The following is a 57,671-nucleotide window of genomic DNA, read 5'->3' as shown; positions in this document are numbered from 1 at the left end:
CCTATCGCCTCGACCTCCTCTGGAACTTCATGCCGAGGACCGCGTTCGTACCCTACGTAGCGGTCGGCGGCGGCGGGACCACCATCAGGTACGACGGCCCCAACTCGCATGACGGCACCTTCAACGCCGGCGGCGGCCTCAAGTTCTTCATGGGCGACAACTTAGCCCTGAGGCTGGACGCCCGCCACATCCTCGACTTCCAGAACAAGGACCTCGACGACAACATCGCCAACAACTGGGAATATAGCCTCGGTCTCTCCTTCGTGATGGGTGGGAAAAAGGCGGCCATGGCCCCTGCCAAGGCGACCGCCGCACCGGGCGGCCCTGCCGAGCAGAAGGCTGCCACCGAGCCTGAGCCGCAACCCGCACCGGCCGCCGCGACCGAACCCACTCCCGGGCACTACAAGTACTGCATCACGCTCCAGGGCGAGTTCGACATCGACAAGGCGATCATCCGCGATGACCTTCGTAACCAGATCACCCAGGTCGGCAACTTCATGAAGAAATACCCGACCACCACCGCCGTCATCGAGGGACATACCGACAACGTCGGCTCCTACAACCACAACATGGACCTCTCGCAGCGCCGCGCCGAGGCGGTGGTGAACTACCTGGTGGAACAGTACGGCATCGACCGTTCACGCCTCTCCGCCAAGGGGTACGGCTTCACCCGTCCCATCGCCGACAACGCGACCGAGGAAGGGAAACAGAAAAACCGCCGCATCGAGGCGATCATCGACTGCGCCTTCGACGTGCAGCAGCTCCCGCCGCCGCAGCGCCTTTGCATGTCGCTCGTGCTTGATTTCGATACCGGCAAGGCGGATGTGAAACCGCAGTACCGCGACGAGATCGCCAAAGTGGCCGACTACATGAAGCGCTACACCACGACCACCGCGGTCATCGAGGGGCATACCGACAGCACCGGCACCCCCGAGCAGAACATGAAGCTCTCTCAGCAGCGTGCCCAGAACGTGGTCGACTACCTGGTGAAGAACTTCGGCATCGAACGCTCCCGGCTCTCCGCCAAGGGGTACGGCGCAACCCGTCCCATCGCCTACAACAAGACAGCCGAAGGGCGTGCGCAAAACCGCAGGATCAACGCCATCATCGACTGCGTGATTCAGAAATAGCCATGGAAACGGCCAGGGAACCCCGCTCATCTCAAGCACCCTGGCCTTCGGCAGCCTGTGAATCGCCGCAGAAATAGCCCATCACGCATGGGCTATTTTTGTTGGGCGGCAGGTGCCTGGCAGGGGAGGTGAAAATGCACAAGCGGAAACTGGGACAGTACGGTTTGGAGGTCTCTGCCATCGGCCTTGGCTGCATGGGGATGACCTGCGGCTACGGGCACCGGGACGATGCCGAATCGATAAGGGTGCTGCGCCGCGCCGTGGAACTGGGGGTTACCTTCTGGGACACCTCCGAGAACTACGGCCCGTTCAGCAACGAACAGCTCCTGGGGCTCCTCCTGAAAGAGGTGCCGCGCCAGAGGCTCGTTATCGCGACCAAGTTCGCCTGGCGCTTCGGGCCGCACGGCGAACTGATCGGTCTGGACAGCAGCCCCGCCCAGGTGCGCCGCTCGGTCGAGGGGTCGCTCAAGCGGCTCGGGACCGACTACATCGATCTCTACTATCAGCACCGCCTTGACCCCGCCGTCCCGGTGGAGGAAACGGTGGGGGCGCTTTCCCGGCTGGTCGAGGAAGGGAAGGTGCGCCACATAGGGCTCTCGGCGGCGGGGCCGCGCGTGGTACGGCGTGCCCACGCCGTGCACCCGCTCTCCGCGGTCCAGGCGGAGTACTCGCTTTGGGAGCGCGGGGCGGAGGAAAAGCTCATACCGGTACTGCGAGAGCTCGGCATCGGCATGGTTGCCTACAGCCCGATGGGGCGCGGCTTTCTTGCCGGGAAAATCCGGACGCCGGAGGACCTGGAGCCGTGCGACCGGCGCCGCAAGAACCCGCGCTTCTTCGCCCGCAATTTAACGCACAACTTCACGCTCGTCTCCATGGTGGACGAGATCGCCCGCACCCATGACGCGACGCCGGCCCAGGTCGCCCTGGCCTGGATCCTAAGGCGCGGCGGCGATATCGTCCCGATTCCCGGGACCAAGCATACGCGCTACCTCGAGGAGAACACGCAGGCGGTGGGGCTCAGGTTCGCCGAGGACGTCTGGTGTGCCCTCGACCGCTCCGTCTCCTGCTTCGATGTCGCCGGGGAGCGCTGCGATGAGGATGCCCTTCGCTTCACCGATGACTCCGACTAGGCCGACGTTTCCGGCCTTTATCAGTCACAGACACATCCATTACAGTATCTGTTGCATGATTCATTGTCATAGAGCACGAGCGACATGGTTTAACTTTGCTCAATGACTTGCTATATTCATGGCAGGAGCCGACCGGGCTTTCCTGCCGACCGTTTCCGGGCCGCCCACAGCGGTCCGCCAGGTGCGGGAGTGGAACCGGCCGATGCTCCGAGACCGTCAAGGCTAAAGGAGCAGCGCCATGAGCAAGGATCCCCTTATCGCACCCGCCACCGAGACCGATGAACTCTGCATCAATACGCTACGCTTTCTCGCGGTAGACGCCGTGCAAAAGGCAAACAGCGGCCATCCGGGGATGCCCATGGGGGCCGCCGCCATGGCGTACCTGCTCTGGAGCAGGTTCTTGAAGCACAACCCGCGCGATCCTGGGTGGTTCGACCGAGACCGCTTCGTCCTTTCCGCCGGGCACGGCTCGATGCTCCTCTACGCGCTCCTGCATCTCACCGGCTACGACCTCCCGATGGAGGAGTTGCAGCGCTTCCGCCAGTGGGGAAGCCGCACCCCAGGGCATCCCGAGCGCGGCGTGACACCGGGGGTGGAGGTGACTACCGGCCCCCTGGGGCAGGGTTTCGGCAACGCGGTCGGCATGGCCATGGCCGAGACGCATCTGGCGGCGCGTTTCAACCGTCCCGGATTTCGCTTGGTCGACCATCACACCTACGTCATCGCAGGTGACGGCGACCTCATGGAGGGGGTGGTCTCGGAGGCTGCGTCGCTTGCCGGGCACCTGCGCCTCGGGAAACTGATCTGCCTTTACGACGACAACAGCATCACGCTCGCCGCCTCCACCTCGCTCAGCTTTTCCGAGGACCGTGCCGGGAGGTTCCGCTCCTTCGGATGGCAGGTCCTGGAGGTGGAGGACGGCAACGACCTGACGGCACTCGGGGAGGCGCTCGAGGCGGCGCGGGCGGAAGAAGAGCGCCCGTCGCTCATCATGGTGCGTACCCGGATCGGTTTCGGCTCTCCGGCAAAAGAGGGGAGCTTCGAGGCCCATGGCGCGCCGCTTGGGGCCGAAGAGGTGCTTGCCGCCAAGAAGCGGCTTTCCTGGCCCGACGAGCCCCTCTTCCTCGTCCCTGCACCGGCGCTTGCGCGCTTCAGGGAGGCGCTAGAGCAGGGGGGGGCGCGGCAGGGCGCGTGGGAGGAGCTGCGAGAGGGTTACGCGGCGCAGTACCCGGAAGAGGCGGCGGAACTTGCCCTCGCCATCTCCGGGGAGCTCCCCGCCGGGTGGGAGGAGGTGCTCCCACAATTTCCCGCCGACGCGAAGGGGATGGCGACCCGCGCCGCGTCCGGCAAGGTGCTGAACGCACTCGCTTCCCGCCTGCCGCAGCTTTTCGGCGGGTCCGCCGACCTGAACCCCTCCACGGTGACCGCGCTTGCCGGCAAGGGGGACTTCCAGAGCGAGGCGTGGCAGCCTGAAGACCGGCAGGGTGCCGTCGGGGGCGTGTGGGGCAGGGGGGGCGCCAACGTCCACTTCGGCGTGCGCGAACACGGCATGGCCGCGGTCATGAACGGCCTTGCCGCCCACGGAGGGATCCTCCCCTTCGGCGCCACCTTCCTCACCTTCTCGGACTACCTGCGCCCCTCGCTGCGCCTGGCCGCCCTGTCCGATCTAAAGGTGATCCACGTCTTCACCCACGACTCGATCGCGGTGGGCGAGGACGGCCCGACCCATCAGCCGGTGGAGCATGTCGCGTCGCTCAGGGGCATTCCGCGTCTTTTGGTGCTGCGCCCCTGCGATGCCAACGAGACCGCATTTGCCTGGCGGGCCGCGCTCGAGACGAGGAACCGGCCGGTGGCGCTCGTCCTGTCGCGCCAGGCGGTCCCCACCCTGGACCGGGCGACCTGCGCCGCAGCTGAAGGCGTGCTGCGCGGCGGCTACGTCCTGGCCGAAGGGGACGGCGGCACGCCACGGCTCATCCTCATCGCCACCGGCTCCGAGGTCTCCCTCGCGCTGCGGGCGCGCGACCGGCTCCAGGAAGAGGGGATCGCGACGCGCGTGGTGTCGATGCCGTGCTGGGAGCTCTTCGACGAGCAGCCCCGGGAGTACCGTGAATCGGTGCTCCCCCCGGAGGTCCCGGCAAGGCTCGCCATCGAGGCGGGAAGCCCGCTTGGATGGCACAGGTACGTGGGGAGTGCCGGCGCGGTGCTGGGGGTGGAGGGTTTCGGAGCCTCCGCGCCTGGCGAGGTGGTGCTCTCCGAATACGGCTTCACCGTGGACAACGTCTGCAGGCTTGCCCTGCAGCTGATCGGAAGGGGGGCGTGATTCGGGGGTGCTGAAGGCGCCTCATGCTCCCTGCCGGTAAGGAGCGATCATGAGAGATACGCCGATCACGAGGCTGCGCGGCTGCGGCCAGAGCGTGTGGCTTGACGGCATCGGCCGCAGCATGCTCCTCTCCGGTGAGCTCGCTGCGCTGGTGCAGGAGGACGGCGTGAGCGGGCTTGCCTCCAGCGCTGCGTCGCTGGAACGGCTCGTAGCCGCCGGTAGTGATTACGACGCCTCGATCGCGTTCCTTTCCCGGCGCGGGCTTGGCGCCACCCATATCTGCGCGGCTCTCCTCACCGAGGATGCCCGTCTTGCCGCCGAACTGCTGCGCCCAGTCTACGAGCTGTCAAAAGGGGAAGAGGGATTTGCGACCCTCGAGGTCTCCCCCCGTCTTGCCAGAGATGCCGGCGCAACCGTTGCCGAGGCACGGCGTCTTTGGGATACCGCCGACTGCCCCAACCTCTACATAAGTATCCCCGGCACCCTGGAAGGGGTGGCCGCCCTGCGCCAACTGGTGCGCGAGGGGATAAGCGTCTGCGTCACCCTGGTCTTCAGCGTGCCCCGATACCGCGCCGTTGCAGACGCCTACCTGGACGCCCTGGCGCAGCGGGCCGCCCGGGGGCTGCCGCTTGAGTGCGTCACCTCGGTGGTTGAGCTGCCGCTCATGCAGATCGACCGCCTGCTTGAACCGCTCCTCTCAAGCCTCGCCCGGGGGGAGAACGCGGAGAGGTCCCTTGCGGAGGTGCTGAAGGGGAAGGCCGCCATCGCCATCGCCAAGGCGCTGCGCTGCGTGAACCGGGAGATCCACGGCAATGACCGCTATCGCGTTCTCGCGGCGCGTGGTGGGCGGGCGCAGAGGCTCGTGTGGGCGAGTTCCGGCGCCGGCGACCTCGACCTCACCTATTCCGAGGCACTCGTCGGTGCGGACACGGTGCAGCTCATGGCGCCTGCCACGCTGGCCGCCTTTCGTGAGCACGGCGCATCCGTCTGCCGGCTCGACGACGGCGTGCAGGAGGCCATCGTCCTCCTGGAGAACCTCTGCACCCTGGGGGTGAACCTGCACCATCTGGCCCATGAACTGGAGGACGAAGGGGTGGAGCGTCTGACGCGTCACTACGACAGCCTCTTGCGCAACATCGAACTCAAGCGGCGAGCGGCCTTGTAGGGATGAGGAGGACGGCGTATCCCCCGAAATTCGAAGCATCTTCAAATATGCGGGATTGGCGGGTGTGAATTAATATTTGTCAATATTATGTCGCCGGTGCGAAAAAGGCTTGAAAAGTGAATAAGTTTCCCGCGATCCTGCCGGAATCAAGGTGGATGCGGCTTGGCAATGCACAGTTTGGTGGAAAAAACTGTGGATAAGTTTCTGAATCGTCCCGATATCCTGCCGTAGATCGCAGTTTTTTACCTTTTTGCCTAAAAAATGTGCAGTGTGCCGGGCGGCACCGGATGCGCCAAGGGAGCCGGCAGCAGCAGGGGTGTGACGGTGCAGAGAGGGGATGGTGGAAAGAGCTCAGGCTCCTTCCGCCTGCGAAGCGGAACCGGGGGGGAAGCCGAGTTCCCTGGCGAGCGCCACGTGGCGGTAGTTGAAGATCTGTCGGACCCGGTGCGTCACAAGCGGTGCGGCGAGCCGTCCCAGGAGCCCGAAGGGGAGCACGTAGTGTACTATGTCGGTCATCAGGGTCCCCTGCGGCGTCTCTTCGAAGATGTGCTGGTGGTGCCAGAGCCGGTACGGCCCGAAGCGCTGCTCGTCCACGAAGAAGTGGTGCTCGTGCATGTGGGTGATCTCGGTGACCCAGTTGACGGCGAGGCCTAAAAAGGGGGTGACCGTGTAGGTGACGATCATCCCCGCGTGCATCTTGTCCGGCAACTCACCGGTGATCCTGAAGCCCAGGTCCGGCGGCGTTATGAGCGGCAGGTTCGCCGGGTGGACGAAGAACTCCCATGCCCTTTCGATGGGCATCGGCAGCAGCTGTTCCTGCTTCAACCTGTACATTTTCATCACGTTCCTTCCTTCTACCAGAGTTCGATCTCGGTGAGTGCCTCTTGCTGCTGCTCGATCGCCTTTTGCCAGCAGTAGCGGTCGCGTTGGGCGAGCTTGTCGCTGCGCCTTGAGTCCACTTTCCTGCGGTGCACCGCGAAGTCCCCGTTGGAGAAGTGGATCACCCGGCCGAAGTCCCCGCCGATGTCCATGGCCTCAACGGGAATCCTCTCCTTCTCCATGTACTGCAGGATGAAGCGGCAGTTCACCTGCCCGACACAGAAGAAGTTATCCTTGGAGCTTTCCGGGTTGATGATGGTGGCCCCGCCGAAAATCTTGGCCCTCACGTGGCGCCGGTCCGTCCCTTGGGCCATCATGGCGTTGATCAATAGATCCATGGCGTGGATGCCGTAGCGACCCGCGTCGGTTATGTTGAGGGGGAGCTCCTTCGAATAGCGCGGGTTGCTCAGCATGAAGTGGTTCATGCCGATGATGCGCCGTACCGGGTCGTAGAGGCACGCCGCGATGCAGGAGCCCAGAAGCGTGGAGATGACGCAGGGGCCGCCGGTTACGTACAGCTCTCCCGGCGAAATAGTGACCCGCTCTCCGTTTTGGTACTTTTCGATCTTCATCGGGTACCTGTCTCCTGCGGGTTGTGCAGCACCGCGGCAAACTACGCCAGCACCTGCCTGATCTTCTCCCGGAGCTTTTCCATCTCAAGGGGCTTCTGAATGTAGTGCATCCCCGACTCCATCACGCCCCGCTGCACCACGGTGTCCGCGGTGTGACCGGACATGAACAGCACGCGGACCTCGGGCGCGAACTCCTTGATGCGCGCAACCATCTCCCGGCCGTTCATTTCCGGCATCACCACGTCGGTCAGGATCATGTCGATTTCAGAGCGCCTGTCGCGGCAGATCTCCATCGCCTCAAACGGGGTCTGCGACTGGATCACCTTGAGCCCCATCTCCTCCAGCAGTCTCGTGGTGAGCCACAAAAGCATCTCCTCGTCCTCCACGAGGAGAACCGTACCCTGCAACTGCTGCTCGTCAGTCGTGCCCCCCTCGGTGCTTTCCCCCTGTTCCGGCAGGCGCGGCAGATAGATCCGGAACACCGCCCCCTCGCCCGGTTCGCTGTAGACGTTGATGAAGCCGCCGTTTTGGCTCACGATGCCGTACACGGTGGACAGCCCGAGACCGGTCCCCTTGCCCGCCCCTTTCGTGGTAAAGAAGGGCTCGAAGATGTGCGCCGCGGTGGCCTTGTCCATGCCGCAGCCGGTATCACTCACGGTGAGGCGCACGTACTCGCCGGCGCGCGCGTCCGGGTGCAGGTAGGCGTACTGGCTGGTGACCTGGACGTTGGCCGTCTCGATGGTGAGGTTTCCCCCTTCAGGCATGGCGTCACGGGCGTTCACCGCGAGGTTGATCAGGATCTGGTCCACCTGCGAAGGGTCGATAAGCACGCACCAGAGTTCCTGCGCAGGATGGAAGGCGAGCTGCACATCCTCGCCGATCAGCCGCAGCAGGATCCGGTTTGCCTCCTCGATCTGACGGTTGAGGCTCACCGACTTGGGCGAGATCACCTCCTTGCGCGAGAAGGCAAGGAGCTGCCGGGTGATGTCGCTTGAGCGGCGCGCCGCGTTTATGATGAGCTCCAGGTACTGCCCCACGGGCTCGCCGTCCTCGAGCTTTCTTTTCGAAAGTTCCGCGGCGCCGGAGATGACGCTCAGCATGTTGTTGAAGTCGTGCGCCACTCCGCCCGCCAGACGACCGATCGACTCCATCTTCTGGGACTGGCGGAACTGTTCCTCCAGGTGCTTGCGCTCGGTCGTGTTGATGAAGGCGACCACGGCTCCCACCACCTTCCCCTCCTTAACCTGCGGATAGCACCAGTACTCCACCGGGAAGCTGCTGCCGTCCAAGCGCCAGAAGACCTCCTCCTCGACGTGACCGACCTTGCCCTGCATCATGGCCTTGTGCGCCTTGCACTCCGCTTCCGGCATCTTGCGGCCGTCGGGGTAGCTGTGGTGCATCACATCATGCATGTTCTTGCCGAGGAGCTCCTCGGCGCTCTGGTAGCCGAGCATCCTGACGCAGGCGCGGTTGCAGAAGGTGCACCGCCCCTCGAGGTCGATGCCGTAGATCGCCTCGCCGGTCGAGTCGAGCAGAAGCCGCAGCCGTTCCTCGCTTTCCCTGAGCGCCTCCTCCGCTTGCCAGCGCTCCGAGATCTCCTCCTCGAGCTGTGCGGCCTGTTCCTGCAGGCTTTCCTGGGCCGCCTGCCGCTCGGTGATCTCTTCCTCGAGTTGCACAGCCTTCTGCTTCACCTCTTCCTCGGCCCTTCTGCGCTCGTCGATCTCCTGCTTTAGCTGCCACAGGGCGTATCCCATGCCGGACACGAGGACCAGGGAAAGGGCTTTGAGGAGGCTCAAACGCCAGTCGACTCGGCTGGTGTAGCGCTGCACCCGTAGCATGACGCCGCTCGTTTCGTCGGTAATCGCCACCTCCTTGATGGCGTGATGGTCCGTGGTGTCGCGCTGCGGAGAGGTGGCGAGGATGCGACCGTTGGTGTCGGAGATGCTTAAGTGGTAGAGGCGGGGGCGGGTCTGCGAGATCAATTGCTGCAGCAGCCGGTCGCAGGAGTACACCCCTCCGAAGAGTCCAAGGAAAGTACCGTCCCGGTAGACCGGGACCCAGATCTCGAAGGATGGTCTTCCCTGGATCGCCTCGAAAGGACGGGTATAAACCGCCTTCCGCTGCTCGCAGGCCAAGTGGGAGGCCCGCTTGGGCTCCGGGAGGTTCAACTGCAGGCCGACGATCTGACGGTTGGGGGCAAGCGGTGCTACGTCGGTGATGGTGAAGTCGGCGTCGACCCAGGTGACGTTGATCAGCTCGGGGTGGGCCTGCACGTACTGGCTCACCCTCTCTTGGAACAGCTTGGCATTGAGCTTTCCAGAACTCCGCTCGAAGGCGAGCATCTCAAGGTAGCTCTTGTTCCCCTCAAGGGTTATCTGAAGCGAGCCGCTGAAGGTCCTGGTGCGGGAGGTAAGGTCGCTTTCCTTGGCCCTTTCGTTATTTCCCTCGGTAAACCAGACGATGAGTGTGAACACGAACAGGAAGATGGCGAACAGCACGATGCTGTAGCGTAGTGCGACCGACCGGTTGTCGGTGCGATCTTGCTGGGGCGGGGAGTAACTCGTCTTCGGCACAACTTCCTCCGGCGGGACAGGGGTGATGCACCGCTCATCGGCATTTTGGCGGAAATGTTGAGTTATGAAGCGCCGTCGAGGAGCCTCGGGCGACTTAATGATAACAGCAAAAAACGGTTGCACAAACGGGTGAACCCGCCGTTGCCGGCGGGTTCACTGGTGCTGCGTCCGTTGGTCTCCCCCTCCCGGGGATGGGAGGGGGAGGTGACGTCGGTTATGCGGGGAAGTTTCTCGAGATGTGCAGTCTCAGGATGTCCTCGAAGTCGGTTTCCTGGTCGCCGCGGTACACCATCGAGGAGCCGAGCTCAGCGGCGAGTATGGCGCAGAGGTACTTCTGCGGCAGCGTGGCGATCCTGCGGCGGTAGCGCGCGTTGTCGGCGATGAGCACCGGCAGGTGGGCGAGCACCGCACGGCGAAACGGTGGCTGGCTGAGGAGTTCCGGGCGCCCCTGGAAGAAGCGGAACAGGCGCGCGTAGTGGCCGTTGATCTCGGTGCTGATGGCGTCGGAGATCTCCGTGCACGGCAGGACCGGGTTGTCGCGGTGGCGCTTCAGGATGAGCCGCGCCTCGTCGGCCGCCCGCTTCTCGAGGATGGCGATCACCCCCGCCACGTACTCCTCCTTGTCAGCGAGGAACTCGGCATCGCTCATGAGCAGGTTAGCGATGATCTCGTAGGAGGAGGAGATGACGCCGCACTTGTTGGCCGAGGCGTCGCGCATGATGATGACCCCCTTCTTCTGCAACTGCATGCGCGCCTCGGGCGTGATGAAGGAGTTGGCCCCCTCCACGATGGCGCGTGCCGAGGGGGTGCCGTCGGCCAGGAAGAAGCGTTCCCAGTTGTTGGCGTCGATGGTCTCGGGACGCCCCCCTCCGGGGATGAAGAGGTCGGCCTCGGTAGTGAAGATGAGTTCCCCGAAGAGGCGGGAGAACTCGTCGATGGATATCCACTCCTCGAATAAACCGTCCGCTTTCATGGTCGCCTTGCGGTACAGGGTCTTAAGGCCCTCGGTGCGGCTGCCGCTTCTGAAGAGCATGAAGCCCCCCTCGTGCAGCGCTTTCGGGTTGAAGGCGTCCAGGTCTTCCTTCAGAAGGATGCGGGAGAGCTCCTCGTGGCGCGCCCCCTTGGGATCGAAGAGTGCGGCGGTGCCGTCCAGGATGAGACGGATCTGCATCCGGGGGTAGCGATCCAGCATGATGCGCATGGCGTTACCTGCCACGTCACCGTTGGGGCCGCCGGTGAACTTCACGCTGAAGGGATGGTTCACCATGTCGATGCCGAGGTCGGCCATGGTGATCTCGGCGAAGCGGACCACGCCGGTCGAGGTGACGCCGAACTCCTTGTGATTGATGCCGACCGTCTTGCTGGACATGATGCCGATGCCCAAGAGGTAGCCGCGGTTTTTCGAGATGCGCGCGATGCTTTCAATCATGGAGTCGTGCATGTTCTCGTCCGGGCCTAATTCGATCGGTTCGTCCTCGCGGTAGTAGTCCACCACCGCAGGGAGTTTCGCCACGCCGTTTTGGGTCACGAAGATGTCGAGGAAGGCGTTCGCCACGCCGTACTGCAGCTTGTAAAGCCTGAGCGTCTCCAGGTCGCGCTCACCGCTTCTCTGCAGGTCCCCCGCTTCGAGGATCAGCACGAGTTTGGATCCCCCCTCGTAGATGTCCTTGTTCTTCAGGTGCTGCGTGTGGGCGAGGACGAAGTTCTCACGGAAGATGGTGTTCGCGTTGGTGATGAAATCGTCGCCGTTTCTCGCGATCACGGTGCGCCAGCCGCCGCGGGCGATATCGGAGAAGCCTATGTGGTAGCCGAAACCGAAGCGGCTGAAGAAGAAGGTGACCCGGAAGGGGAGGGCGGGGGGAAGATCCGAGGTGAACTCCCGGCCGAGCTCGGTGAGATAAGCGGGGTCGAGCCTGAAGGCGAGCGCCTGTTTCTCCGCAACGTAGAAGTTCGTCTTCAGGGTGTGCTTTATGAAGATGAGGCAGCAGCGGAAGATAGCGCGGCGCACCTCGTCCAGGTAGCGGTGCCCGGTGTTGTAGCCCGCCACGACCTGTTCGGTCTCGGCGAGGGCGCTCGGATATATCAGCTCACGGTCGGCGGCTGCGGGATCGAAGCGCACCGAGAAAAGCTCGGTCATCTGCAGCGCGATCTCGGGGTGCGAGAAGAAGGCGCTCTTCACGTCGTCCAGGCCGAAGCGGTCCGGCTGGTTATGGGCGAGGTTTGTGTGGCAGAAGGCGATGAAGGCGTTCACGAGGGAACCCTGCCGTCCGCTGAAGGTCCCCTTGGTGACGAAGTCGCGGTAGGCGTGGGAATTCGTGGCGAGGATCTGGGTGTTGCAGAGCTCGTCCCTCAACAGGCTGAAGAGCTCGCTGCCGCGCGAGAGGATCTCGCCGTCGCGGCGGCGCACGTAGAAGGTTCCGAGGAAGATCGGGTGCACGCCGTTGGAAATGGTGAGGCAGTAGGCGCGGTTCACGCCGAGGTCGAGGCGGTTGAACACCTCCATCACCTGGAGCAGGAAGTCGTGCTGGGGCGGGTTGGCGACGGCGAAGTGGATGCGCGACTCCTTGCCCCCCTCCATCTCCTCGACGTCCAGGTAGAGCCCTCCGGCCTGGTTCCCTTTCTGATAGAGGTTCAGTACCTGGGCCAGGCGCTCGGGCCACGCCATGCGGACGTAATTCTCGTTGTTGAGCCAGATGATGCGCAGGAGGCGGTCCAGGTCAGCCATGGCGAAGTCAGGGTAGCTCTTGCGCAGCGCCTGGGCCACTTTGGACCGTATCGCGGAAGGAACCTCGGTTCCGCCCCCCTCAAGGATCTCCTTGTTGCTTTTTCTGTCGAACTCGAAGCGCTGGATTTCGAGGGTGCGGTCGCTTCCGGGGAGCGGGTTCTCCGAGTGGCCGATCATCGCGTACGAGATCTCGCGCTCGGGGATGCGGCGCAGCGTGTCGTACAGGGAGCCCGGCACGTTGGGGAGCGCCTGGATCAGGCATTTCTCCCGGTCGGCGAGCACGAGGCGGCGATTCTGGGCGAGGCTTCCCATCTCGCGCTCGAGAAGGGCCATCGCCTCCGGCTCGTCCTTCATGGCGATGAAGAAGTAAGGGGGAAACTGTTCCATGAGCCAGGAACGGTTCTCTGTAATCTGGGTGCTCAGCCTTTTAAGCTCTGCGGTTGTTGCTTTCATTGCTCTTAACTCCTTTGTCCACTCTCCCTCTCCCTCTGGGAGAGGGATGGGGTGAGGGCGTCTGTTGTCTGCGCTGATCTGCCCTGAAATTCGATTTGCTGCTTATGGCACCGCCCTCACCCGGCCTACGGCCACCCTCTCCCAGGGGGCGAGGGGGATGGGCATGGGGCCGGCTAGAACATAAGCTTTGCCAGTACGAACCCGATGCCTATCGATGAGAAGGTGGCGACGAGCCCCGGGATCATGAAGCTGTGGTTCAAGACGTAGCGGCCGATGCCTGTGGTGCCGGTGCGGTCGAAGTTGATCGCGGCGACCACGGTCGGGTAGTTCGGGATGAAGAAGTAGCCGTTCACCGCAGGGAACATGGCGATGAGAAACGGCGCCGGGATGCCGAGGCTGATACCGAGCGGCATGAGGGCCCGCACCGTCGCCGCCTGGCTGTAGAGCAGGATGGAGAGGACGAAGAGGGCGAAGGCGAAGAGCCACGGCGCGGTGGTGACCATATCCTTGATGGAGCCGCTCAGGAAGTCCATGTTCCCCTGGAAGAAGGTGTCACCCATCCAGGCGATACCGAAGATGGCGATGACCGCCTGCACCCCGGCGATGAAGACGCTCCCCTCGGCGACCTTGTGGATCTTCACCTTGCAGAGAAGGAGCATGAGTGCGGCGATGGAGAGCATGACGATCTCGATCACATGCGGCATCCCCATCTTCTCCTTGTTCTGGGCGGGGCGCTTGTCGTCGAACTTGACGATATGGTAGCCAAAGGGCGTCTTTATCACTTCGGTCAGTTCGCCCGGTTTCTTCAGTTTTGCGCACGCTTTCTCGAACTCGGGGATCATTTTCCCCTTCGCCTGCCAGCCGAGGTCGCCGCCGGTGGTCGCGGTGGCGTCGATGGAGCACTGCTTAGCGACATCTGAGAAGCTCCCGCCGGATTTAAGCTGGGCGAGCACCTCTTTCGCCTCGGACTCGCTTTTCACCACGATGTGGCTGATGCGGGTGTCGCTACCGACGCTCCACTCGGGGCGCATCTGCGGGAACGAGCCGAAAAGGACCACGAGGATGGTGCCGAGCAGGAAGAGGGCGACCGCGATCTTGGCGGTTGCCGGGGTGTTCCTGATCGCCTCGTTCACCTTGGCGGTATCGGTGTGGGCGGTGCGCGGCGGGGGAACGGTTCCCTCCTGCAGGCGCTTCTGGTATTCCGGATCCTGGTCCAGTTCCTTACCCAGCTTATTGGAGATGAAAGCGGCGATGATGACGCCGATGAAGGTGGAGGGGATACAGACCTTTAGGATGTCTATCAGTTCGACGTTGAAGCCGAACTTGGCGGCGGACCCGCCGAGAAGGCCCAGGAGCGCGACGGTCGCCGCGGCGATCGGGCTCGCGGTGATGGCCTGCTGAGATGCGATGACCGAGATGGACATCGGGCGTTCCGGGCGGACCCCAGTCTCGCGCGCCACCTCGGCGATTACCGGCAGCACCGAGTAGGCGACGTGGCCGGTACCGGCGAATAGGGTGAAGAAGTAGGTCACCATAGGTCCCAGGAAGGTGATGCGGTCCGGGTTGTTCCTGAGGATGCGTTCGGCGAGTGCTACCAGGTAGTCGAGCCCCCCGGCCGCCTGTAAGACGCCGGCGGCGGTGACCACCGCGGCGATCATCAGCATGACGTCGATGGGCGGTGCGGTAGGCTGCAGGTGAAACACGAAGGTGAGGACGGCGAGTCCGAGGCCGCCGAGAACGCCCAGGCCGATACCGCCCAGCCGGGCCCCTACGAAGATTGCTGCCAGTACCACTGCGAATTCCAGCCAGAACATGATGATTCTCCCCTCTGAGATGGTCGGACGTCCGCGCGTCCATGACCTGTACATAGCATCGGGGATGCCAAGGGGATTTGGTTTGGATAAGTGCTGTAGTTATAGGTGGTTAAGGGGCGCAGAGGAGTGACGTGTCCAGGCGTAGGGGTATGCCCGCGGGAATAGGGACGGCGGTTGTGGTGCGGAAAGGTGCGAAACTACAGCGGCTTAGCAGTCGGTATGACGAAAGGCATAGTATGCCCGCGGGCATACCCCTTTGGGGTGGGTTGACAGCCCGCTACCGACGTCCACATCCCCTATCCCTCCGGGCCTTCGCCCACCGTAGGCTACTGTCCGCAGGCGGGAGAGGGGCAGGGTGAGTGCGCCGGTAGCTGCAACTCCTAACTTCTAGGCAAAGCCCTCACCCGCCCTTCGGGCACCCTCTCCCGGGGGAGAGGGGACTGGTGGAAAATCCATGAACGGGGGAGTGAAGAAGCGGCGGTAGTGGATGGCTGGTGAGGCCGCCTTATCGTGAGGCGGGTGCGGCGGGTGCCAGCTCTCGCAGGGTGCGCTCGATGGCGGGGATGTCGCAGCCGTCGACGATTCGTTTGCCGCCGTCGAATACGATGGTCGGCACGATCTCGCCGCCGTAGCGCTCGCGCCACTCCTTGCGTGCGCTCGGGTCCTTGCGTATGTCGCGTACCGTGAAGGGGATTGATTTTGTGGTGAAATAACTTTCCACCTCTTCGCAGTAGCTTCAGCCGCTGCCGACGAACATCACGATGGTCGGGTAGGAGCGCGCGCCTGTTTCCGCCGCCGGAGCCGTAGCGCATCCCACGAGCGACGGCGCGAGCAGAAACACCGCGAAGGCCGCCACCAGGGCCATTGTCCACTGTCGCCGGAAAAGGCGGGCGACCTTTAAGTACTTTGTCATCGGTTCCTCCGCAAAATTTTGCTTCATTCGGCTGTCCCATAGAGTTTAGGGGCTTTAGGAGGACCTCCAGCTACGAAGCGCTGCACCAGCCCCGGCGTCCCCCCCTTTTGCGAAGGGGGGACAGGGGGGATTTGCCTTGCTTGGCCAGACCATAACAGCACCTGCTGACGCGGCGATCGCCCACGCTGCACAAGGAAATGACTGAAGCCCGAACAGCCGTGGTGGTCTCGTCCAAGAGGAAAGCAACTACTGAAATCCAGTTCATCCGACGGGAACCGGAAAGCAAAAAGCAAATCCCCCCCGTCCCCCCTTCGCAAAGGGGGGAGCGCTGGGTCTCGTGCAGTGCTTCGTGGACACATTTAACCGAGTTCACGACTTTCCGAAAATCACTCCCGGCGCTGCTTGAGCCGCTTGCTGAGCGTCGGCTGCGACACGCCGAGAAGCCTGGCCGCGATGGACTGGTTCCCCTCCGCCCTGCGCACCGCCTCTGCGACCAAGAGATCGATCGCCTCGGTGAAACCCGGGAGACGCTCTACGTTGAAGAAGGGATTCTCCGACGGCTCGGCGTGTGACTCCTCGGCAGGATGCGCCGGACGCTCCCCGATGGCCCGGATGAAGGCCTCCATGGAGAGGACGCCCCCCTGGTGCAGGCTGACCGCGTCGTACACCATCGCCTTCAACTCGCGCACGTTGCCCGGAAAGTCGTAGGTGGAGAGCAGCACGGCGAGCTCCTTCGGGAGGGTCGGCTTTTTCCTGGCGAACTCGGCGCAGGCAAGCTCGAGGAAGTGATCCAAAAGCAGCGGGATGTCTTCCTTTCTCTTGCGCAGCGGCGGGACATGCAGGTGGTGCGCACGCAGCCGGTAGTAGAGGTCCTTCCTGAAGGCACCCGCCGCCTGGTGCGCCGCCAGGTCCTGGTGCGTCGCCACCACCACGCGCGCCCTCATCCGCCTCGGCCGGTCGCTCCCGATCGGGTAGTATTCCCCCTCCTGCAAAAGCCTCAGAAGCTTCACCTGGGAGCTTAAGCTCAGGTCGCCGATCTCATCCAGAAAGAGGGTCCCGTCCGCGGCCTGCTCGATCATGCCGCTTCTTGCCTCGGCAGCGCCTGTGTACGCCCCCTTCACGTGCCCGAAGAGTGTGTCCGATACCATCGCATCGTCGAGTCCCGCCACGTTCACCGCAACGAACTGACCCTTCCGTCCCGAAAGACGGTGCAGCGCCGCCACGACGAGTTCCTTCCCGACGCCGCTCTCCCCGGTTACCAGGATCGGCTGCGAACTCACCGCCACCGCCTCGATGTACTGGAAGATGGAGCGCATCCCCTTGTCGCCGGTCACGATGTCGCAAAAGGCCTCCGGGTGCTCCAGCCGGTCGTACAGGAAGCGGTTTCTGAGCTCCCGGTTCTCCAGTTGCAGCTCCTTCTCGCGCACCGCCCGCTTGACCCCCTTGACGATGCGCCCCTCCTCCGAGGTCTTCACGTAGTAGTCGAAGGCGCCGCTTCTCATGCACTGCACCGCGGTCTCCAGCTGATTGAGGCCGCTTACGATGATCACCGTCACCTCGGGGTGCTCTTCGGCGATCCGCTCCAGAAGCTCCTCTCCGGAGAGGTGCGGCATGGTGAGATCGAGGAGCACGAGGCCGATCTCGTGCCGCGCCATCATCGAGAGCGCCTCGCGGCTGTCCTGGCAGGTGAGGATGTTGTTCAGCCCGGCGCGCTCCAGCGTGATGCTCATTGAGTAGAGCCAATCCGGCTCGTCGTCCACGAGGAGGATGCCGAAGGACGGGTAGAGGGTCGCACTCATGACTGCTGCTCCTTTGGCAGAGGTACGGGAAGGGTGAGACGAGCCGTGGTCCCGGCACCTTGCTCGGAGGTGAAGGCGAGCCCGCCGCCGTGCTCCTTCGCGATGCCGCTCGAAACGGAAAGTCCTAGGCCGGTCCCGCCGCTCTCGCGCTTCGTGGTGAAGAAGGGATCGGTCAGGTGCTGCAGATGTTCCGGAGCAATCCCCGTCCCCTGGTCGCGCACCTCGAGGATGACGCTGTTTTCCGCGGCGTCGAACCAGGTGGCGAGCTCGACGCCACGCTCCGGGGAGGGGAGCGCCTGGCAGGCGTTCACCAGGAGGTTCACCACCACCTGCTCGATGCGCTGGGCGCTTCCCCGCAGTTTCGGGATGTTATCCCCGAGCGATACCGTGAAGTTGTCAGTGCTCTTCTCGATCAGGTTCCCCAGAAGGCGCAGCGCCGCCTGCACCGTTTCGTTCAGGTCGAGCTCGGCACTCTTGCCAGGTTCCTGCTGCCTCGCGAAGTCCTTCAGGTCCTCGACGATGAGCTTCACCCGGCGCGACCCTTCCTGCATCTGCCCCATGAGCTTAGGCAGCACCTCGCGCATGCGGGAGTAGGGGAGCCCGCCGAACTCGAAATCGCCGTGCCGCTCGAAATGCTCCTCGAGGATAGGCTCCGCGTCCCGAAAGGCCTCCATCATCACCGGGAGGTTCAAAAGGATCAGGCCGTTCGGGTTGTTGATCTCATGGGCGACCCCCGAGACCAGGATCCCCAGCGCCGCCATCTTGTCCGCCTGCACCAGTTGCTGCTGCCGGTTTCTGAGCTCCTCCTCGGCGTGGCGCCGCTCCTCGACCTCGCGGGTGAGCTCCGCGGTGCGCGCGGCCACCTCGCGCTGCAACGTGCGCGACCAGAGGATCGTTCCTCCCACGAGCAGGATGAGCGGCAGCACCACGATGGCGCCGTACTTGAACACCTCGCTCCAGGTGAGCCCCGGCGGTTCCAGCACGCCTAGCCACTTGTTGTAGATCCTCTGGTACTCGCCGGTCTTCTTCAGGATGGCGAGTCCCTCGTTGAAGCGGGCCAAAAGAGACGCGTTTCCCTTCTTCACCGCGAAACAGTACTGCTGGGCCGATACCGGGTCACCTACCGCCTCAAGGTTCGTGAGACCCAGCTCCCGGATCAGGTAGAGGCCGGGGAGTTTCGCCATTACCGCGTAGTCGTGCTTTCCGGCGGCGAGCGCGCGCAGCACGTCGGCATGGGTGGGGACCGGGACGATCTTCGCGCCGACCTTCTTCGCCGCCAGGAACTCCTGCATGATGCCGTCGTTCAGGACGAGGACTTCCTTGCCGCGCAGGTCCGCCAGGGTGAGGTGACGGTCACCACCTTTACGGGCGAAGATGGAGTGATGCACGATGGTGTGCGGCGGCGAGAAGTCGATGATCTGCGCTCGCTCGTCCGAGAATGACATACCTTCCAGGATGTCGACGTCCCCGTTCAGGAGGTCCTTGCGCCGCTCCGACCACGCTCCCAGGCGGATCTCGACCTTGAGCCCCATGACCCGGGCCACCGCGCGGGTGAGCTCTACGTTATAGCCGTTTGGCTTGTCTTCCCGGTCAAGGAACTCGTAAGGGGGATAGCTGCGGTCGCCGCCTACCACCACCAGCGCCGGCCCCTCTTCCCCCTCCGCTGCACCACCGGCAGCACCGGCACCTGACAGGCACACTGTCAGCGAGGTGACGACAAGGCACAAGAGGGTGCTCAATATGAATCTGAAGCGGGCAGATGAAGTCATCATCGATGCAGCTTATCTGTCAAACCGGCAGCTTGCAAGCAGTTCTTCCGGCTATCACTATCAGCGTGATGGCGTTCTGTAATTATTTTTACCCAATGTATATCGCCCTCGCGGGAATTCCCTTAAGTGCCCTGATCATGCGCCGAAAACAACGATATGACATGCACCGGCCTTACCTTCGGAATTTTCCCGTCCGAAGACACATTACATAATCGAAGAGGTACCTTATGAACCTGAGAAGCAAGGTAAACGTTACTGTAGTCATAATGTTTGCCGTGGCGCTCATTGCGCTCATCGTCGCCGCCACCAGCAGTACCCGCAAGATCATGGGGGGGATGATAAGCAGTTCCCAGTTGGCGCTGGCCAATGACAACGCTGCCAGCGTCAACGCGTGGCTCCTGTCCAAAGAGGCCATTATCGCCGCGGGGGCCAAGGACCTCACCAAGGAGCAGGGGCAGTCCAGAGAGCAGATCATGAAGCTCGTGCAGCTTCTGGCCGGGGCTGGCGGCTTCTCCACGGTCTACCCCGGTTATGAGAACGGCACGTTCGTCTCCTCCGATGGCTGGGTCCCTGATGCCGGATGGGACCACCGCAAGAGGCCATGGTACGAGAAAGCCAAGAGCGAGATGAAGGTGTCGCAGACCGAGCCGTACGTCGACGCCCAGACCGGCAAGACCATCATCTCCTTCATCGCCCCGATCACCGCCGGGGGCGCCTTCACCGGCGTGCTGAGCTCCGACATCATGCTCGACGACGTGGTCAAGCAGGTGCTGAACGTGAAGGTGGGAGGCTCCGGTTACGCCTTCGTTATCGACAAGACCGGCAAGATCCTGATCCACCCGAAAAAGGACCTGGTGCTCAAGAAGAAGTTCCAGGAGCTTGCCACCGGGCTCGGCGACCTGAGCGCAAAGCTGGCGGCGGCACCGAGCGGGACGCTCGAATACAGCACGGACGGTGAGGAGAAGATCGCCACCTACGCCAAAATCCCCGCGGCCGACTGGTACCTCTGCGTGACCACAGCGAAATCCGAGGCCTTCGCCCCCGTCAACAAGCAGGTGACGACGCTGGTCGTGCTCGGTGCCATCTTCCTCGTCGGCGGCATCACGCTGATCTTTTTCGTGTTGCGCCGCCTCCTGAGCCCCCTGGGGATACTCTGCCACCGCGTCTCTGACCTGGCCGAAGGGGAGGGGGACCTCACCAAGCGCGTGGACGTGGGAAGCCGCAACGACGAGATCGGACTCCTTGCCGACAAGTTGAACACCTTCGTCGAGCACATGGGGGGGATCATCGGCCAGATCGCAGACGCCTCCCGGGCGCTTGCCTCCGAGTCCAATGCCCTCACCGCCACCTCCATGTCCATATCGGTTGGTGCCGAGTCCGTGGCCGGGCAGACCGCCACGGTGGCCACCGCGAGCGAGGAGATGGCCGCTACCGCCGCGGACATCGCCAACAACTGCCACCATGCCGCCGATAGCGCCCAGCGCGCCGCCGACACCACCCAGGACGGCTTCAAGGTCGTGAAGAGCACGGTGAACGGTATTCGCCAGCGCGGTGAACTGACCCGCGACAACGCTCAGGCGATCTCCTCACTGGGCGAGAGGAGCGAGCAGATCGGTGCCATCGTAGCCACCATCGAAGACATCGCCGACCAGACGAACCTCCTCGCACTTAACGCTGCCATCGAGGCGGCGCGTGCCGGCGAGCAGGGACGCGGCTTTGCCGTCGTCGCCGACGAGGTACGCGCCCTCGCCGAGCGGACCACCAGGGCAACCAAGGAAATCGGGACCATGATCCGGGCGATCCAGCAGGAGACCAAGTCCGCGATCGCCTCCATGGAAGAAGGGGTGAGGGGGACCGACCAGGGGATCCAGGAGGCGGCCCAGCTCGAGGGGGCGCTCGCCAGCATCCTCGAGCAGGTGAACGAGGTGACCACCCAGGTGAACCAGATCGCGACCGCCGCCGAGGAGCAGGGGGCCACCACCGGCGAGATCACCAACAACATCCAGCAGGTGACCGCCGTGGTCCAGGAGACCGCCAGCGGTGCCCAGGACTCCGCCCAGTCCGCCTCCCGTCTCTCCGAGCTCTCCGCCGAACTGCAGATGATCGTCGGTAAGTTCAAGCTGTAGCCCCGGCATGAAGTACCGCTGAAACGCGCAACGGGGGACGAGTCCATGACTCGCCCCCGTTTTTATTTCACGAACCTCCGGCGTTTACCAATGCCGCACGTTCTTCACGCGCGTTGACAGATAGTACTATATTCAGTATCGTTCAACTATGGGCACGGCGGAAAAACAACTTGAGCGAATGCGCCACAACCCTCGTGACTGGCGGATCGAAACCCTGGTGACAGTAGCGACCAGATATGGTGTCGAAATCCGTAACCATGGCGGTAGCCATCATGTCTTTTCGTTTCCCGGCATTGAACTGGCCGTTACCATCCCGGCCCATCGGCCGATCAAGCCCATTTACGTGCGTCAACTGGTTGCGCTGATAGACCAGGCAAGGAGTTGCAGATGAGCATCAAGAAGATAAAAACGGTTTCACCTCCTCACGCCTTTGAAAGGTACATGCACGAGATCTCTCCCCTCTCTCCTGAGGACGGTGGAGGCTTTCTCATCACCTTTCCGGACCTCCCCGGCTGCATGTCCGATGGAGCCACCGTTGAAGAGGCGATTGCCAACGGTAGGGACGCTTTTTCCGCTTGGGTTGCCGCGGCACACGATATGGGGAAGCCTATTCCCGAACCGGCCTCCAAGCCTATGGAACTTGTCGAAGCATCCGGTAAATTCGTCGCTCGTCTCCCGAAGAGTCTGCATGCCCGGCTTGTCGCCATGGCCCGCAAAGAAGGCGTCAGCCTCAATACCCTTGTCCTGACTCTCATCTCCGAGAGTGTCGGGCAAAGGGGGAAGCGCGTGTAGCAATCACCCATATACGAATTTAAGGACTTGCTCCAGTCTTGTCGGAACTCGCCCAAGTCTGGTCCGCCTCGCCCCGTTCCGCCCGTCTTTTCCCTTCCAGTGCTGATCATCCTGTTTATTATTCAAAAAACCGATCGAAACGATATTGTTTTTTAAATATATCAATTTGACTTTATTAGGTCGCCTTGATAGTTTCGCGCCGCACGAGATGGGCACGCCGGTTTGTTCTTCGCAGTTACTGCGATTTGATAGATGAATTCGAGGAGGAAGGTAATGAAACATGTAGTGAAGGGCATGCTGCTCATGATGCTCTGTGTGCTGGTGCTTGCCGGGTGCGGCAGCAGCGTCACGGACAAAACCGCCAACAAGGCGAAGCTCGTTGCTGCGGCAACGGAGTTTCCCAACGCGGATCTTCTGGTCTCCGCCGATTCGGTGCAGCAAAGCCTGCAGGCCGCTGACCTCCTGATCATCGACGCGCGCCCGGCTTCGGCCTATGCGGCGGGACACGTCCCTGGCGCCATCAACCTGCAGCACAGCGCCTTCTGGACCAAGGGGTCCGGCCTCAAGGATACCGACACCCTGGCCGCCCAGTTGGGTGCCGCCGGCATCACCAGGGAGCAGAAGATCGTAATCTACGACAACACCACGGCCTCGTGGGGGGCTGCCGGGCGTATCTTCTGGATGCTCGAGTACCTGGGCTGCACCGACGTCCACATCCTCGACGGCGGCTGGGACAAGTGGGCCGCCGACGGGCGCCCCACCCAGAGCGCAGCGGTGACCCGCGCCGCCGCGACCTTCACCCCCAGCGTGCAGGGCTCGCTCAAGGCGACCTCCTCGAAGATCGCGAGCCGCCTCTTCGACAACGACTTCGCCGTGATCGATACCCGCACCGACGAGGAGTTCTCCGGCTGGCAGCTTTACGGCGAAACCCGCGGCGGACATATCCCGCGCGCGGTGAACCTCCCGTACGCCTGGTACTACAACACCGACAAGTCCACCATCCGTTACCAGCAACTGAAGGCGATGCTTGAGTCCCGCGGCATCACCCCCGACAAGGAAGTCACCGCGTACTGCACCGCGGGTATCCGCAGCGGCTACGCCTACTTCCTGCTCCGCCTGATGGGTTACGCCAAGTGCTCCAACTACGACGCATCCGCCTGGGACTGGGCCGACAACACCTCGTACCCGATGGATAAGGCGACCAACTACGCCGACGCCGTCTACCCGGCATGGGTTAAGGCACTCATCGACTACCACAAACCGGGGAGCACCTCGGCCGCTCCGCCGCAGTACGCTTACGACCGTAACCACAAGTACGTGATTTTCGAAACCCAGTGGGGGAGCTTCGAGGACATGGCCAAGGGGTGGGCCGACAACTCCTACCTCCTCGGACACATCCCCGGCGCAATCCACTCGAACTCCGACGTCTACGAAAACGGCTACCCGCGCTGGTTCCTGCTTCCCGACGCCGAGCTTAAGACCGCGCTCGGGAGCATGGGGATCACCCCGGACACCACCGTCGTCGTCTACAGCGACTCGAACATCTTCGCGGCGCGCCTCTGGTGGATCCTCAAGTACGCGGGGGTCACCGACGTACGCTTCATGAACGGCGGCATCCAGGGCTGGCAGGCTGCCGGGTACCCGACCGAGACCACCATCAACAACCCGGTCGCCACCACCTACACCGGCGCAACGAAGCCCGCGCTCCTCGCCACCACCTCGTATGTCGCGTCGGTCTACAACACGACGGCGAAGATGGTCGACGTGCGCGCCGGCAGCGAGTACGCCGGCATGATCAGCGGCTACGGCTACGTGGTGAACAAGGGGCGCATCCCGGGGGCTGTCTGGGCCTACAACGCGGACGACTCCGCCGGGATCTACGTGGACGGTGACGCCACCCTGAGAAGCTACGAGGAGGTCAAGTCGCTCTGGAGCAGCCGCGGCATCGACTTCGGCCAGGAAACCATCTTCTACTGCGGCAGCGGCTACCGCTCCGCCCTTGCCTACCTCTACGCGCACCTGATGGGGTACACCAACATCCGCAACTACTCGGATGGCTGGGAAGGGTGGTCCACCAACTACGTGGAAGATGCCACCTACCTGGCGAGCCCGTCCGTCCCGGGAAGCACCGACGGCTGGCGTCAGGACCTCTCTGGCCGTCCCGTCGCGACCGGCGGACTGTAAGACGAACCCGTGCATCTTCAGCAGGGAAGGCGCCGCTCTCGGCGCCTTCCTTTTGAGAACAGGAAGGAAATCATGAAAACGCTTCTCGCATCGCTGACCGTGGTGGCACTTTTGGGCGCCTTCCAGGTGTCCAACTGCTTCGCCGGGGCCTGGACCGCCAACAAGGGGGGCTTTTACGAAAAGGCCTCCTTCAACTTCTACTACGCCGACAAGAACTTCGACCGGGACGGCAACCGCAGGGATCTCTCGGATCGCGGCAAGTTCACCGACTACAACCTGAGCAACTACTTCGAGTACGGCCTGATCGACAGCCTCACTGTGCTTAACTCGATCTCCTACAAATGGCTGGAGAACGACAACGACCTGAGCCGCGCCACGGCGCACGGCATCGGCGACATCGATTTCGGCGCACGCTACCGCCTCTTCCAGAGCGACGCAGTCGGGGTGATCTCGACCCAGCTCCTGGTGAAGGTTCCCGGCGGCTACGACAGAAACGACCCGCTTCCCATGGGGAACGACCAGTACGACACCGAGCTCCGACTGCTCTACGGTCGCTCGCTCTACCCGAAGCTTCCCGGCTACGCGAATCTCGAGATCGGCTACCGCCTGCGCGCCGGCGACCCTTCCGACGAACTCCGCTACCTCGTGGAGATCGGTTTCGACCTGGGCAAGAACTTCTTCACCCGCGCGAAACTCGACGGTATCTACAGCATAAACAACGGGAGCAAGGTGGACGGTTCGGGCAACCCGACCACGACCAACAACTTCGACCTCGGCAAGCTCGATCTGACCCTGGGCTACCAGGTCACCCCGGCCATGGGCGTCGAGCTCGGCTACCGTCCCGACCTCTACGGCCAGAACACCGCGGCGGGCGCCAACTACTCCGTGGCGCTCTACTTCAAGACTCCGTAGGGGGACGCCATGGCGACGGGAAAAACGGCCGTCCGTCCGGGACTTGTGGAGCTGCTTGCCGAGACGAAGACCGGTTGCACCAACTGCGGTGTCTGTGTTGCGGATTGCGCCTTCCTGAAAAAAGAAGGCACGCCGGGACGGATCGCCGGCGCCTGTGATCCGGGCAACCCGGAATCGTTGCGCACCTCTTTCCAATGCAGCCTGTGCGGTCTTTGTTCGCAGCTTTGTCCCGAGCGCCTCGACCTCGACGGCATGTTCCTCGAGATGAGGCGCGAGGCCGTCGATCGCGGTTTCGGGCATTTCCGGGAGCACGCGCCGCTGCTTGCCTACGAGCGTGCGGGGACCTCCAGGCGCTTCAGCCTATACCGCCTGCCCGAGGGGTGCTCGACCGTTTTCTTCCCGGGATGCTCGCTTTCCGGAACCCGACCCGATGCCGTCAAAAGGACCTTTGCCGAGCTGGGTAAACTGGACCCGGCCACGGGGATCGTGTTCGACTGTTGTCTGAAGCCTTCGCACAGCCTGGGTCGCGAGCGATACGTGAACGCCATGTTCGACGAGATGGCTGGCTGGCTGCTGCGGCAAGGGGTCAAGGAGGTGCTGGTTGCCTGCCCGAACTGCCAGGTGATGTTCGATACGCTCGGCGGGGGGCTGCGGGTCTCTACCGTATGGGAAAGGCTCGCAGCATCGGGGATCCCGCTGGCACCCGCCTCGGGAACCGTGACGGTGCATGATCCGTGCGTGCTGCGCAAGGCGCCTGAAGTGCACCGGGCGGTGCGCGATCTGCTGCGGCGCCAGGGGGTGACGGTCGAGGAGATGCCCCACTCGGGAGAAAGCACCCTCTGCTGCGGCAAGGGGGGCGCGGTGGACATGCTCGATCCCGCACTGGCCGGCTCCTGGGGCGCGTTGCGCGAGCGCGAGGCGGCGGGAAGAAGAACCATCACCTACTGCGCGGGGTGCGTACAGGCCCTGGGTGAGCGCACCCCGACCAGTCACCTGGTCGACATGCTCTTCGCTCCGGACGAGACCATGGCCGGACGGAAAAAGGGTACCGGGGGGCTTTTGACCTACGCGAACCGCCTGCTGCTGAAGAAAAGCTTCAAAAAGAAAGAGGGGTTTATCGTGACAAGGGAACGTAACCATACGGCGGGGCAGGGGGAGCGCAGGAAGCGTCCCTGGCAGCCCATCGTCCTGATCCTACTCATCACCGCAGCCGTTGCGGGCATCCGGCTCTCGGGGGCGGGCGAATATCTCCAGCAGGACCACCTGCGGGGCCTGATCGCCTCCTACGGGACGCTGGCCCCTTTCATCTACGTCCTGATCTATTCCATCGCGCCGGTCCTGTTTCTCCCCGCGCTGCCGCTTACCCTCGTTGGCGGGATCGTGTTCGGCCCGTTCTGGGGCGTGGTCTACACTATCGTCGGAGCGACCATCGGCGCCTCGCTCGCCTTCCTGGTCGCCCGCTACGCGGCGCGCGACTGGGTGGCCTCAAGGCTCACGGGGCCTAAGTGGGCAAGGCTCGACAGCGAGGTGGCGCAGCATGGCTGGAAGGTGGTTGCCTTCACGCGTCTCATCCCGGCCTTTCCCTTCAACCTTTTGAACTACGCCTTCGGGCTAACGAAGATCCGCTTCGCACACTACGTGCTCACGAGCTTTCTCTGCATGCTGCCGGCGACGGTCGCCTTCATCGTCTTCTCCAGCTCGCTGCTGGAGCTTTTGAGCGGCCGGGTTTCCCCCGGGGCGCTGGCGGGGATCGGCCTCGTTTTGGCCGTCATCCTGGCGCCGGTGTACTACCGCCGACGCAAAGCGAGCGCGGGAGGTTTAGCGGCGACTGAATGAGGGATGCGATTAAAACAGCTTTGGTGATCCCGGCCAGGAACGAGGAGGCGGCGCTTCCCGGCGTGCTGGCGCGCTTGCCTGCGGGGATAGGTCGCGTCGTCGTGGTCGACAACGGCTCGACCGATAAGACGGCACAGGTGGCGGCATCTTTCGGTGCGTCGGTTGTGCACGAGTCGGTGCCGGGTTACGGCCGGGCCTGCCTCGCCGGGCTGGCCTTTTTGCGCGACGACCCGCCTGCCGTAGTCGCCTTCGTCGATGCGGACGGCAGCGACGACCTGTCGCTGTTCCCGCAGCTTATCGCCCCGGTCCTTGCCGGCGGGGCGGATTTCATGCTGGGGCGGCGCATTCCGGTGGAAGAGGGCGCTCTCAGTTTCCAGCAGCGCTTCGGCCACCTCCTCGCCACCTCGCTGATCCGGCTCTTCTGGGGATACCGTTACTGTGACCTCGGGCCGATGCGGGTGATCCGGTGGGATGCCCTGGAGAGGCTCGCCATGCAGGACGAGGCCTTCGGGTGGACCGTGGAGATGCAGGTAAGAGCGGTGCGCCACGGGCTCAGGATCGGCGAGCTGGACGTCCCGTACCGCAGGCGCAGCGCCGGGGTGTCGAAGATCAGCCGGACGGTAGGCGGCACCGTGAAGGCCGGGTGCACCATCCTCTGGGTGATCGCGCGCGAGCTTGTCTCGGAGTACGTGCAAAGGGTTGAACGTAAAGGCCTTTCCCGCGAGGGGGCGGTCACAGGAGAATAGATGATGTCCAAAATCATGCGATTGATACAGTCGGTGCGCCGTGTGCGCCTTTTGACCGCGGCTCTGGCACTGCTGCTCGTGCAGGTCTGCCTCCCTTTGTCTGCCGGCGCGGCGGATCTCGGGCTCATTGACGCGGCCCGTTTGAAGGCGGGCGCCGGCAGCTGGGTCGTTCTCGACGCCCGTCCCAAGGCGGAGTGGCTCGCCGGGCACATCCCCGGTGCGCTTTCCTTTTCCTGGGAGGATTACACCCGCACCGATGCCCGCGGCGTGAAGTACAGCTCGTTTCCCCCGAGCGAACTGGCGGCACTTCTTGGCGCCATGGGGATCAGCGAGCGCACGCCCCTGGTCATCTACGGTGACGCGGACAAGAGCTGGGGGGGCGAAGGGTACGATGCCTGGCTCTTCTCGTGGCTCGGGCACAAGGGGGCCGTCCGTCTCCTGAACGGCGGCATCCAGGCCTGGCGCGGCGCCGGACTCCCTCTCGTCGCGGGGGCGGAGCACCGGCAGGCGAAGAAGGTCCCTTATCTCGCCCAGGTGAAGCCTCAAACCGTGATCGGGACCGAAGAACTGCAGGGGCGAAAGGATGCCTACACCGTGGTGGACGTCCGTTCCACCTTCGAGTGGCTGAAGGGGAGGATCCCGGGCGCGGTGCATATCCCCTGGGAGGACTTTTACACCGGCAAGGAGCGCAGGCCGCTAAACCGGGCCGAGCTGCGGAAACTTCTGGACAAACACGATGTTGACCTGAGAAAACCGGTCGTGTATTACTGCCTGGGCGGCATCCGTTCCGGCTATGCCTGGACCGTGCACCAGTTGGCGGGGCTTCCCGAGGCTCGAAATTACAAGGGTGGATGGGAGGCGTGGGATAAGAGGGAAGTGCGCTAACGAAGCTTGGTGCCGTTCGCCGTATCCCTTCTTTTCTTTGCGTCTTGGCGTCTTTGCGTGAGGCTGTTTTGCGTTTTATGTTGTCGTTGACCAGACCGATGCTGCTGCCGGCAGCACTGCTGTTTCTTTTAGCCGGAACTGCCGCAGCCGTGTCGGGCGAGAAACGGCTCCTGCTTTTCGCCAAGAACCCGGCCACCTGGTCCATCGTCAAGGGGGGCGCCCAGGGGAAGCTTAGCTACCGCGAGTCGGGCGGCTCCTTCACCCTGACCGCGTCCGGTCTCGTCCCCCGCTCATCCTACGCGCTGGTGCGCTACCTGGAGGCCCCAGCCCGCGGTGAGGTCGTGGCGCGCGGCACAAGTGACGCCGAAGGCATGCTCGTGCTGCGGGGCAGCTGGCGCGTCTGGGTCGGCAAGTTCTGGGTGGTGTCGGGGGACGATGTGTCCGGTGCGCCCGGTGCCGCCGCCATCCCGAGGCGGTGGAGACCCGAGCGCTACCTTTTCGAGGAGAAGCCGCTCGGCGTTCCCTGCGCCTGCCCCGAACCCGAGGAACCCTGATGTCGTTGCTCCCCCCCATTTTCACCGTCCTGCATTTCTGCGCCTTGCTCGGCCTCTGCCTGTACGGCGCCCACCGGCTTTGGTTGCTGAAGTGCCTCTTTTTCGACGCTCCCGACGCAGCGACGCCCGTTCCACCCCCGTTCACGCCGGGAGAGGTTTTCCCCTTCGTCACCGTGCAGCTTCCCCTCTACAACGAGCGCTTCGTGGTGCGGCGTCTGATCGATGCCGCGGCCTCGCTGCAGTGGCCCACCGACCGGATCGAGATCCAGGTGCTTGATGATTCGAGCGACGACACGGCACTCATGGTTGACGAGCGGGTTAAATACTGGCGGGAGAGGGGAGTGGAGATCGTGGTGCTGCGGCGCGACCATCGCGCGGGGTACAAGGCCGGAGCCCTCGCTGAGGGGATGCGGCGGGCGCGGGGGGAATTCCTGGCCCTGTTCGATGCCGACTTCATCCCCCCTGCCGACTTTCTGCACCGCACCATCCCCTGGTTTCGCGACGGCGCTGTCGGCATGGTGCAGGCCCGCTGGGGCTTTTGCAACACCGAGCATTCCTGGTTCACCGGCGTGCAGGCCCTGCTGCTCGGCCCGCATTTCACCATCGAGCACCGGGTGCGCTACCTGAAGGGGCTCTTCTTCAACTTCAACGGGACTGCCGGGGTCTGGCGTAAAAGGGCCATCGAGGAGGCCGGCGGCTGGCAGTCGGACACCGTGACCGAGGACCTCGATTTGAGCTACCGGGCCCAGCTCGCCGGGTGGCGCTTCGTCTACCGGGAGGAATGCCCGGTCCCCTCCGAGCTTCCCGTAACGGTCGGCGCGCTGCGCAGTCAGCAGCAGCGCTGGGCCAAAGGGTCGATCCAGACGGCGCGGAAGATCCTGCCCCGTTTGCTTGCCTCGAAGCTTCCCCTCGCCGTCAAACTGGAGGCCGTTGCCCATCTGACCGCCAATTGCTACTGGCTCCTGGGCGTCGTGGTCATGCTGACCCTGTACCCGGCAGTCACCTTCCGCGTCGGCATCGGGCTGCATCAGATCCTGCGCATCGATCTCCCGCTTTTCCTCGGCACGAGCGGCGCCATAACGGGGTACTTTCTCTTTTACGCAGCCCGGAGCGGGAGGCTGAAGCTTGGGGAACTCTGCCTGCTCCCGGCGCTTGCTATCGGCCTCGCCCCGAGCATCTCGCTGTCGGTACTGAAGGGGATGGTCTCCTTCGGAGGCAGTTTCGAACGCACTCCTAAGTTCGGGGTGCGCGGGCGGGAACGGGTCCCGGGGCTCGCCTTTCTCTACCGTCAGCGCAGCCTCCCATACCTGGCGCTGAACGTGTTCCTGTTCTGCTACTCCCTGCTTCCGGTCGCGTTTGCCTGGGAACGCGGTGTCGTCGGCGCCATCCCGCTATTTCTCCTGTTCCCGATAGGTTTCGCGCTCGTGCTCATGAAGGACCTGGACGAACTGTTCATCTCCCGGCGGGCGAACTGACTGAGGGGTCCCCTGCCTGCCGGCTGCGCGACAGTAATCTTCCCATACCCCACGCCGTGACCGGCGCCAGGAACACCGCGGCGGTCACCCATCCGCTTTCGATCCACTCCCCCAAAATGAAATACGGAAGCTGCACCCGGTAGGTGAGCAGCACCGCCCAGCATAAGACCACTCCCGCCGGTCCGGCAGCGAAAGGAAGCAGGGTCGCGAGGATAAGGGCGTACCACGGCTGCAGTGTCGGGGTGGTGAGCAAAAGCGCCATGGCGACCGCATAGCAGGCGGCAAGCACGCGCCTCGCCTTCACGGGTGTAACCTGTCCGTCCTGGGCGTTCTCTGGGGCCTGCGCGGCGGCCGTGCGCCAGGTGGCTGCGGCGATGCATACGAGCAAAACAGCCACCAGAGCGAGCCGTGCAAGGCTGCCGGAACCGGTGGCGCTGCGCAGGGCGTTGAAGGCGAAACCGGAGAACTCCCAGTTCTTCCCGTAGGCCCCGAGGCTGTCCCATATCCTCACGAGGTCGGGCAGAAACGGGATCGATAGCAGCGTAGCTCCGTAGCAGAAACCGGCCGCGAAGTGCAGACGCCGGGGGCGCGGAACAAGCAGGAAGAGCACCGGCCCCAGTACCAGCGGGAAAAGCTTGATGAGGGCCGCCGCGGCGAAGACGGCACCGGAGCCGGCCGCGCCCGTTCTACTCCCGCCGTATCTGAAGAGCAACAAAACGGCCGCCAGAAAGAGTGCCATGCCGGCCCCGTCCACGTGTCCCGAGCCCGCGATCTCCAGTACCGGCAGCGGGTTCCAGGCGTACAGCACCGCCCGCCAGATCGGCAAACCCAGCTGTTGCAAAAGGAGGATCGTCATGGCGCAGAGGACGAGATCGATCAGTACCAGGAACGCCTTCAGCCCGGTTACCGTTCCACCGAGCGCCGTGCCCGCCGCGAAGACCAATTGCGCCGCGGGAGGGTAGATGGTGGTGTACTCCTTGTGGTTTATCGCCTGGTGGATCTGCCGCATTTCGGTCTGCGGCGTCATGGCGGCGGGAGCGGCGGCGTAGGGATTGATGCCGGAGAGGACGTTGTGGCCGTCCCATAGGTAGCGGTAGATATCGTCCGACAACTGCGCCGGTGCCGTAACGAACATGAGGCGCAGCAAAAGGGCGACCCCGAGGATGACCGCGGGTGACCAGGCGTATGGGCGGCTTTCTCCACGGTAAAGAACAAATGCCAGCAACATGGTTGCGGCAGCCGAGACACCTACCAGCAGCGGCACAGCAAGGCGCAGCTCAGGCTCAAGGGCCAGGACGAGGAACATTGCTGCCGTCAGCAGTGGGATGAGGATGGAGGCAAGAAACCTGCGGTGGGGTGCGGTCTGTTCGGAAGAAGTGTGAGGTGGCATGGCGGCGTCTGTCGATCCGTTGTGATTTTGGCGACGACGTTTATACCACGATTACGGTGCTTCAAGCTATCGCATACGTGGTCCAGCCGTCATGAATCATGCCTTTTTAGTCGGACAGTCCCCGAACCTCTCCTTGAAGCATGCGGGACAGATGCCGTGGCTGAACTGCGCCTCCGAGTGCTGCGAGATGTAGGACTCCATCTGCTGCCAGCTTTGCTCGTTGTTCTGCACCTGTTTGCAGTACATGCAGACGGGGATGATCCCCTCGAGCACCTTTATCTTCGAGAGGGCCTCTTCCAATTCCAGGTTCCGCTCGATCAGGGCGTCGCGGTGCATCTTTATCGTTCTGCGGCTGTGTACCAGCCTGAACAGGTTGTCGATGAGCGCGAAGAGAAGAATGACCGAGATGGTCGCCAGGATCTCCACCCTGAGGCTCCAGAGCAGGTTGGGGGGCTTGTTGATCACCATGCTCCCCTTGGGCAGCCTGGATTCCGGTATGCGGAAGCGCTGCATCTGCTTGTAGTCGAACATGTCCTTGTTGGGGCTCGGTGCGATGCTCGGCGTGGTCGCAACGGCGGCACCCTTGAGGACGCTGACCGCCATGACCGCCGCCGCGGCGCCGTGTTCGCGCAGGTTGATGAGGCGCCCGCCCACGATGCCGTTGCCGAGGCTGAATTCCCACCCACCGTAAATCGGCACCGGGCTCGCGTCGGAAACGATCCTCAAGGCGTCGTTGCTCGAGATGCGCTCCCCGTTCTTGTCTTCTACAAATGACGCGAAATAGACGATTACGCTGTCCGGCTCCACCTTTTTCACACGGGCGATGAGCTGGTCCATACGCAGCCCCGCCAGGTAGGAATAGCGGGCCTTGGTGGAGACTTTGGCGGCAGCCTGGCGGAACTCTTCTTCGTTCAGCCTTCCTGTCACCGACTGGTCGCTGATGGCGATGATCTCCTTCGTTTTCGGGTGCAGGCGGAAGACCAGGTCAAGCGTATCCTTGAAGCTCGGGCGTTCGTCGATGCCGATGATGTCGCGCTTTCCTTTGAGCCGGACGGGATCGAAGGAATTGGTGCCGCAAAAGACGACCGGTGTGGCCCCGAAGATGCTCTCGCGCTCTTTTTCCAGGATGTCGAAGGCGTAGTCGTCGGTGGAAAAGATGAGGTCGAAGTGCCGCCGCGCATATTTGAACCTGAGCAGGTCGATGATCTTGGCGTCGAAGGCGCTGCCGCTGTAATTCTTCGAATCCAGATACTCGGTCTGTATTTCCGTCTGGGGGAGGGATTTAAGCAGAGTCTCAGTGAACCCTTTGGCGATGTCGTCGGAGCCCCGGTATCCGGAATGGTAGGAATTGAGGATCAGGACCTTCTGACGTATCTTGACCTCGGCGGCGCCCGCGCGGGTGGCACCGGCCGGCACGAGTAGATGGATGATGGTGAGGAAGAACAGGAGCAGCCGGAGCATGCTTTTATCCATAATTCGTTTCTCCACCCGGCCTGGAGTTAGCCAGCCGGTGAGCAGAGGACGGTGCAACCCTCAAAGAGTTTTTCTTGATCACCTTTGACAGAAAGTCTTCGGTGCGAAGAGCGCATGTTCTTATGACGCATTTGTAAACAGTTTCGGCATAATGGCTCCAAGCTTGAGCGGCATGGCGTCATTCTCACGGGAAAAATGTTGTGGTTGAGGAGACCCGCTGCCGTGTCGATACTGTGACGATATCGGGAAATCCGGTACAATTGTGCTCTGGAACAACCCGGCATCAGCAGTCTCCTGAGAGAGTGGGGGGAGCCATGCGCGAACGCGATTACTATCGATATGAGGATGAGGACCCCTGGGAAGGCGTACAACTGACCAAGGAGGCGATAAGGGCGCGTGCCACCCTGATCCTCTACACGGCGCTCGTTACCGCCCCCTTCGTCGCGTTGGTCGCCTGCAGCGGCTTCGCGAGCGGTTTGAAGGGACACGAGGTGCTGGGGATCTCCTGCTACAACGCGATGATATCCACCATCTTTTTCTTCGACACCCTGAGAAACGCCGCCCACGACTGCTTCGACGAGGCACAGTCCGAAGGGTTCGTGACCTGCGTCGAAGGCATCCCGGTCATCGACCAAAACTACCCGCACCGCCGTCTGGCGCGGCTCTCCTTCGCCATCCGCGGCAGGATGCAGAAAAGGTCTTAGCCCCTAAGCCAGAGCAGTGCCACGACGAAGCACGAGGTGACCAGGGTCAGGACGATGGCGAATATGAAGGCGATGCGTATGACGAGGCTCTCCTCCCCGATCCTGTCGATGGCGGCGGCGGCGTTCTGCAGCTTCGCCGGGGAAACCACGCTGGCGAGTCCCCCCCCGAAGGCGAGCCCTGCCGTTATGATCAGCATCGCCTCGGTAGACATCTTGAGGTTGCGGGCCGTCGACATGGCGTACTTGGCGAACATGGCGATGGTGGACGCCTCGCTCCCGGTGATAAAGCCCCCGAAAAGCCCGATGAAGGCGACCACCTGCCCGTAAGCCCCCTGGAACAGTAGGGCCGACGCGTCCGCCAGGACGCGCACCATGCTAGGCGAGGCAAACTGGTGCGTGGCCATGTCGTACCCGGTCATGTTCATCACCTCGCCGATGGCAAAGAAGATGGCGGCGGCGAACACCGGGCGGGGCGCACGCTTCAGCCATACCGCGCCGGCCTCGCTCAACTGCTGCCCGGTGGGGCGCAGAAAGGGGAGTGCGAGGAGCGTGCTCGCGAGGATCCAGGTGTAGGCCTGCCAGAGGGCGCGGGTATCGATCGGCTTGCCGTCGGCGGAAAGCCCTGCGACCGGCAGCTTCAGGGTGCGGTACAGCAGGTCGAACATCTCCTTCGGGAGGTTAAGGGCGAGGATGAGGAGCACCAGCAAAAGCCACGGCATCACGGCGCGCCAGAGCGGAAAGGCGCGGCAAAAGGCGAGTTCGTCCTTGGTCAGCCGGCTCTGGTCCAGTACCGGATGCCCGGTGACGATCAGGTACAGCGCCATGGCGATGATCACGGCGATGCCGCAGATCACCCCGGTCAGCACCACGAGGTTGTCGTAGCGGTTGGTGAAGGAGGCGACCACGCCGATCACGCCGCCCGTTATGAGACAGGGGAGGAAGCCGCTTTTGATCCCTTCCCAGCGCCCGACCATCCAGAGCATGCAGAACCCGATCAGAGTGGACACCACCGGCAGGAAAAGGCAGAACACCATCCCCGCCTGGTGCAGGGTGATCTCCCCCTTACCTAAGAAACTGTTGGCGATGTCCACGAAGACGACGATGGGAGCGCCCAGGAGGGCGTAGGTGCAGAGGGAATCGTAACCGATGGCGGGGAGCGCCACCGCGACCGTGCTCGAGTACCCCATGGCGAGGAGAATCGGCGGGAGGATCGAGACTGGAGTCGCCCCGACCGCCACCATGAGCGTGCCGAAGCCTATGTTGATCATCATGATCTGCACCGCCCGGTTCTCGCTGGCGATGGTCTTTATGAAGATGGTGATGCGCTTGAGCGCGCCGGTCTTCTCCATCACCGCCATCTGCAGCAGGGACGTGGCGACGATGAGCGATACCGAGAAGGAGCGGATGAGTCCCGCCGCGGTGGAGCGCAGGATCACCTCGGCGGAGGTCTCAAAGCCGAGCCAGGCGACGAGCGAGATGACGATCCAGCCGGCGAGGCCGCTTATGTCGGCCGCCTTTCGCAATACCAGTAGAAGAACGAGGATGACGAGAATGGGAAGCAGGGTAAGCAGCAGCGGGGACATCGGTGAGGCTCCTTTCGGGAGTGACTTTGTACCGCATGCTTTATCCGGCACAAGCGCCCCATCATAAAGGAACCCGCCTCACGGTTCCAGAAATAAATGCTCATTTGCCGTCTCTTTCAAAGGAAGTGTTGTGGCTTTGGTGCCGTTGTGGCACAATCCGCGGCTTCCTCAGCCGAGGAGCACCATTCAAAGCAACAGGAGTACCCCTATGAACCTGGAATCGATCCCGCGCCGGGAGCTTCCCTCCATACTAAACCGCATGCCCAAGGCGGAACTGCACATACACATAGAGGGTTCGCTGGAGCCGGAGCTGATCTTCGAAATGGCACAGAGAAACGGCATCAAGCTCGATTACCCCTCCATCGAGGAGCTGCGTGCGGCCTACGCCTTCACCGACCTGCAGAGTTTCCTCGACATCTACTACGCGGGTGCCGGTGTACTGCAGACCGAAGAGGACTTCTTCGACATGGCCTGGAGCTACCTGAACCGCGCCAAGGCGGACCACGTGCTCCATGCCGAGATCTTCTTCGATCCGCAGACCCACACCTCGCGCGGCATCCCCTTTGCGACGGTGATAGGCGGACTGGACCGTGCTGTGCGTCGCGGACGGGAAGAGCTTGGCGTCTCCGCATCGCTGATCCTCTGCTTTCTGCGCCATCTAAGCGAAGAGGAGGCCTTCGCCGCCCTGGAGGAAGCGCTGCCGTACCGCGACCGCTTCATCGGCGTCGGGCTGGACAGCGGCGAGCGGGGCAACCCGCCCGAGAAGTTCGCACGGGTCTTCGCACGCTGCCGGGAACTGGGGCTGCACCTCGTCGCGCACGCAGGCGAAGAGGGGCCGGCCGACTACATCCGCGACGCCCTGGACATCCTGAAGGCGGAGCGCATCGACCACGGCGTGCGCTGCCTGGAGGATGCCGACCTCGTGGCCCGGCTGGCGCGTGAGAGGGTGCCGCTCACCGTCTGCCCGCTTTCCAACGTGAAGCTCGCCGTGTTCCACGAGATGCACGACCACAACCTGGGCAGGCTCCTTCAGGCCGGCATCGCCGCCACCGTCAACTCGGACGACCCCGCGTATTTCGGAGGCTATCTGAATGACAACTACGCGGCGACCTTCGCGGCCCTGCCGGAACTCGGCGCGCGCGAGGCGTACCAACTGGCGCGAAACAGTTTCGAGGCGTCTTTCGTTGCCGAAGAGGAGAAAAAGGGGTGGGTGGCGGCGCTCGACGAGTTCTTCGCCGCCGCGTGCGGGGAAAAGGCCTGAAATAAAGTGGCCACGGAGTATATCTGAGACTGCTTTTGCGCTCAGATAACACCCGTGGCCGCCTTTGTCACACGCTGCGTCTCGTCAAATATTGCGCAGTTTTGCGGTTTCTTCTTCCTTCCTCTCGATGCGGTCCTTCCTGCCGAGGGTGCGCATTAGGCTGTTGCAGGTCTGCACCAGTTTCTCAAGCTGACCATTCTCGCCGTAGACCTCGCTGTAAAAGATGTTCTCCATGATGTGCATGCGCCCGACGTTGCTGCTTGCCTTACGTAACTGCATGCCGATCGACCACTGCATGCGTTGCAGTTGCAGTGATTTCTCGGGGGTACTTGCCACGCAGGCCTTTTTCACGGCTTCGTCCGCCAGTTCATCGAACAGGGCGGGGTCCCTCTTGTATAGTTCCCGCAGTTCTCCCGGGGTGTAAGATGTGAACTCTCGTCTGGTACTCATGACACTCTCCTTCTTCCTTTCATTGCAATAAAAGCCATACTCAAACATCCGATTGAGTTTTTCTAATTGTTATTCAAATTACAAAAAAATGCCAGCAAAATGTATACGGCTGGAGGCTGAGACAATGCCCGCTTGCAATAAAAGTTTAAATTTCTTAACATTAATTGCAGGTAACGTAGGCCCGGAGTGATGCCCGGTCGTCATTCGGAAAGGAGGCTGTCATGCCGGAGAAAAATGAGAAAACGATAGGTGAACTAGTGTCGGAGCTCGGCGGGGAGTTGCGTGACCTGCTCCGGCAGGAACTTGGTCTTTTTGCGGCCGAGATGAAGGAGAAGGTGGTACATGCCGCCAAGGACGCGGCCGCCATCGTCGTGGGCGGAGTGCTTTTGTACACGGGGCTCCTGGTGTTGACGGCGGCCATCGTGCTGGGGCTCGCGACGATCATGCCGGCGTGGGGTGCGGCGCTATTGGTTGCGCTGGGCCTCTTGGCGATGGGAGCGGTGCTGGTTCTTAAGGGCGGAAAGGATGTGAAGGAGATGGATGCAAAGCCCACGCAGACGATGGGGGCTTTGAAGGAGACGGTAAAATGGGCCAAAACGTTAAGGTTCATGAGCAGCACGCATCGGCGGACGAGATTCGCGAGCAGATCCGGCATACGGAAGGCGATATAACCCGGACCGTGCACGACCTTGAGGAACGTCTTTCGCCGCATCACCTGAAGGCGCGCGGTGTACGCCGGGCGAAACTGTTGGCATGGAAAGGGATCGCAGGCGTATTGCAGTTGGCGCAGCGGACCTCGGTGCAGGCCTCGCTTATCGGCGCAGCCGCAGCGCTCGTGGCGCTTGGCAACAAGCGGGTACGCGACAGGGTCACCGCCGGCGTGGGGATGAAGAAAACGGTTGAAGTCCCTGTGAGGGGGAGCGCGGCCCGGGCAGCGGGAGCCGGAGCGCTGTGGCTCCTTCTGCGCAGGCTGAACGCGGGAAGGTCGACCGCCGTGGCAGCGCCGATATCGGGGTGGTCTCTTGCGGCAACCGCCCTCAAATCCTTCCTGAGCGGCAAACGGGCCTCGCAAAAGCACGGCACGCCGCGGGAAGGGAAAAAGCTTGCCTGGCGTGGTCTGGCGGCAAGCGTAGGCGCCGCCCTTGGGAGCTACTGGTACAACCACAAGGCCGGCAGAGTCTAGAACCAGCAAGGCTGGAAGGAGGACGTCATGAGAAGACACGGACACGCGAGCACCACGGCTGAGGTGGTGAGCTTTTCGGCCGGGGCACTGGTAGGGGCGGGGCTTGCCCTGCTTTACACCCCGAAAACGGGGCATGAGATGAGGGAAAAGGTATCCGACGTGACCGGCGATGCCATTTCTAAGATGAAAGGGCTGACTACCGAGGTGCAGGACAAGCTGAACCGGAACCTGCGCAAGGGGCGTGAGTACGCGGAGGAAAAGGTCTCGGAGCTATCGTCAAAAGTTGAGGAGTATCACTGATACCCGCCGCGGGGTGCAAGGCCCCCGCAAGAGGCTGCCCGGAAAGGGCAGCCTCTTTTTTTTGCGCCTCTCAAAGATGGTCGTCCCCGAAGCCTACGAACCACTGCCCTAGTCCCAGCGTCCCCCCTTCGCAAAGGTTCATCCGGTAATTCCCGGGATGGCGAAAAAGTGTGTCCACGAAGCGCCGCAGGTGACCTAGGGCTCCCCCCTTTGCGAAGGGGGGACGGGGGGGATTTGCCTTTAATTGCCAACCCTTCGCTCAAAGCAGGGTTGACGGCCGCGCCGCAGTATGACAAATTGCCTAAAAATTTTCCCATTCGAGAACCTGATGAACCAACCCATCCAAAAGATCGCCTTGATAGGCGCCGGAGCGCTCGGCGCCGTCTACGGCAGCCTCCTTTTTACCCTCGACCGTGACTCGGTCTTCTTCATCGCCGACGGATCCCGCCGCGAAAAGCTGGCGGCCGATGGGGTGGTCGTGAACGGGATACGTTTTCCCATCCCTGCGTTCACCCCGGAAGAGGCGCCCACCGCGGACCTTGTCATCGTGGCGGTGAAGCACCGGCAGCTCGACGAGGCGATCGCCGGCATCCGCCGCGTCGTCGGTGAGCGCACCGTCATCCTCTCGGTGATGAACGGCATCGACAGCGAAGAGCGTATCGCTGCGGTGTACGGCTGGGACAAGGTGCTGTATGCCCTGTCGCTCGGCATCGACGCCGTGCGCGAGGAAAACGCCGTCACATACCAGAATCTGGGGCGCATCCTCTTCGGCGAGCGTGACAACACGGAACAAAGTGAGCGGGTCCGCCTTGTCGGCGACCTCTTCCGGCGTTCCGGAATCAACTGCGAGGTGCCGCCGGACATGGTCCGCAGCCTCTGGTTCAAGTACATGATCAACGTGGGCGTGAACCAGGTATCCGCCGTCCTCGGCATGACCTACGGCGCCCTCAGGGAGTCCGCCCGCGCGCGGGAAATGATGGACGCCGCCATGCGCGAGGTGATCGCCGTCGCCGTGGCCAAAAAGGTGGATCTTTCCGAGTCCGACCTGGAGGAGTGGTACCGCGTACTTGGAACCCTGGGCGCTTCCGGGAAGACCTCGATGCTCCAGGATGTGGAAGCGGGACGTCCGACCGAGGTGGACATGCTGGCCGGGACCATGATCGCCATGGGCGAGCAGTATCGGATCCCGACGCCGGTGAACCGGGAGCTTTTCTCCGAACTGAAACGGATTGAAAACGAGAAGGAGAGGGGGGAGATGACGATTTCACGCACCGTGGACTTCATTCTCGAGCTTGACAAGCTGAAGAGCGTGACCCGCAAGAACCGTTCGAAGGGAAGTGACCGCTACGAGAACTCGGCCGAGCACAGCTGGCATATCGCCATGATGGCCTACTCGCTCCAGCCCTATGCCACGACTGTGCTGGACATGCACCGTGTTGTCGGTATGCTCCTCGTGCACGATGTGGGGGAGATCGATACCGGGGACACCATCGTCTATGCCACCGAGGGATGGGAAGAGCGTAAGGCCGCCGAACTGGAGGCGGTGCGGAGGATCTTCGGGATGGTGCAGGAACCGCAGCGCTCCTTTTTTCTGGCCCTCTGGCTCGAGTTCGAGGAAGCGGTGACCCCGGAGGCGCGTTTCGCCCATGCCGCCGACCGCGCCATTCCGGCTCTGCTCAACCTGGCGAACGAGGGGCAGAGCTGGCGCGAAAACGGCATCAGCTACCAACGTGTGATAGGACGTATAGGGCCTCCTATCGAGGCTGGCTGCCCGGCGCTGTGGGAGTACCTGCGGGGGCGCCTTGCCGAGGAAAACGAGAAGGGGTGGTTTGGGGAGGATAGATGAGGAAACTTGCAAGCTTTGCCGTTGCGCTCTTTTTAGTCGCCGTCACGGCTTCGGGCGTCGGCGCCGAACCGCTGGCGATAACCCCCTTTTACACCTTCAACCAGAATCCACTTGTACAGATCTACGGTCTGCCGGCCGCGGAGAACTCCGTCGTGCAGCCGGCGGGACGGGGGTGGGGGCTTCTGGCCTTCGACGTCGCGAACAGCGATGTCGACGACGAGAACGCACGGGAGCGCCTGCTTCTGGATGGGGAGAGCGAACGGACCACGCTCGCCTTTCGCTACGGCGTCGCAGAGAACCTGGAACTTGGTTTCGATCTTCCTGTGGTGGCCTACAACGGTGGGATCTTCGACGGCTTCATCAAGCAATGGCACCGGTTCTTCGGGCTGCCCCAGGGAAACCGCCTGATCTCGCCCGACGACCGGCTCCTTTTCCTGTACGAGCGTGACGGGGAGGAGCGGCTTCGTATGGAAAACGCCACCTTCCGCGTGGGCGACGTCCGGCTGAACGGCGCATGGCAGCTGTACCACGACCGTAGCGTTAATCCCCGCGCGCTTGCGCTGCGTGCCAGCGTGAAGCTTCCCACCGGAAGCAGCTCGAGGCTTACCGGCAGCGGCAGCACCGACCTGGCCCTTTGGCTTACCGGCAGCGATGACTACCAACTCCCGGGGAAATGGGGGCACGCGACCCTCTTCGGTGCGCTCGGCGGCATGGGGCTCACCGATGGGGATGTGTTGAAGGGACAGCAGGAGAACCTGGTCGGCTTCGGAACCGTCGGCGGAGGCTGGTCCCCGCGCGACTTCATCGCCTTCAAGGTGCAGTTTTCCGGGCACACCGCCTTCTACAAGGACAGCGACCTGAGCGAGCTTACCTCCCCCGCCGTGCAGCTTCTTTTCGGCGGCACCTACGCCTTCACCCCCTCGACCACGCTCGACATCGCCCTTTCCGAGGACATCATCGTCGGCGCCTCTCCGGACGTCGCCCTTCACCTCGGTCTGGGGCAGCGCTTCTAGGGCGAAGAAGCTGCTCTAAGCCTGCTGCTCGACCACTTCCTGGTCCGCCGTTGCCTGAACGGACATGATGCTTGGCAGGTTGCTTTCGATCCAGTCCGCCAGCGCTTCCACTTTCAGTCCGATGTCCCTTCCGAGCGGGGTCAGCGAGTATTCTACGTGAGGCGGCACCACGGGAAACGAGACGCGACAGACGAAGCCGTCCCTCTCCAGGTACTGAAGCGTCTGCGCAAGCATCTTTTCACTCACTCCTCCCACCTTGCGCCGCAGTTCACTGAATCGGTGCGTCCCTCCCATAAGGGCGACAAGTACTAGGACCCCCCACTGGCTGGTCACATGCTTCAGTATTTCACGCGAGGGACACTGCGTGGAGAACAGCTCTCCGCGGCGCATCTGCTCTGCCAGGCTAACGGTTTTCGACTCACTCATGACACTTACCTTTTTGTGCGTACTTACTTTTTGAAAGCGTTGTTGTTATGCTCCACCTGTAACATACATCGCATCCGGACATAAAGGAGTTAGTCACATGATCGTCATTACCGGAGCTACCGGACAGTTAGGTCGTCTCGTCATCGCATCGCTTATGAAGAGAGTGCCTGCCTCAAGCATCGTTGCCGCCGTACGGAATCCGGACAAGGCAAAAGATCTCGCCTCCCTGGGAGTGCAGGTCCGCCAGGCCGACTACAACGCTCCCGAGAGCTGGAAGGCGGCGCTTGCCGGAGCCGAAAAGGTCCTGCTCATCTCCTCGAGCGAGGTCGGGCAGCGCATCAACCAGCATCGCACCGTCATCGAAGCAGCCAGGGAAGCTGGCGTGAAACTTTTAGCCTACACAAGCCTGCTGCATGCCGACACCTCTCCCCTTGCCCTTGCCGCCGAGCACATTGCCACTGAAACCATGATCCGCGACTCCGGCGTACCGTTCGTGATGCTGCGCAACGGCTGGTACACCGAGAACTACGCCGCCGGTGTTCCTTCTGCGGTCGAGCATGGAACCTTCTACGGCTCCGCCGGTGACGGCCGGATCGCGTCGGCCGCCCGTGCAGATTACGCGGAAGCCGCCGTCGCCGTGCTCACCAGGGAAGGGGAGGGGGGGCAGGTCTATGAACTCGCCGGCGACACCGCCTACACCCTCTCGGAGTTCGCCGCCGAGGTTTCCAGGCAGTACGGCAAAGAGGTCAACTACGTCAACCTTCCCGAACTCGAGTACCAAAAGCTCCTCGTCTCCGTCGGGCTTCCCGAGCCTTTCGCCGCACTTTTGGCCGATTCCGACACTGGTGCCTCCAAGGGAGGCCTCTTCGACGAGGCTCATCAGTTGAGCGCCCTGATCGGCCGGCCGACCACCTCCCTCGCAGCGGTGATAGCCCAAGGCAAAAAAGGCGCCTGAAGTAGCTAAACCGTTTCGTTCCAAGTGCTAAAAAGCCCGCCGGGGACCCCCGGCGGGCTTTTTAGCGCTTTATTGTCACCACTCAGATCACTTTTGCTCACCGGCCAGTCGCTCGCACAGGTCCTTGAACGCCTTCGTATCCACCTTCAGTTCCACCGGTTTGCCGTTGTCCTGGTAACCGATGGTGACGAGACCGCCGACGATCTCGTGCTCCATCTCGGCGAAGAGGACGGCCCGCGGGTTGATGAGGAGATTGCCGGAACGGAGAAAACCCCTGTTCTCGAGCTCCTGGGCCATCGCTTCCTGCTCGGTCTTGTGCACTTTTTTGAAGAGCTGCTTTCGTACCGCGCTGCCGTCAAACCAGACGTCGATGAGGCGCGTGTCGTCGCCGACGAGCGGGTTTTCGGCCGGGGTGGTGAGTTGGGCGGCAAGGATCTTGTCGGTGTTGATGTAACGCATGGGGAACTCCTTCGATAGAGAGGAAGCGGCATCATGGACTTGCCGTTGGGCTGTTGGCCCAATCTAATTTAAACTCAGTCGCTGTTCAAGCTAATTTTCCAGACTCAACATACATGCCCACGATCCTTTCAGAGCGAATTCCCTTTTTGAAAGGGCCCGCCTGTGCTATTGAAAAAACGCAAGGCTTCTTGAACATGAGCGAACACTCGAGAACCGAGAATGCGGGACCCTGGCGACGGAGGAATTCCGGCTGTGCGTTCTTGAGGCATAAGGACTTTGAATATGGCATCTCTTGATTTTGAGCGGGAAAAAGCACTTTTCCGGAAATACTACGACACGAACGAGAAGCAGTTGATTGCGGCGAAGGACTCCATTGTCGAAATCGTCCGGAACCTGGTCGGGCAGACGGGAGGGGGGGCGACCACCAAGGTCGATGGGCGCGTCAAGGAGAAAGAGGAGTGCATCAAAAAGTTCCAGCGCAAATACCAGGGTAAACTCGAGGCGGACGAGCAGCCCTATCAAATCAGGGACTTCATCTCGGACCTGATAGGCGTGCGGATCGTCTGCCTGTACGAAGACGAGGTCCCTGTGGTGTCGGAGCTGCTGCAGCGCAACTTCAAGATACTAAACGTCACCGACAAGACCTCCGCGGTGGAGAGCACGGAGGACTCCTTCGGCTACAAGGGGCTGCACATGGACCTGGCCCTGGATCCCGAAGCGGCTTATCTCACCAGGAACGTGCCGCCGGCCGATCTCTGCTTCGAGGTGCAGATTCGCTCCCTGATACAGGACGCCTGGAGCATGCTGGACCACAAGATCAAGTACAAGAAGTCGATACCGGTGGATCTCAAGCGCAGGATCAACGTGCTCGCCGCCCTCTTCGAACTGGCTGACCGCGAGTTTAAAGAGATCAGGAACGCGACCTCCGACCTGATGCTGCAGGCCACGGTGACGCAGATTGACCCGGAGACGCCGGGCCAGGCGGTCACCGCAGGCACGAGGACGGTGAACGCCTTCAACTTCGTGCCCATTGCCGCGCATTTCTTTCGTGATTTTGTCTTCGACGACGAGAAGGTGGATGATTTTGTCCAGGACATCCTGGAACAAAACAGCACCCTGCAAAAGGCCGATCTGCACAGGTGTTTGAACGAGAATCTGAAGGTCGTCAGGGAGTACCGCGACCACATATTGGCGGAAAACCCGGAGAGGACCTTCAGCGCCTACACCTCGATCAGGCACTGTCTCTATCTCTACGATCCCGAGAAGTTCCCACGCATCTTGTCGAGAAGGAACAAGGAACGTTTCGTCGCATGGATGAAGGGCAATCAGCCGGCACCCGAAGCGCTGCAGCTGTAATCCCCTGTTTCTGATGCGTGCCGGTCGTGTGCCTTGGTACTGGGCGGGGTAGGGGGGCGCCGTTACCCCATCACCGGTCCAGCACCTCCCTCACCTTGCGCAGCAGATCCATCGGCTGAACCGGCTTCATGATCAGTTCGATCCCTTCTTCGGACACGCCCCTGTTCTGGATGAAGTCCGCGGTGTAGCCGCTCGAATAAAGCACCTTCACCCCCGGCTGCAGCTGCGAGATCTTCTCGTAGGCTTCCTTGCCGTTGTTTTTCGGCATGATCATGTCCATGAGAATCATCGCGACCCGTTCCCTGTTCGCGGCGAACTGCTCGACGACGTCCTGCCCGTCCACGGCCTGGATCACCTCGTAACCATACTGGCTTAGTATCGATACCACGAGGTTGCGGACTTCGGCATCGTCCTCGGCCAAAAGGATGGTCTCGCTCCCCCCTTTGGGCGCCTCCACCTGCACGATTTGGGCGTCCGTCTCGCTCCTGGCCTCCTGCACCGGCAGGTAAATCCTGAAGGTGGTCCCGTGCCCGGGTTCGCTGTAGACGTTGATGATCCCGTTATGCTGCTTGATGATGCCGTAGACGATCGCCATGCCGAGGCCGGTCCCCTTGCCGACCTCCTTTGTGGTGTAGAACGGCTCGAAGATCCTCTTGCGGGTTTCCTCGTCCATGCCGCTGCCGCTGTCTGACACGGTCACCACGGCGTAGCTCCCCGGTTCCTCACGCCCGGATTCGTGGTCGAAGGGGGACTCCACCGCCTGCAGCCCGGTCTCGATGGTGAGCATCCCGCCTCTGGGCATGGAATCGCGTGCGTTGGTCGCCAGGTTGATCAGCACCTGTTCGAGCTGCCCCACGTCGGCGTGCACGATGAGCCGGTCGCCGTAGGTCACCGTCCTCAGGTGTATGTCCTCGCCGATCACCCTGAGGATGAATTTCTTGAAGTTCTCTATTACCTTGTTCAGATCGACAGGTTCCAGGTGGATGACCTGCTTGCGGCTGAAGGTCAGCAGTCCCTGGGTGAGCTGCGCCGCCCGCTCGGACGAGGAGAGGATGTGATCAAGCCATTCCTGCTCTTTTTTGCCAAGGCTTTCGTTCATCTTGAGCATGTTGCCGTAGCCGGTGATCACCTGCAGGATGTTGTTGAAGTCGTGGGCGACGCCGCCGGCCAGTTGTCCCACCGCCTCCATCTTCTGCGATTGCCGGAGCTGTTCTTCGAGGTGGATGCGCTCGGCAAGCATCCTTGACACCTTGATCGAGGTAAAGCTGAGCGTGGAAACCACCTTGGTGAGTTCCGCGTAGAATTTCATGCCCGCCTCGGCCGTTTCCCTTGAGAAACGAGGCACCCGATCCAGGGCTGCCAGGTACTGCGTCTCGTCGAACCCGTAGCGCCTTGCCTGCTCGCGGAAAAGCTCCACATCGGGCGGCTCGTCCTCGTAGAAGAACTGCCCGATGAAGACGTTGCCGACGTGCCGTCCACCCACCTCTATCGGAGTCACCATGTCCCACATGTTGTTCTTGCAGCGGTAGCGTTTGAAAGTCCCCACGGCCACCCCCCTGGAAAGAACGGTATCGCTTTCCAGGCAGTTCTTGCAGGCCTCGGGGTGGGCCCTGTGGAACTTGGTGCAGATGTCCTGCCAACCCACCGCGACCAGCACCTTGCCCGAAACGTCGAGGACTGCCCCAAGCATCCCGGTTATCCTGTAGAAATCGTCCATCATGGCCTGGAGCATGTCGCTGTCGATGATGTCCGACAGCTCCAGGGTCCCGATGTCCCCTTCGGGTTCCAGGATCGCCTTCAGTTTGTGCCGGACGGTCTCCTCGCTCTTTTTGAGCGCGTCCTCGGCCCGTCTTCGTTCCTCGATCTCCTCTTCCAGCATCGCGGTCTGCTCCTCGAGCAGCGCCGTCTGTTCCTGCAGCGACTCCTGGGTGATCTCGCGCTCGGTCAGTTCCTCCTCGAGTTGGGCGCTTTTCTTCTTCAGCTCGTTTTCCAACTGCTTCAGTTCCGTGATGTCGGTCGATATGCCGCAAAGACCGTAGATGGTGCCGGCCTGGTCGCGCAGCGGGAGTTTCACGGTCCAATAGCTGCGCGGCATTTCGTTCTCAGCCGCCAGGTTGATCTCTTCCCTTCTGGTTGTGAGCCCTTTCTCGATCACGGGGCGGTCGCTGAGGACGATCTCCCGCACGAATTCGGGGGAGAAAAAGGCGTCGTCTGTCTTGCCCAGGATCTTCTCTTCCGGGTACCCGAACAGTTCGCAGACCTTGCGGTTCACATAGCTGTAGCGGTAGTTGGTGTCCTTTATGAAGATGTAGGCGCCCACGTTGTCGAGGATGGTATCCAGGCGCAGCTTGCTTTCGCGCAAGGCAGCTTCGGACGCCTTGCGTTCGCGGCTGCGCCGGTAGAAGAAATAGACGGCAAGGCACGCGACCAGGAGTGCGAAGGGAAGGAGGTACTTCAACATGTCCCTGAAGGTCGGCTCCTTGGTCTCGTAAACGCCGAACCACTTCTGATACAGCTCGTCATAGTCGCCGTCCGCCTTGGTGAGCGCCAGCCCTTCGTTCAGCGCGGCGAGTAGATCAGACTCACCCTTGTGTACGCCGAAGGTGAACTTCTGTGCGTATCCCGCTTTGACATCCAGGGGACGTACGTTGTCGATGCGCAGTTCGCGCAGCGTCTGCATGCCGGCAAGCTTGCTGAGCAGCATGGCATCGTGCTTTCCGGAGGAGAGGAGCCTGAGTCCTTCCCGGGCATCGTTCACGAGCACCAGTTGCTTTTGCCAACCCCTGGAGACCGCGTATTCGTGGGCAAGGTCGGAGTTGAACACGATGATGGATTTCCCGGCCAGGTCCGCCTCGGAGCGGATGCGTGAGTCCCCCTTGCGCACGAAGATGGCGCCGTTAACGGTGACGTGGGGAACGCTGAAATCGGTGTAGCGATGCCGTTCGTCGGAGGTGGCTATATTTACCAGCACGTCGACCTTGCCGTCCCTGAACTCCTGGAGCAGCTCGCCCCACGGCCTGACGCGGATACTGTATTTGACCCCCGCTTCCCGGGCGACCTCTTTCCATAGTTCCACGGCGAAACCGCCGGCGGTATCGTCGGTACTGCCGGTGGAGAAGGGTGGGAAATTCTCCTCGCTCCCGACCACCAGCGGTTTCTGGGATTGATAGGCGCCCGGTGCTGCTGCAACTGAGGCAATGAGGCACAGGATGAGGATGAAGATTTTGAACATTCCGGGTCCTTTGTTCGATGTTCGGATGCACTGTATCAGGCCGGACAAAAGCGGGAACCTGGCCTTAATGAGTTGTGGACATAGAAAAGATAACAGAGAAAAAGAAGTCGTAAAGAGAACGTTCAATTGCGGTTTGAGTTTGCTGGGAATCGGCTGTTCTAGTGGCGGGGGGCTGCGGAGACTGCGAACGAACCCCATTCGATGGGCCTTCCGGGGGCGGAAACGGTGAAGCGCTCTCTATTGACAGTTTGGTGTGAATTGCTTAATCTTTTGTGCGGGAATGTGGAGTACATGCTGCAGTGAAGGAGACGACCGTGATGGATGATATAGCCAACAAGAGGATTGAAAAGCTGACGAACCAGGGGCTTGAACATTTGGAGGCCGGAAGGTACTCGGAAGCTATTCAAGTCGCCATGAAGCTCGAAGAGGCCAAAGGGCCTCTCGCCTTCTACATTGCCGCCGAGGTCTATGCCAGCTCCAAGAATTTCAGAGATGCCGTTTCGACGATGAGGCGCGGCGTGTTGAAGCGCCCCACTTTTTGGACGAACTGGTTCTGCCTCGGCATCTATCTCGGCCAGCTTAATAAATATGAAGAAGCGCTGGCCGCCTATGAACAGGCACTGCTTTGTCCGCAGGCGAACGCGGATATGATTCGTCTCAACATGGCATTTCTCTCGATAGCTAGTAAGGCCTTCCAGGCGGCGCTTGATTACCTTGACTGCCTCGAACAACCTTCTCTGCGACCGGGTGCCGAACAGGCGCGAGTGGCTGCTTTGGAGGGGGTCGGCAGACTTGCCGAAGCGGAAGCATTGGCCGAAGTCCTTCTCAAGGAGCGTACCGAGGGGGATGGGGAGTATCAAAAAAGGGTAGGGCTTGTGGCCGCGGCACTCGCGCGCATTCGGTTGCAAAAGGGACGATCAAAGGAAGAGGTCCGGAGTTTCCTGATGCAATTTCTGGAGGAGTTCGGATGCAGCACTCCGGTGCTCTATGAAATAGTGAAGCTGGAAGAATTACGCTACAGTGCGGAGTCCAAATATTACCGCCTCGCGATTGTCGCCAAGCTCCCGATGGACCATCCCTGGTATCGGGAGGCGCAGGCTTACGGAATCGTCTACGACGTGGTATCGGATTCCGAGGAACGGGCGCTCGAGATGGTCAAGGTATTCGAGAGCGCCGCCGGGGTCGAGAGCGTAGACGTGGCGAGTTGCAAGATACGCGGAGACATGCCGGAAGAGCCTATGGGGGTTTTTTGGTTCAGCGAGAAATTTTTCGGCTAACTTTGCGACGGTGAAGGCTCACACTCCGCGGGAGAATCGAGTTGCGCGAGCAGCGATTGCCTGCGTCGGGGATCGGTCAGCCTCCTTACCAGCCTGCTGCACTGGCGGCGGTGAGCCATGGTGATGATCATGGTTTGGCGGTCGTCGTTCTCCCAAGCTTCCCTGTATCGCGACTCCTCGGTTTCGATTATCGCCTCCAGGAACTCTCCGAAATCGGACCACTCCTCGCTATCCACGAGGTATTGCAGCAGGTCGCGTGCCCCGATAACCTGTGCAAACGCGAAGAGCTTACGCGGTTCATTATCGTCTTCCTCCACGCTTTGAGATCTCCTGATCGACTCCTTGCTTAACGTCCCCAACTCCATTGAGAGCAGTCTGTCTTCTCTCGCAATATCCATGATGCGCCTCCCCTTAGCTGGAATGGTTGGTGCGTCACTACGGTGGCGAGGTCAGTGGTCGGTGCGACTTCGCCTTTTGCCAGTCACAAAATGTACCGCATGGGGGGAGGATTTGCCACTGCTGCCGAAAAAAACGGCCCCGCCGCTACGGCTTCGTCGCGGTGAAGATGGCACGCAGCGGTGCAGGGTGTCCTTCGATGGTCTTCTCCGCGTCGTCGGGGTCGAGGAAATCGGGGAGCGACTCGAAGCGCATCCAATCGGTGGTGCGCTGCTCGCCGGTGCTCGTGCGGTTCGTGTCGACGCAGGCGATCTCGGTGAAGCCGCAGCGCTTGAGCCACAGGGTCATCGCGGCGATGGAGGGGAGGAACCAGACGTTGCGCATCTTCGCGTAACGCCCCGGGGGCATGAAGATGGTCTCCTGGTCCCCTTCGACGATCAGCGTCTCAAGCACCAGTTGTCCGCCGCTGCGCAGGCACCCCTTCAACTCGAAGAGATGGTCGAGGGGAGAGCGCCGATGGTAGAGAACACCCATCGAGAAGATGGTGTCGAAGCAGGCGAGATCGGCGGGGACGTCCTCGATGCCGATGGGGAGCACATGGTGCTGCGGATCACGGAGGTAGCGCTGCATCACTTGGAACTGCTGCACCGAAAGCAGGAAGGGGTCGATGCCGAGGACGAACTCGGCGCCGGCGCCGCGCATGCGCCAGCCGTGATAGCCGTTGCCGCAACCGACGTCAAGGACGCTGCGTCCGGCGAGCGGCTGGAGGTGCGGCAGAACCCGGTCCCACTTCCAGTCCGAGCGCCACTCGGTATCGATCTCGATGCCGAAGAAGTTGTAGGGGCCTTTGCGCCAGGGGTGAAATGCCTGGAGCTGGGCGATCAGCTCTTCGCGGTTCACCTTTGCGAGATCGAGGTCGGCACTCGAGCCGATGGTGACGCTGTCGCGCAGTTCAACATGGGACGGCCGCAGCTCCGGCAGCGACTGCAGGGCATTTATCCAACCGGACATTTTGCCGTGGCTGTCGAGATCCAGTCTCTCCGGCAGAGTCGCTCGCAGCTGCTCTGCCCAGCGCTCCTGCCCCATGGATATTAATTGCGGATAGAGGGCGTCGTAGAAATTCATTTGATGGCGACCATGGAGGCGAAGTTGAAGCACTGGAACCATACCTCGACGGAAGAGAAACCGGCCGACTTAAGCCGCTCCTGGTGACAGGCGAGAGTCTCAGGGATCATCACGTTTTCGAGCGCCGACCGCTTCTGGCTGATCTCCAGGTCGCTGTAGCCGTTGGCCCTTTTAAAGTCGTGATGCAGCTCCTGATGAAAGTGCTGACGCGCCGGTTCGCTGAAGGCGATCTTCTCGGAGAGGATGAGGATGCCGCCCGGCCTGAGTCCGGCGTAGATGCGCTCGATCAGCTCCGGACGCTGTGCCGGGGGGATGAACTGCAGCGTGAAGTTCAGGACGACTACCGAGGCATTCTCGATGGGGACTTCCTGGATGTCGGCGCAGATCATTGTCACCGGGACGGCCGCAGCGGCATCGCGCGCGAGGAGCTCGCGGCCGCGCTCGAGCATGGCGGGGGAGTTGTCGACCGCGATGATGTCGCACTCCGGTTCCTTGATGCGCTGGCGCATGGAAAGGGTGGCCGCTCCGAGGGAACAGCCGAGGTCATAGCAGTGGCTCCCCGCCTGGGCGTATTTCGCCGCGAGGATGCCGATATTGGATATGATCATCCCGTAGCCTGGGACCGAGCGTTGTATCATGTCCGGGAAGACCGCGACGACCCGTTCATCGAACTTGAAGTCGATCATCTCCTGCAGTGGGGCGGCATAGATGGCATCTGTTTTTTTGATCACAGTCTTTGGTTCCTCGCGAAGCTGGTTTTGCGTGAAGCAGAGAGTGGAACATAGCCCGTTTCCTCCCGAACATCAACCCCGTGTTTGCCACCCCGAGATAATGCCGCCCCGAATCGAGCCGAAGTTATGGTGACAGGTCACAGGGCTCAAGGCAGGTTCCACTTATAGGTAATGGGAATAATTTTTATGCGAAAAGATAATTTCACTGGCGGCGCCGGTTGAAGTAATGTTACGAATCTTTTCAACGGGCCTGAGTCGATACAGGGGGACCGCTTACCCTTGTGCACTGGCTGGTCCACACCTTGTCCCATCGCTGTTATGATGCGGTGATCAGTTAAAAGGAAGGAACTGCGATGTTCTCCACACTTCTTACTATTTGGCTACTCTACGTAGCAGTTCTGCTCAGTCCCGGTGCGAACACCCTCCTCATCACCCAGCTTGCCGCAAGCGATGACGGCAAATCGGCCCGAGTGGCGGCCATCGGAGTCGCCGTCGGTTCCACCATCTGGTGTATCTGTGCCGTGTGCGGGCTGCACGTTATTTTCGTGGTGTTTCCAACTCTCAGGATGGCGCTGCAGATTTCCGGCGCGGTCTATCTCCTGTACATCGCGTGGCGTCTCTGGCGTTCAGCCGCCGCGCACGATTCGGAGGAGAAGGTTCGCGCCGCGAAAACCCCGCTGGCAGCCTTTCGTCTTGGCTTTTTGACCAACATAACCAATCCGAAGGCGGCCCTCTTTTTCGGAAGTATTCTGGCCGCCTCCTTTCCTGCCGCTCCGGACAAGGTCCTGCAGATTTCAGTCATAGCACTCGTGATGGTGTCGTCGGCCTCCTGGCATCTGCTTCTCGCGTATGTCTTTTCACGCAGCAAAGTGCGCACCGGGTATGCCCGTTTTCGCAGTCCCTTCAATAGGTTCGCCGCCCTTGTCGTAAGCAGTGTCGGCCTCGCCCTTTTCATCACCACCCTAAAGGAAGCCCGCCGCCAGATCTCCACCGCATCCGCAAGCTTCACCGGCACCTAGCCGCTGCCATAGACCCTTTGCAAGAGGGGGCTACAATGCCCTCTCTATCCGCTGAAGCCTTAGAACCCCATCGGAGTTTACTTCTTCTATTTCACAAGCGATGGTTTTGCGGTTGGGAAACCGAGGGTTGCGGCAATGCATGACTTCCCCACTCTTTCCGCCTGTCATGGTGTAGACCACCACCTTATGTAGCAGCTCGTCACCTGCCTGTCCCACGGTACATTGGAAAGCGAAAGTTCCTTCGCCCATAGTGAACTTTTCCGGAGTCACGCATGGCTCAAGCGTATGGCGCGCTCCCCCCTGTCCCACCAAAATCACCCGTTCCCTTCTTCCTTCCAGCGGGTCTTCAATACTGCTTCCATCGGTATGACCGCGATTTTGCGATTCCGCTTCCAAAGAAGGTTTCTTGTACCGTAGAGGTGGGAGAGGGGGCGTACTGGACAACATCCGCCTCGCTTGACACTATACCTGTATTGGTATAGTGTCGTCTCGTGCCTTGCTACGACATATTTTTGCGGGGCCTCGTGAAGCGGCTGCTGGAATAATGGCCGCGCCGGGAGAGGCCGCGAAGGAGATAGGGACGTGGCTAAAGGGATCGAGTTCCTAGGCGATTCGCTTGAGGTGAGGGGTAAATGATGGAAGAGAGAATAGAGGAAGTGGTTGAGGAGACGGCGGTGATTTCTTCAGGCGGCAACGTTTTCGCTGATCTGGGACTGCCGGACGCGGAGGAATTGCTGGCGAAGAGCACCATCGCCATGAAGATAAATCAGATCATCGAAAAGCGCCATCTATCCCAGACAGAGGCTGCCGCGCTTTTGGGCATCACGCAGCCGAAGGTTTCCCTGATCCAGCGTGGAAAGCTGAGAGGCTTCTCGCTGGAGAAGCTATGCAATCTGCTCACCCTCCTGGGACGCGATGTGGATATCGTGATCCGTGAGAGGAAGGCGGGAGGGCTTGGGCATATGAGGGTTGTCAGCGCGTGACTAACTCTCCCTATCCAGTCTCAGGTCCGTGACGGCATCGGTTCACCCTGGTTGAGCAGGCGCCAGCCTTTGACGCTCTTGATGATGACCCACAGGTACGTGAGGGCGAGGATGACCATCCCGACACCGAAGAACAGGAATAGTATCCCGAAGAGATAGCCGATGAGGGATTTCCAGAAGATGCTTATCTGGTAGTCGAAGTGCGTGCGGGTGAGGGCAGGGGACTCGCTGCCGCGATAGACATAGGCTAATGCGACGCCGACGATCATGGTGACGCCCCACAAAAGCGCACCGATGTAGCAGCCGTAGACCACCGCAGGCATGGTCTTCTCCGACGTCTGTACCTTGCTGAAGGCCTCCGAAACGTCTCCCATGCCGTATCCCATCAGGTAGATCTCGCGGGCGTACTCTCCATCAACAACGAAGTCGACCCGGTCCCTCGGTTGAGGCGCGCGGGGGCTTTTCCAGTCCGAACTCCTGAAGCGGTACCTCGTACCGTCAGCCGTCCTGATGACCCCCTCTTCAGCATCGATCCCAAGCACCATGCCTTCCATAAGACCTCCCGGAGTAAACGAGCCGGTTCAACAGGTTATATAGTAGCCATGGAATGGAGATGTTCAAGCTGAGTCAATGAGTCGATATCTCTTGCTGGATTCTCCACCCAAACTGAAAATCTCAAGGACATCCCTGTGCAGTACAGAGCTCTATCTGGGGGATACTTCACGTGCATCGGTACGAATTTGAAACGACCATGTGCAGACTTGAAACGTGTCCGTAGTAAATTCCAACGTGGTCGTGCAAACTTGCAACACGGTCGTTGTTATTTGCAACGCGCATGTGCAAGCTTGAAATGCGTTCGTTGTAATTTGCAGCGTGCACGTGCAAGCTTGCAACGCGGCCGTGGTAATTTGCAACGTGCACGTGCAGACTTGCAACACGGTCGTGGTAATTTACAACACGCACGTGCAAGCTTGAAACGCGTCCGTAGTAATTTGCCACGTGTACGTGCTGCTTTGAAACGCGTGTGCCGAAATTCCAAACGTGTGCGTGCTAACCTGAAACCTACCCGTGACAGTTTGAACCATGGGCCTGTCAATCAGGAACGTGTCCGTTTAGGAACCCTGTCCGAGATCCACCACGGTCTCACAATTGTAACTTGTTAATCATTTGTCACTTCTCTGCGTTGGCGGAAAAACTCCTACATGCAATGCGGATATTTTTGCCTACCGCGAAGAGCTTCCTGCCCCGGACGTGGAAGCCCCCACTGAAACCGCTCCCCCTCCGCCGCGAAACACATAAAGCATGTTGTGCTTCGTGGCGGTTGGTTGGGCGTGCTACTCGTCCAGTGCAAATGGCCAATACGATCTGGACCGCATGTCACGGCATGAACGGATGTCGCCATGTTTGAGTGGAATTTAACAAATTGACCTGCTCCCCATCTTCGACCCTCTGCGCTTTATTCCTACCTTGTTCTGGTCTGTTTTCTTACATATACCATCAGATATATGCCGACTATATCAAGAGTTTAAAGCGAAATCAGCGGCTACGCCAAATGACGAAGTGGCACCGCGAATCCGCTGAATGACTTGGTCACTAAAAACCACAATTCATAAACCATTTCTCAAAATTGTTACTGTTTACGCTTGGCTTGTTTTTTGCTCATAGCGAACACAAAAATCTGGTCGATTTTCTGTGATGTTATGTGCTTGCCATGTGAGTGGCGGCAATTTGGCTCAGCCCTGTCAAGACAGCTCCCGATAAAACCTCTCTCACTGTTTCGATATTTCCTTTCCAGGTTTTTCACTGTGATGTTTCCGGTTTTGACTATTTCAAATAGTCGATATCGAATTTGATTTAATCAGGGGGAGGGATTGTGAACGTGCTACCTCGTTTTTTGAAAAGCATAATTTGCTGCAGTTTGCTCAGCGTTCTTTTCTGCAGCGGAACCGCACTGGCGGCAAAAGCCGCCAAGGAGGTACCCTCGCTGCTCGTGAGGTTATCGTCCGGTCTGAGCGCGGAGCAGGAGTCGGATGTCATCGTCTCGAACGGAGGGGTGCGCAAGGCAAAATTGCGAAAGACCCCCCTTCAAGTCGTTTCCCTTGCGCCTGGCGAGACGCAGAGGGCGCTGGATAAATACAGGAAGGACCCGCGCGTGGTGAGCGTAGAGGTCAATCAGGTCCGGAAGGCGGCAGGCGTGACCAACGACCCGGCCTACGAGTCACAATGGGCGCTGCCGAAAATAGGCTGGGACAAGGTGTACGGCGCCATCACCCCGGCCGGCACGGCGACGGTGGCCATTCTCGACTCCGGTGTTGATGCCACACATCCCGACCTTGCCGGGAAGGTCCTCCCCGGTACGTCGATCCTCGACGGCTCCGACGGTCTTACCGACCTGAACGGTCACGGCACCGCCATGGCCGGGATTATTGCTGCAGTTGCTGACAACGGGGTCGGTATGGCCGGCGTGGCACCAGGCGGTGTCAGGGTCATGCCTGTAACAGTGCTCGACGCCGATGGGGAAGGGTTGGACAGCGACATCATCGACGGTATCAGGTGGGCTGCGGATAACGGCGCAACTGTCATCCTGATGCCTTTCAGCAACCCGACCTTCAGCCAAAATCTGCAGGACGCGATCGACTATGCCTGGTCCAAAGGGTGCGTCCTCGTGGCGGCCACAGGCAACGAAGGATCCGGCAGCCCAACCTTCCCGGCCGGGGACCGCGGCGTGGTCGGTGTTTCGGCGACCGACCCGAGCGATGCGCTCCTTTCCTTCAGTAACTACGGTTCCGACGTCTACGTCGCGGCGCCGGGCGCACAGATATATTCCACAGCTCCCGGGGGCGGATACGCAAGCATGACAGGCACCTCCGCTTCCGCGGCCATCGCGGCCGGCATTGCCGCCTACGTCAAAGCCGTAAGCCCGGCACTTTCCAACGGCGTGGTTGTAGGACGTCTCGGCAGCGGCGCTTCCGCCATCGGAAGTCCTGCGCAGACAGGGCATGGGCGGGTTGACCTCGCCGGTACGCTCGCCAGCAAAGACGTGACCTACCTCCAACCCGCCGGGGTCGGCGGAGGAACGACGCCCGTACAGGACCCTTATCTTGCGGCAGGGACTTGTGATAAACTGCTATTCTTGACTGTCCCATTTATCGCCAATGCGCTCGCCGTCACAGAAGTCATCGTTGAGGCACACAACGGCAGCGCAAACTGCACGTTTCCATCACCCGGTACTACGCTTGTAAATCTAAGTTCTGACAGCGCGGGGGGGGGCTTTTATTCCGACCCTTCGGGGACCAATAGCATTACAACGGTCTCTCTCTCTAACCCGAGTTCGAACAAGGCTCACCAGGCCACCTTCTATTACAAGGACAGCTACGGCGGGACCACCCCCATTATTCGTATCTATCAGACCGGTGCAGGGGCGTTAACTGATGCCTCTCAGACGGAAACCATCAACAAGGTTTCCCAGTCCATAACCTTCAACAAGCCTGCGGACCTTGCCTTTACCACCGGGCATCCGACCGTGACCGCCACCGCCAGTTCCGGGCTCGTGCCGACTTTCACTTCGAGCACGACCGGCGTGTGCACTGTCACGAGCGGCGGTTCCCTCACCTTGATATCCACCGGCAACTGTGCCATCAACGCAGACCAGGCGGGGGATGTCAGCTACAGCGCCGCGCCCACGGTGGCCCAGACCTTTGCCGTCACACCGCTTCCCCAGTCGATCACCTTCACTTCCACGGTGCCTGGCAATGCC

General features: G+C 61.5%; 47 protein-coding genes (1 of these 47 only partly in view). 26 read left to right on the top strand and 21 right to left on the bottom strand.

All coding sequences use genetic code 11. The features are described 5' to 3' along the window. From E4633_RS17400 to E4633_RS17385, 4 genes are all read left to right on the top strand, one after another. A protein-coding gene (locus tag E4633_RS17400) for an OmpA family protein (protein WP_135872092.1) crosses the window boundary here: on the top strand, nt 1-1,130 show its 3' portion. The gene continues 277 nt to the left of window position 1, outside the view; only the last 1,130 of its 1,407 coding nucleotides appear in the window; its start codon lies beyond the left edge, outside the window; its stop codon occupies nt 1,128-1,130. A 134-nt stretch (nt 1,131-1,264) separates the two neighbouring features. Continuing rightward, nucleotides 1,265-2,260 carry an aldo/keto reductase gene (locus tag E4633_RS17395; RefSeq protein ID WP_135872090.1) on the top strand — a complete coding sequence of 332 codons (996 nt, stop codon included), beginning with the start codon at nt 1,265-1,267 and terminating at the stop codon, nt 2,258-2,260. 238 nt (nt 2,261-2,498) lie between these two features. Continuing rightward, on the top strand, nt 2,499-4,580 hold the full coding sequence (gene tkt / locus E4633_RS17390) for a transketolase (protein ID WP_135872088.1): 2,082 nt from the start codon (nt 2,499-2,501) through the stop codon (nt 4,578-4,580). A 49-nt stretch (nt 4,581-4,629) separates the two neighbouring features. Next, on the top strand, nt 4,630-5,745 hold the full coding sequence (locus E4633_RS17385) for a transaldolase family protein (RefSeq protein ID WP_135872086.1): 1,116 nt from the start codon (nt 4,630-4,632) through the stop codon (nt 5,743-5,745). A 351-nt stretch (nt 5,746-6,096) separates the two neighbouring features. On the opposite strand, the gene E4633_RS17380 is transcribed toward E4633_RS17385, so the two are convergent. The 9 genes from E4633_RS17380 to E4633_RS17345 form a co-directional block, all read right to left on the bottom strand. Continuing rightward, complete coding sequence (locus E4633_RS17380) at nt 6,097-6,585, bottom strand: SRPBCC family protein (RefSeq protein ID WP_135872085.1); 489 nt, start codon at nt 6,583-6,585, stop codon at nt 6,097-6,099. Nucleotides 6,586-6,599: 14 nt separating this feature from the next. Next, nucleotides 6,600-7,196: a chemotaxis protein CheD gene (locus tag E4633_RS17375; RefSeq protein WP_135872083.1), complete on the bottom strand. Its 597-nt coding sequence runs from the start codon at nt 7,194-7,196 to the stop codon at nt 6,600-6,602. A 41-nt stretch (nt 7,197-7,237) separates the two neighbouring features. Continuing rightward, a complete protein-coding gene (locus E4633_RS17370; RefSeq protein ID WP_135872081.1) occupies nt 7,238-9,769 on the bottom strand; it encodes a hybrid sensor histidine kinase/response regulator in 2,532 nt (843 codons plus the stop codon). Between the two features lie 214 nt (nt 9,770-9,983). Beyond that, nucleotides 9,984-12,947, bottom strand: coding sequence for an NAD-glutamate dehydrogenase domain-containing protein (locus E4633_RS17365; protein WP_135872079.1), 2,964 nt, complete (start codon nt 12,945-12,947; stop codon nt 9,984-9,986). A 173-nt stretch (nt 12,948-13,120) separates the two neighbouring features. Continuing rightward, nucleotides 13,121-14,761 (bottom strand): anaerobic C4-dicarboxylate transporter, encoded by a 1,641-nt coding sequence (locus E4633_RS17360; RefSeq protein ID WP_135872077.1) that lies wholly within the window; start codon nt 14,759-14,761, stop codon nt 13,121-13,123. A gap of 505 nt (nt 14,762-15,266) precedes the next feature. Beyond that, the gene (locus E4633_RS21010; RefSeq protein WP_407925465.1) at nt 15,267-15,482 is read right to left on the bottom strand and encodes a glutaredoxin family protein; all 216 of its coding nucleotides are present in this window, start codon (nt 15,480-15,482) and stop codon (nt 15,267-15,269) included. Nucleotides 15,483-15,497: 15 nt separating this feature from the next. After that, nucleotides 15,498-15,674, bottom strand: coding sequence for a hypothetical protein (locus E4633_RS21005; RefSeq protein WP_407925464.1), 177 nt, complete (start codon nt 15,672-15,674; stop codon nt 15,498-15,500). 386 nt (nt 15,675-16,060) lie between these two features. Continuing rightward, on the bottom strand, nt 16,061-17,473 hold the full coding sequence (locus tag E4633_RS17350) for a sigma-54-dependent transcriptional regulator (protein ID WP_135872075.1): 1,413 nt from the start codon (nt 17,471-17,473) through the stop codon (nt 16,061-16,063). Beyond that, the gene (locus tag E4633_RS17345; protein WP_246038198.1) at nt 17,470-19,212 is read right to left on the bottom strand and encodes a transporter substrate-binding domain-containing protein; all 1,743 of its coding nucleotides are present in this window, start codon (nt 19,210-19,212) and stop codon (nt 17,470-17,472) included. The genes E4633_RS17350 and E4633_RS17345 overlap by 4 nt, the downstream gene beginning before the upstream one ends. Before the next feature lie 257 nt (nt 19,213-19,469). Between E4633_RS17345 and E4633_RS17340 the strand changes: the two genes are divergently transcribed. From E4633_RS17340 to E4633_RS17295, 9 genes are all read left to right on the top strand, one after another. Beyond that, entirely contained in the window at nt 19,470-21,368 is a 1,899-nt protein-coding gene (locus tag E4633_RS17340; protein ID WP_135872073.1) for a methyl-accepting chemotaxis protein, read from the top strand. 387 nt (nt 21,369-21,755) lie between these two features. Continuing rightward, nucleotides 21,756-22,160 carry a type II toxin-antitoxin system HicB family antitoxin gene (locus E4633_RS17330; protein ID WP_135872069.1) on the top strand — a complete coding sequence of 135 codons (405 nt, stop codon included), beginning with the start codon at nt 21,756-21,758 and terminating at the stop codon, nt 22,158-22,160. A 273-nt stretch (nt 22,161-22,433) separates the two neighbouring features. Beyond that, nucleotides 22,434-24,344 (top strand): sulfurtransferase, encoded by a 1,911-nt coding sequence (locus tag E4633_RS17325; protein ID WP_162605023.1) that lies wholly within the window; start codon nt 22,434-22,436, stop codon nt 24,342-24,344. Between the two features lie 72 nt (nt 24,345-24,416). After that, a complete protein-coding gene (locus E4633_RS17320) occupies nt 24,417-25,256 on the top strand; it encodes a hypothetical protein (RefSeq protein ID WP_135872065.1) in 840 nt (279 codons plus the stop codon). Between the two features lie 9 nt (nt 25,257-25,265). Next, complete coding sequence (locus E4633_RS17315; RefSeq protein WP_135872063.1) at nt 25,266-27,092, top strand: VTT domain-containing protein; 1,827 nt, start codon at nt 25,266-25,268, stop codon at nt 27,090-27,092. After that, complete coding sequence (locus E4633_RS17310) at nt 27,089-27,838, top strand: glycosyltransferase family 2 protein (RefSeq protein WP_135872061.1); 750 nt, start codon at nt 27,089-27,091, stop codon at nt 27,836-27,838. The genes E4633_RS17315 and E4633_RS17310 overlap by 4 nt, the downstream gene beginning before the upstream one ends. Before the next feature lie 3 nt (nt 27,839-27,841). Then, a complete protein-coding gene (locus E4633_RS17305; RefSeq protein ID WP_162605022.1) occupies nt 27,842-28,723 on the top strand; it encodes a sulfurtransferase in 882 nt (293 codons plus the stop codon). Between the two features lie 68 nt (nt 28,724-28,791). Beyond that, nucleotides 28,792-29,277 (top strand): hypothetical protein, encoded by a 486-nt coding sequence (locus E4633_RS17300; RefSeq protein WP_135872057.1) that lies wholly within the window; start codon nt 28,792-28,794, stop codon nt 29,275-29,277. Further along, entirely contained in the window at nt 29,277-30,752 is a 1,476-nt protein-coding gene (locus E4633_RS17295) for a glycosyltransferase family 2 protein (protein WP_246038197.1), read from the top strand. The genes E4633_RS17300 and E4633_RS17295 overlap by 1 nt, the downstream gene beginning before the upstream one ends. On the opposite strand, the gene E4633_RS17290 is transcribed toward E4633_RS17295, so the two are convergent. Together E4633_RS17290 and E4633_RS17285 are read right to left on the bottom strand one after the other, a co-directional pair. Beyond that, entirely contained in the window at nt 30,730-32,142 is a 1,413-nt protein-coding gene (locus E4633_RS17290) for a glycosyltransferase 87 family protein (protein WP_135872055.1), read from the bottom strand. The genes E4633_RS17295 and E4633_RS17290 overlap by 23 nt on opposite strands. A 96-nt stretch (nt 32,143-32,238) precedes the next feature. Beyond that, complete coding sequence (locus tag E4633_RS17285; protein ID WP_135872053.1) at nt 32,239-33,615, bottom strand: ABC transporter substrate-binding protein; 1,377 nt, start codon at nt 33,613-33,615, stop codon at nt 32,239-32,241. Nucleotides 33,616-33,929: 314 nt separating this feature from the next. On the opposite strand from E4633_RS17285, the gene E4633_RS17280 reads away from it, so the two are divergent. Then, entirely contained in the window at nt 33,930-34,319 is a 390-nt protein-coding gene (locus E4633_RS17280) for a hypothetical protein (RefSeq protein ID WP_135872051.1), read from the top strand. Here the strand turns inward: E4633_RS17280 and E4633_RS17275 are convergent. Next, a complete protein-coding gene (locus E4633_RS17275) occupies nt 34,316-35,902 on the bottom strand; it encodes an L-lactate permease (protein ID WP_135872050.1) in 1,587 nt (528 codons plus the stop codon). The genes E4633_RS17280 and E4633_RS17275 overlap by 4 nt on opposite strands. A 208-nt stretch (nt 35,903-36,110) precedes the next feature. Between E4633_RS17275 and E4633_RS17270 the strand changes: the two genes are divergently transcribed. Then, complete coding sequence (locus E4633_RS17270; protein WP_135872048.1) at nt 36,111-37,163, top strand: adenosine deaminase; 1,053 nt, start codon at nt 36,111-36,113, stop codon at nt 37,161-37,163. 84 nt (nt 37,164-37,247) lie between these two features. Here the strand turns inward: E4633_RS17270 and E4633_RS17265 are convergent, their stop codons facing one another. Beyond that, on the bottom strand, nt 37,248-37,613 hold the full coding sequence (locus E4633_RS17265) for a DUF3135 domain-containing protein (protein WP_135872046.1): 366 nt from the start codon (nt 37,611-37,613) through the stop codon (nt 37,248-37,250). Between the two features lie 221 nt (nt 37,614-37,834). Here E4633_RS17265 and E4633_RS17260 point away from each other — a divergent pair, with 221 nt between their 5' ends. From E4633_RS17260 to E4633_RS17235, 5 genes are all read left to right on the top strand, one after another. Then, entirely contained in the window at nt 37,835-38,284 is a 450-nt protein-coding gene (locus tag E4633_RS17260) for a phage holin family protein (protein ID WP_135872044.1), read from the top strand. Then, a complete protein-coding gene (locus tag E4633_RS17255) occupies nt 38,200-38,796 on the top strand; it encodes a DUF3618 domain-containing protein (protein WP_135872042.1) in 597 nt (198 codons plus the stop codon). The genes E4633_RS17260 and E4633_RS17255 overlap by 85 nt, the downstream gene beginning before the upstream one ends. A 27-nt stretch (nt 38,797-38,823) precedes the next feature. Next, nucleotides 38,824-39,096 carry a YtxH domain-containing protein gene (locus E4633_RS17250; RefSeq protein WP_135872040.1) on the top strand — a complete coding sequence of 91 codons (273 nt, stop codon included), beginning with the start codon at nt 38,824-38,826 and terminating at the stop codon, nt 39,094-39,096. 328 nt (nt 39,097-39,424) lie between these two features. Next, nucleotides 39,425-40,942, top strand: coding sequence for a 2-dehydropantoate 2-reductase (locus tag E4633_RS21025; protein ID WP_246038196.1), 1,518 nt, complete (start codon nt 39,425-39,427; stop codon nt 40,940-40,942). After that, nucleotides 40,939-41,955 carry a DUF3187 family protein gene (locus E4633_RS17235; protein ID WP_135872038.1) on the top strand — a complete coding sequence of 339 codons (1,017 nt, stop codon included), beginning with the start codon at nt 40,939-40,941 and terminating at the stop codon, nt 41,953-41,955. The genes E4633_RS21025 and E4633_RS17235 overlap by 4 nt, the downstream gene beginning before the upstream one ends. 15 nt (nt 41,956-41,970) lie before the next feature. Here the strand turns inward: E4633_RS17235 and E4633_RS17230 are convergent, their stop codons facing one another. After that, nucleotides 41,971-42,381, bottom strand: coding sequence for a winged helix-turn-helix transcriptional regulator (locus tag E4633_RS17230; protein WP_135872036.1), 411 nt, complete (start codon nt 42,379-42,381; stop codon nt 41,971-41,973). A 97-nt stretch (nt 42,382-42,478) separates the two neighbouring features. On the opposite strand from E4633_RS17230, the gene E4633_RS17225 reads away from it, so the two are divergent. Next, the gene (locus E4633_RS17225; protein WP_135872034.1) at nt 42,479-43,336 is read left to right on the top strand and encodes an SDR family oxidoreductase; all 858 of its coding nucleotides are present in this window, start codon (nt 42,479-42,481) and stop codon (nt 43,334-43,336) included. A gap of 87 nt (nt 43,337-43,423) precedes the next feature. On the opposite strand, the gene E4633_RS17220 is transcribed toward E4633_RS17225, so the two are convergent. Next, nucleotides 43,424-43,795 carry a hypothetical protein gene (locus tag E4633_RS17220; RefSeq protein WP_135872032.1) on the bottom strand — a complete coding sequence of 124 codons (372 nt, stop codon included), beginning with the start codon at nt 43,793-43,795 and terminating at the stop codon, nt 43,424-43,426. 282 nt (nt 43,796-44,077) lie between these two features. Between E4633_RS17220 and E4633_RS17215 the strand changes: the two genes are divergently transcribed. Then, nucleotides 44,078-45,151, top strand: coding sequence for a GTP pyrophosphokinase (locus E4633_RS17215; protein WP_135872030.1), 1,074 nt, complete (start codon nt 44,078-44,080; stop codon nt 45,149-45,151). A gap of 70 nt (nt 45,152-45,221) precedes the next feature. Here E4633_RS17215 and E4633_RS17210 read toward each other — a convergent pair whose 3' ends face one another. Then, complete coding sequence (locus E4633_RS17210; RefSeq protein ID WP_135872028.1) at nt 45,222-48,383, bottom strand: PocR ligand-binding domain-containing protein; 3,162 nt, start codon at nt 48,381-48,383, stop codon at nt 45,222-45,224. A gap of 317 nt (nt 48,384-48,700) precedes the next feature. Between E4633_RS17210 and E4633_RS17205 the strand changes: the two genes are divergently transcribed. Further along, complete coding sequence (locus tag E4633_RS17205; RefSeq protein ID WP_135872027.1) at nt 48,701-49,660, top strand: tetratricopeptide repeat protein; 960 nt, start codon at nt 48,701-48,703, stop codon at nt 49,658-49,660. On the opposite strand, the gene E4633_RS17200 is transcribed toward E4633_RS17205, so the two are convergent. The 3 genes from E4633_RS17200 to cmoA form a co-directional block, all read right to left on the bottom strand. Continuing rightward, complete coding sequence (locus tag E4633_RS17200; RefSeq protein WP_135872025.1) at nt 49,657-50,058, bottom strand: hypothetical protein; 402 nt, start codon at nt 50,056-50,058, stop codon at nt 49,657-49,659. The two genes, E4633_RS17205 and E4633_RS17200, sit on opposite strands and share 4 nt — an antisense overlap. Before the next feature lie 145 nt (nt 50,059-50,203). Next, complete coding sequence (cmoB, locus tag E4633_RS17195; RefSeq protein ID WP_135872023.1) at nt 50,204-51,181, bottom strand: tRNA 5-methoxyuridine(34)/uridine 5-oxyacetic acid(34) synthase CmoB; 978 nt, start codon at nt 51,179-51,181, stop codon at nt 50,204-50,206. Continuing rightward, nucleotides 51,178-51,912: a carboxy-S-adenosyl-L-methionine synthase CmoA gene (cmoA, locus tag E4633_RS17190; protein ID WP_135872021.1), complete on the bottom strand. Its 735-nt coding sequence runs from the start codon at nt 51,910-51,912 to the stop codon at nt 51,178-51,180. Before cmoA ends, cmoB begins: the two co-directional genes overlap by 4 nt. 353 nt (nt 51,913-52,265) lie before the next feature. On the opposite strand from cmoA, the gene E4633_RS17185 reads away from it, so the two are divergent. Continuing rightward, nucleotides 52,266-52,931, top strand: coding sequence for a LysE family translocator (locus E4633_RS17185; RefSeq protein WP_135872019.1), 666 nt, complete (start codon nt 52,266-52,268; stop codon nt 52,929-52,931). 30 nt (nt 52,932-52,961) lie between these two features. On the opposite strand, the gene E4633_RS17180 is transcribed toward E4633_RS17185, so the two are convergent. Continuing rightward, the gene (locus tag E4633_RS17180; RefSeq protein ID WP_135872016.1) at nt 52,962-53,327 is read right to left on the bottom strand and encodes a hypothetical protein; all 366 of its coding nucleotides are present in this window, start codon (nt 53,325-53,327) and stop codon (nt 52,962-52,964) included. Between the two features lie 236 nt (nt 53,328-53,563). On the opposite strand from E4633_RS17180, the gene E4633_RS17175 reads away from it, so the two are divergent. After that, a complete protein-coding gene (locus E4633_RS17175) occupies nt 53,564-53,914 on the top strand; it encodes a helix-turn-helix domain-containing protein (RefSeq protein WP_246038195.1) in 351 nt (116 codons plus the stop codon). 20 nt (nt 53,915-53,934) lie between these two features. On the opposite strand, the gene E4633_RS17170 is transcribed toward E4633_RS17175, so the two are convergent. Beyond that, nucleotides 53,935-54,468 (bottom strand): DUF4870 family protein, encoded by a 534-nt coding sequence (locus E4633_RS17170; RefSeq protein ID WP_135872014.1) that lies wholly within the window; start codon nt 54,466-54,468, stop codon nt 53,935-53,937. A gap of 1,436 nt (nt 54,469-55,904) precedes the next feature. On the opposite strand from E4633_RS17170, the gene E4633_RS17165 reads away from it, so the two are divergent. Continuing rightward, nucleotides 55,905-57,671, top strand: a 1,767-nt coding sequence (locus tag E4633_RS17165) for a S8 family serine peptidase (protein ID WP_198419469.1), incomplete at its 3' end; no start/stop codon positions are given.

This window comes from Geomonas terrae (assembly GCF_004791675.1).
GTDB classification, from domain to species: Bacteria; Desulfobacterota; Desulfuromonadia; order Geobacterales; family Geobacteraceae; genus Geomonas; species Geomonas edaphica.
This window is presented reverse-complemented; position numbering and strand designations above follow the sequence as displayed.

Coding starts and splice junctions, on each gene's coding strand:
- E4633_RS17350 (WP_135872075.1), bottom strand. CDS start 17,473: ATGAGTGCGACCCTCTACCCGTCCTTCGGCATCCTCCTCGTGGACGAC.
- E4633_RS17185 (WP_135872019.1), top strand. CDS start 52,266: ATGTTCTCCACACTTCTTACTATTTGGCTACTCTACGTAGCAGTTCTG.
- E4633_RS17270 (WP_135872048.1), top strand. CDS start 36,111: ATGAACCTGGAATCGATCCCGCGCCGGGAGCTTCCCTCCATACTAAAC.
- E4633_RS17230 (WP_135872036.1), bottom strand. CDS start 42,381: ATGAGTGAGTCGAAAACCGTTAGCCTGGCAGAGCAGATGCGCCGCGGA.
- E4633_RS17380 (WP_135872085.1), bottom strand. CDS start 6,585: ATGAAAATGTACAGGTTGAAGCAGGAACAGCTGCTGCCGATGCCCATC.
- E4633_RS17395 (WP_135872090.1), top strand. CDS start 1,265: ATGCACAAGCGGAAACTGGGACAGTACGGTTTGGAGGTCTCTGCCATC.
- E4633_RS17330 (WP_135872069.1), top strand. CDS start 21,756: ATGAGCATCAAGAAGATAAAAACGGTTTCACCTCCTCACGCCTTTGAA.
- E4633_RS17235 (WP_135872038.1), top strand. CDS start 40,939: ATGAGGAAACTTGCAAGCTTTGCCGTTGCGCTCTTTTTAGTCGCCGTC.
- E4633_RS21005 (WP_407925464.1), bottom strand. CDS start 15,674: ATGACAAAGTACTTAAAGGTCGCCCGCCTTTTCCGGCGACAGTGGACA.
- E4633_RS17205 (WP_135872027.1), top strand. CDS start 48,701: ATGGATGATATAGCCAACAAGAGGATTGAAAAGCTGACGAACCAGGGG.
- E4633_RS17320 (WP_135872065.1), top strand. CDS start 24,417: ATGAAAACGCTTCTCGCATCGCTGACCGTGGTGGCACTTTTGGGCGCC.
- E4633_RS17360 (WP_135872077.1), bottom strand. CDS start 14,761: ATGTTCTGGCTGGAATTCGCAGTGGTACTGGCAGCAATCTTCGTAGGG.
- E4633_RS17340 (WP_135872073.1), top strand. CDS start 19,470: ATGAACCTGAGAAGCAAGGTAAACGTTACTGTAGTCATAATGTTTGCC.
- E4633_RS17315 (WP_135872063.1), top strand. CDS start 25,266: ATGGCGACGGGAAAAACGGCCGTCCGTCCGGGACTTGTGGAGCTGCTT.
- E4633_RS17175 (WP_246038195.1), top strand. CDS start 53,564: ATGATGGAAGAGAGAATAGAGGAAGTGGTTGAGGAGACGGCGGTGATT.
- cmoB (WP_135872023.1), bottom strand. CDS start 51,181: ATGAATTTCTACGACGCCCTCTATCCGCAATTAATATCCATGGGGCAG.
- E4633_RS17285 (WP_135872053.1), bottom strand. CDS start 33,615: ATGGATAAAAGCATGCTCCGGCTGCTCCTGTTCTTCCTCACCATCATC.
- E4633_RS17310 (WP_135872061.1), top strand. CDS start 27,089: ATGAGGGATGCGATTAAAACAGCTTTGGTGATCCCGGCCAGGAACGAG.
- E4633_RS17255 (WP_135872042.1), top strand. CDS start 38,200: ATGGGCCAAAACGTTAAGGTTCATGAGCAGCACGCATCGGCGGACGAG.
- E4633_RS17375 (WP_135872083.1), bottom strand. CDS start 7,196: ATGAAGATCGAAAAGTACCAAAACGGAGAGCGGGTCACTATTTCGCCG.
- E4633_RS17215 (WP_135872030.1), top strand. CDS start 44,078: ATGGCATCTCTTGATTTTGAGCGGGAAAAAGCACTTTTCCGGAAATAC.
- E4633_RS17225 (WP_135872034.1), top strand. CDS start 42,479: ATGATCGTCATTACCGGAGCTACCGGACAGTTAGGTCGTCTCGTCATC.
- E4633_RS17275 (WP_135872050.1), bottom strand. CDS start 35,902: ATGTCCCCGCTGCTGCTTACCCTGCTTCCCATTCTCGTCATCCTCGTT.
- E4633_RS21025 (WP_246038196.1), top strand. CDS start 39,425: ATGAACCAACCCATCCAAAAGATCGCCTTGATAGGCGCCGGAGCGCTC.
- E4633_RS17365 (WP_135872079.1), bottom strand. CDS start 12,947: ATGAAAGCAACAACCGCAGAGCTTAAAAGGCTGAGCACCCAGATTACA.
- E4633_RS17295 (WP_246038197.1), top strand. CDS start 29,277: ATGTCGTTGCTCCCCCCCATTTTCACCGTCCTGCATTTCTGCGCCTTG.
- E4633_RS17265 (WP_135872046.1), bottom strand. CDS start 37,613: ATGAGTACCAGACGAGAGTTCACATCTTACACCCCGGGAGAACTGCGG.
- E4633_RS17290 (WP_135872055.1), bottom strand. CDS start 32,142: ATGCCACCTCACACTTCTTCCGAACAGACCGCACCCCACCGCAGGTTT.
- E4633_RS17220 (WP_135872032.1), bottom strand. CDS start 43,795: ATGCGTTACATCAACACCGACAAGATCCTTGCCGCCCAACTCACCACC.
- E4633_RS17260 (WP_135872044.1), top strand. CDS start 37,835: ATGCCGGAGAAAAATGAGAAAACGATAGGTGAACTAGTGTCGGAGCTC.
- E4633_RS17210 (WP_135872028.1), bottom strand. CDS start 48,383: ATGTTCAAAATCTTCATCCTCATCCTGTGCCTCATTGCCTCAGTTGCA.
- E4633_RS17325 (WP_162605023.1), top strand. CDS start 22,434: ATGAAACATGTAGTGAAGGGCATGCTGCTCATGATGCTCTGTGTGCTG.
- E4633_RS17280 (WP_135872051.1), top strand. CDS start 33,930: ATGCGCGAACGCGATTACTATCGATATGAGGATGAGGACCCCTGGGAA.
- E4633_RS17305 (WP_162605022.1), top strand. CDS start 27,842: ATGTCCAAAATCATGCGATTGATACAGTCGGTGCGCCGTGTGCGCCTT.
- E4633_RS17170 (WP_135872014.1), bottom strand. CDS start 54,468: ATGGAAGGCATGGTGCTTGGGATCGATGCTGAAGAGGGGGTCATCAGG.
- E4633_RS17250 (WP_135872040.1), top strand. CDS start 38,824: ATGAGAAGACACGGACACGCGAGCACCACGGCTGAGGTGGTGAGCTTT.
- E4633_RS17385 (WP_135872086.1), top strand. CDS start 4,630: ATGAGAGATACGCCGATCACGAGGCTGCGCGGCTGCGGCCAGAGCGTG.
- E4633_RS17200 (WP_135872025.1), bottom strand. CDS start 50,058: ATGGATATTGCGAGAGAAGACAGACTGCTCTCAATGGAGTTGGGGACG.
- tkt (WP_135872088.1), top strand. CDS start 2,499: ATGAGCAAGGATCCCCTTATCGCACCCGCCACCGAGACCGATGAACTC.